Below are 56,753 nucleotides of genomic sequence, written 5' to 3'. Positions count from 1 at the left end.
GGTGGTCGTTGTCGCGGAATAGCCGTTCTGATTGAGAAATTCGGCCACGCCCTCGGCATCGTCGCCGAGCCGGATGGCGCCCTCGACGGCAATGCGAAGGGCGTCGTCGAGCGAGGCTTGCGCCTCGAAGCGAAGCGCGTAGTCGGCGGTTCCGATCGCCGCGATCGCGAACAACGGCGCCAGAATCGCGAACTCCAGCGCGGCGATCCCAGACTCGTTTCCGCGAAAGCGTTTCGGGCGGAATGCCATCGCTAGTCCGTGATCCATGCTGATCGGTTGACGACCAGGTCGCTCTGTCCCTCGCCGCCGCCGACGCAGGTGCTGTCGAAGAAGCTCGAGCCCTTGTAGGCGATCGACCCGCCGATGATCCGCGTGCAGCTGGCAACGCTGGTGGCATTGCCGTTGATCTTCACGTCGGACGAAGGGAAATAGATGATCCCCGACAGCGCCACGTCCGCCGTGCCGTTGTGCGTAAAGCCGTCACTGTCACGGCCGAACAGCAGAATATCCTTGAGTGGCCCGGTCTTCGGGGCCGTCAGCTCGACCCGGGCATGACCGTTGATGGAGAGGCTGGCGTTCTTCTCGAAGACCAGCGTCACGCCGTCGCCAGTGACCTCGGTGCCCGAATTCAGCTTGAGATCGCTGGAAAACACGTAGGTGCCGGGCTTGAGGCGCACGGTTCCTGAAAAATCCGAGGCCGAGCAGCGGCCTGGGCTAAAGGTTTTAACGGAGTTCTTCCTGGCGCCGGATACGGTCGCCGAGCATGTTCCCGTCACCGTCGGCGTAGCCACGAAAGCCAGCGGGTCGGGGATCGGGGCGATGCCGGTCTGCTCTGCCTCGCACGCCGTCTGGTCCGGGTTCACGCCCTGGATACCGCCGACGGTGACCAGACATTCCATATCGAGCGAGGCGGAGCCGAAACGGTAGATCGAGTTCGTCGCGCGCGAATTCGACGCGGCGACGCAGTTGCGCAGACGCACCTGACCGTTACCGCCGAACGACAAAGCCGGCCCAGTTTGATTGAGCGCGACGAGGCAGGCGGAGGAGCCAGCGGTGGCTTCCGCCACCGCGCTCTTGGCGATGTCGATGTCCGCATTGCCGAAAACCAGCGAGAAATAGCGCTGCTGCTTTTCGGAAATGCGGACATTGGTCTTTCCGGCGGCATCGAAATCGACATCAACCGTGACAGTATCGGCCGGAAACCCCGCCAGAATGGCTTGCGCGCGGGCACGTTGCCGCACTGTGTCGAGACCGACACCGTCTTTCCTGAGCAGGGCAGAGGAATAGGCGACGGCGTCGGTCACCGTCGTGAGCTTGACCTGACGGGCACGCCACATCGAGGCTTCCACGCCAATGGCCATCATGCCGACCGCGGCAGGCAGAACGAGCGCCCCGATGATGGCAATGGTGCCATCCCGGTTCCCGGCAAAGCGTCGGATCAGTCCGCGCAGCGGCTTCACGCCTATCTCCTGTTTAAATTCAATTCCTTAGCGTGCCAGCAAATTCCTTCCACTCCGTTGACAAAAAGAGTGACATTTCACCGCAGGGCATGGAGTGAGCGTTAGATCGCCCGCCGCCGCAGCCGTCACCCCCTTGGCGCCAGCGGTCTGCCAGCCGCTACAGCGGAGGAAGCGACACGGGGCGCCGAAGCGCCGCGCGACTTTGTCGCAGCCGCTGGCCGCTCCGGTCTGTACCTGGAAGCCGGGAGTTTACTCGGGTAATGGTCTCGTCCGCTGACGGAGAACGGCCGATCAGCCGCCGAACAGGCGCCGGAACAAGGACCGGTCGCTCGATCGGCCGGGATTGACGCGGCCTTCCACCGTCACGCCCGGCGGCGGCGGTCCGTCATAAATGACGACCCCCTGCCCGCCGACATCGGCGGGCGGAAGCGGCGCGCCGGCCTGATTGTAATATTGATCCTCGCCGGCTGGCATCTCGGAATCGTAATAGCGGTCCTCACCATAACCACTGTCCGCGGTGAGCGGTGCTTCCGCCTCGCCGATCCGGTAGTCGCCGGGCAGCGGCACGGCCGGCAGGCCTTCATGGGCGGCGGTCATGAAATCGTGCCAGGCCTGCGCCGGCAAAGACCCGCCGGTGACCTTCTGCATCTTGGCGCCGTTGTCGTTGCCGAGCCAGACGCCAGCGGTCAAATTGGCCGTGTAGCCGAGGAACCATGCGTCCTTGTAATCCTGGGTCGTACCGGTCTTGCCGGCGGCCTGCCATCCCTCGATCGCCGCCTTGCGGCCGGTGCCGCCGGTGACGACGCGGGTGAGCATCGCGTTCATCATCCCGACGATGTCAGCGGAGACGATGATCGGCGGAACCTCGGCGCCGCGCTCCCATAGCACTTTGCCGCTCTCCGTGGTGATGCGGTTGACGAGGTGCGGAGTCGCCCGATAGCCGCCATTAGCGAAGGGCGCAAAGGCGCCGGTGAGTTCCAGCAGCGAGACTTCCGAGGTTCCGAGCGCGATCGAGGCATTGTCGACCATCGGCGACTCGATACCCATGCGCTTGGCGGTCTCGATCACCGCCGGAGCGCCGACATTGTCCACCAGCCGCGCCGCGACCGTGTTCAGCGACTGGCGGAGCGCGTCGGCGACGGTGACCGGGCCACGATAGCGATTGTCGTAGTTCTGGGGCGTCCAATTGCCGATCTGGACCGGCGCGTCGTCGATCACCGTCTCGGGACGCCAGCCGTTTTCAAGCGCCGTTTCATAGACGAAAGGCTTGAACGATGAGCCCGGCTGCCGCTTGGCGTCGACGGCGCGGTTGAACTGGCTCTGGGCGTAGTCGCGGCCACCGACCATGGCGCGGATCGCACCGGTGCCGTCGACGGCGACGAGCGCGCCTTGCGAGACATTCTGCTTGGCGCCGTCGATGGTCTGACGGATGACCTTCTCGGCAGTCCTTTCGAGTCCGAGATCGATCGTCGTCTCGGCGATGACGTCCTCGGTCACGTCACCAATGAGATCGCGAATGTCCCGCATGACGAGGTCGGCGGCATAGTGCTCCGCGCCGGTCCAGTAGCTCTTGGCGGTGGTCGGCTGCTGCGCCTTGGCGGCCGCGTATTCGGCCTCGCCGATGAAGCCCGCCGAGCGCATCGCCCCCAGCACCACCTCGGCGCGCGCCTTGGCGGCAGCCGGATCGCGCGCGGGCGACAGACGCGACGGCGCTTTCAACAGCCCGGCGAGAAGCGCCGCCTCACCCAGATCGACCTCGGAAGCCGTTTTGTTGAAATAGCGCCGCGCCGCCGCTTCGACGCCGGTCGCGCCCGAGCCGAAATAGACCCGGTTGAGGTACATTTCGAGGATCTGGTTCTTGGTGAACTTGGTCTCCAGCCACAGCGCCAGGATCGCCTCCTGGATCTTGCGCTGAATGGTCTGTTCCGGATTCAGGAAGATGTTCTTGGCCAGCTGCTGGGTCAGGGTCGAGCCACCCTGCACCGTTTCGCCCGCCGCCAAATTCTCGTTGAAGGCGCGGATGATGCCGACCGGATCGATGCCCCAATGCTCGTAGAAGCGCCGATCCTCGATGGCGATCACCGCCTGCGGGATATACGGACTGACTTCGTCGAGCGAGACCGCCTTGCCGCCGGTCAGGCCGCGATTGGCCATCAGTTCGCCGCCGACCGAAACGATTTTGACGTTCGGCGGGCGATCCGGGATCGCCCAGGCTTCCTGCGGCAGCTTGACGGCGAAATACCCGACCACCGCGGCGACCGCGAGGCCGCCGACGAGGCCGAGCATCAAGAACAGCCGGAAGATGTGGCCGAGGAAGCCGCGCCGGCGCCGTCCCCCTCCCGAGCCGCCGGAACCACCGCCTTTCGACCGCCGCGCGGTCGAAGCCGGCTTGGCCGTGCGGGTTTTGGCACGGGTGGTCTTGTCGCGAAGCTTGCGGCGCGCGTCGTTGCTCGCCATCGGCACGGCTCTGTCGTCGGCGCTGACGTGGAAATCGTCGTCGCCTTCCGGCCCGTCAAAGGTCGGTTCGATACGCTCGTGCCGTCGTGCCATTTAGCCCAAAGCCCTTTCGGCGAAGAGCATGCCGCCACGGCGACGGCCCACCCTCAATCATCCCCTTACCAGCGGGAATGCAGTCTAATTGCGGCGATTTAACGGGGCGTTAAGCAATTGAAGTCGGGCTCGGGCGCCAGCGTCAGCGTCCCGGAACCTTGGAGCATCGAACCAAAAAGCGGAATCCGGTTTTTGGATCATTCCGACGCTCAATCAAACTGTTAGAGCGTCCTTCGTGCGTCCGAATGGACGCACGGCGCTCTAGAACAGGTCGAGCGAGAAACGGCGCGAGATGCCGAGACCGAAGGTGTACTGGTTCTCATCGCCGGCTTTGACGATCGGCGAATCCTTGGCATCGCCGACCAGCCGCTCATAGGAGGCGTCGGCATTGAGGAACCAGTCGGGGACCACCTCGTAGCGCGCCGAGGCCGCGACACCGACGCTCTTGAAGCCGCCTTCGGGCGCATAGGTGGTGAACCGGCCGCCGGAGGCGAAGGCTTCCGACGTTGTGACCCCGAAATAGGCATCCATGTAGTCGCTGGAGGCAAAGCTCGCGGTCGGACCGGCCTTGAGGATGATCCGCTCGGTCGGCCGCACGATCAGATTGGCGCCGATGTCGCCGACGAGGCCCTCGCCGCCGCCGAAGGCATAGCGCGCCGCGCCGTAGATCTCGGCGTTCTCCCATTCATAGCTGGCCTTGAGGCCCAGCTCGAAGGTCGCGTCGACATCATTCAGTCCGGCGAGTTCGGGAAAATCGGATGCTTTGCGCTCGCCGGTGTAACCGAAGGACGGGCCGATGGAGAAACCGCGACCATCCTTGCCGCCGAAGGCGCCGATGCCCGGAATGCTCAGATATTCGACGCTGACGATCGGCACCGGCGTGATCTGATATTCGTCCGAGCCGTCGTATTCCGGCGAGACGAAACCGGAAATGCCGAGCTCGAAAACAAAATCCGCGTCGCCGTAATCATAGGCGGCCGGGGCGAGCGGCGCTGGGTTCGGATCGTAAGGCCCCGCGGCGTGATCGGCCGCCGTGGCAGTGAGGCTCGAACCGAGAAGAAGGGCGAGCGCCGCAACGCCGGTACGCACGATCATGTCCTGATACTCCAGCCATTCGCGCCTCATTTTGCCGTGGTGGCACCGGGCACGTTATGCCCCTCGTTCATACCCGATATCCGGCGAGCGACAATGATCTTTGGCCAGTTTCGCGCGCGCCCGCGCAGTTTCCGCCGGCGCCGTTGCTGAGTGACCACAGCGGCGGTTCGTCGCGACTCGCTTGATCGGCCTAGCCGCATCCGCCACACTCGCGGCGTTCAAGGCGCGGAGACCGATGCGAAGCGAAATTTGCGAAAAGCTGGCGGTCTTCTGCGCCGTCCTATTCACCGTCGTGACCAGTGCCACGGGCGGCGGAACGGTCGCGCTAGGAGGCGCGGCAACCATCCTCACGCTGCCTGCCATTATGCAGAAGCTGCGGCAAAGCGGGCCGGAGCCGCAGGCGATGATGAAGCGGCTTGAACGCCGAATCGCGGCGAACTACCGCGATTGGGCCCGCAATGGCGGTGACATCACCGACGATCAGATTCCACCGATGGAGGCTGCGCTGGCCGCCGTTCTGCCACGGCTCGCCCTTGACCCTCGCGAAGTGATGGAAGCCGGTCGAGACAATTCGCGCCTCGCAACAATCGTTCTGACGGAGGCCAGCATTGCGGCGCCGGGCGACTTTGGCTCAGAGGTCGACCCGCAACAGGCGATCAACCGCCGCGCGCTCCATGGTCTCGTTGTTCAGACGCTGGACGCCCTCGACGGCGACCAGGCCTTTGAAGCGACGATGCAGCCCTGGTTCCAGCGCGAGGTGCTGGGCGATCTCAAGGCGCTGGCACACGGACAGACCGAAATTCGGGCCGACAATGTCGCCACGCATGGGATGCTGGAGGAAATTCTTCGTCGTATTCCGCCGACCGAAAAAGAGGCGGCGACCGAAGCGGGTATTCCGGAATCGACTTTGATCGAACTCGCCGCACGGATCGCGTCCGACGTGACGGATGTCAATCAGGCGCTGGCCGAACTGACCCGCGCGGTCGATATCGCCATCGAAGTGCAGAACGACGCGCGGCGCGGCAACAACACCGGCGCTTTCGTCGACGAGGTCTTGCGCCGCATGGCGGCACTTTCCGCGAGCGGCCACTATGCCGAAGCCGCGTCGGAAGCCGACCGCGCTTTCGCCGTATGGGAGAGCGCGGAGGCGGATCGACGTCAGGAAGCCCTGGCTCGCGGCGTTCGCATTCTCGACGCTGGCGTGAAGCAGGATATTCTTCGTCGCGACCCGGCATCCGCAGCCAAGCGCCTCGTTCGCATTCTCGATCTCGAAACCGCCGAAGCCGACCGCTTCGCCGCACTGCGCCGCCTTCAGGACGAATGGTACGTGCGCGGTCGCGACAAGGGCCTCAATCTCGATCTCGACGTATCGATCGAACTGGCACGGATCGCGGTCGAGCGGGCCACGAATAGCGATGAGCGAGGCGGGGCAATGAACAATCTCGGTGCCGCGCTGGCGATTCTAGGCGAGCGTGAGGCCGGCACAGAGCGCCTCGAACAGGCCGTCGACGCCTTCAACGCCGTCCTGGAGAAGCCTATCCGCGACCGCGCCCCCTCGGATGGGCCGCGACCCAGAACAATCTCGGCAACGCACTCCTGACGCTTGGCGAGCGCGAGACCGGCACAGAGCGCCTCGAACAGGCCGTCAACGCCTATAACGCGGCCCTCCACGAACGGACCCGCGACCGCGTCCCCCTCGAATGGGCCACGACCCAGAACAATCTCGGCAACGCGCTCCTAGCCCTCGGCCAGCGCGAGGCCAGCACCGAACGCCTCGAACAGGCCGTCAACGCCTATCGGGCCGCCCTCCAGGAACGCGCCCGCGATCGCGTCCCCCTCCAATGGGCCGGAACCCAGAACAATCTTGGCAACGCACTCCGGACCCTCGGCCAGCGCGAGACCGGCACCGGACGCCTCGAACAGGCCGTCGACGCATTCAACGCCGCCCTTGAGGAACTTACCCGCGACCGCGTCCCCCTCCAATGGGCCAAGATTCAGAACAATCTCGGCACCGCGCTGACGATCTTTGGTCAGCGTGAGACCGGCACCGGACGCATCGAACAGGCCGTCAACGCCTACAGCGACGCACTGGAAGAATATACCCGCGACCGCGCACCCCTCGACTGGGCACAAACACAGAACAATCTCGGCAACGCGCTCCTAGCCCTCGGCCAGCGCGAGGCCAGCACCGAACGCCTCGAACAGGCCGTCGAGGCCTATCGCGGCGCCCTCGAAGAGCGCACCCGCGACCGCGTGCCATTCCTGTGGGCACAAACGCAGGAGAATCTGGCCATCACGTTTTTCTCGCTATTCCAGAAGACCCACAACCAAAGCCAATTGCAATCGGCGCTCGACGCCGTCGACGGCGCGCTGGATGTCTACCGAGAAGCGGAGGCAGTCTTGTACATGGCGAATGCCGAGCAGCTGCGCGCGGCTATCTTCAACGTGATGGGCAGGGCGGGCAACTAATCGCTTCCACATTACGGCGGCGCCGCAACGAAAAAGGGCGCGGCACCCCCTCGGTACCGCGCCCTTCGCTGGTCCCCCGCTCGTCACATGGAGCAATGCGCTCCGCGAGTGCGGTATCCCCGTGATCGATCAAAATAGAGCCATTTCGTTAACGGCTCGTTAACCTGCCGCCCCGCCGAGCGCCGCGAGCACCCGCGCCCAGGAGCGCTGGCCCTTGTGGAAGGACGACATCTCGTACTTCTCGTTCGGCGAATGGATGCGGTCGTCGCCGCAGCCGAAGCCGATCAGGAGCGACTCCATGCCGAGCCTGTCCTTGAACTCGCCGACAACCGGGATCGAGCCGCCCATGCCGATCATCACCGCCTTGTTCGGCCATTCGTCCGACAGGGCGGCCCGCGCCTTTTCGAGCCAGGGCGAATCGAACGGCAGCTGGATCGCCGGCGAGCCGCCATGCGGCGAAAATTCCGCCGTGCAATCGGCCGGCAGACGCGCGGTGACAAATGCGCGGAAGGCGGCGCGGAGCTTTTCCGGGTCCTGACGGAAGACCAGCCGGAACGAGACTTTCGCGCTCGCCTCCGCCGCGATCACCGTCTTGAAGCCCTCGCCGGTATAGCCACCGGAGATGCCGTTGAACTCGGCGGTCGGCCGGGCCCAGACCTGCTCCAGCACCGAGCGGCCCTTTTCGCCGGCCGGCACCGACAAGCCGACCTGGCCGAGGAACTCCGTCTCGGAAAAATCGAGGTCGTCCCAGATCGCGCGGACGTCGTCCGGCAATTCGTCGACGCCGTCGTAGAAACCGGGGATGGTGACGCGCCCGTCGTCATCGTGAATGTCGGCGAGAATTTTCGCCAGCACGCGGATCGGGTTCTGCGCGGCGCCACCGAAATAACCCGAATGGAGGTCACGGCTGGCCGCCTTGATCGTCACTTCTTCGCCGACGAGGCCGCGCAGGCCGGTCGAGATCGCCGGCGTCTGCCGGTCCCACATATTGGTGTCGCAGACCAGCGCGACGTCGGCCGACAGCTCCGCCCGGTTGGCGTCGAGGAAGGGGTTGAGCGAGGGCGAGCCGGATTCCTCCTCCCCCTCCAGGAAGATCGTCACCGTGCAGGGCAGCCCGCCGGTCTCGGCCTTGTAGGCCCGGCAGGCCTCGACAAAGGTCATCAGCTGGCCCTTGTCGTCGGCCGAGCCGCGCGCGACGATCCGCTTGGTCCCGTCCGGCATCTCCCGGATCGTCGGCTCGAACGGCGGGCTTTCCCACAATTCGAGCGGGTCGACCGGCTGCACGTCGTAATGGCCGTAGAACAGGACGTGCGGCGCGCCGGAAGGCCCGTCGTGATGGGCAACCACCATCGGATGGCCATCAGTGTCGCGCACCGATGCGTCGAAGCCGATCGCGTCCAAATCGGCGGCCAGATACTCCGCCGCCCGCCGGCAATCGGCCGCATAGGCCGGATCGGTCGAGATCGACGGGATTTTCAAAAGCTCGGTCAACCGGCCGAGCGCCCGGTCGAGATTGAGGTCGAGGCAGGCGAGCACGCTGTCGAGATTGGCCATGAGGGGTCCCGTCGTTGGAGAAAGCGCCACGCGGGCGGCTGCCCCTTTCAGGTCACAGCCGGGCGCCGGACGCGGTCGTCTTGGCGCTATCGTTAAGGGAGCGGGACGGTCGGGATCAAGGCCTCAGCCGGAAGCGGCGTCGGGCCTCACTCCACCATCGCGCCGGGGCCGGGCGTCGCGCCGGGCGGGCATTTGCCGAGGATGATCATGCCGAGCACCTCGTCCTTGGTGACGTCGCCGGTCTTGGCGCCGCCGACGATCTGGCCGTTCTTCATAACGATCACCCGGTCGGCGAGATCGAAGACGTCGTGGATGTCGTGGCTGATCAGGAAAATGCCGATGCCGTCCTTCTTCAACTCCTTGATCAGTTCGCCGACCTGCGCGGTTTCCTGCGGCCCGAGCGCGGCGGTCGGCTCGTCCATGATCAGGATCTTGGCGTTGAACAGGATCGCCCTGGCGATCGCGACCGACTGGCGCTGACCGCCGGACAGCGCCTTCACCGGCTCCTTGAAGCGGCGGAAATTCGGATTGAGCCGGCCCATCACCTTGCGGGCCTCGGCCTCCATCGCCGCGTCGTCGAGCGTGCCCCAAGCCGTCAGGATCTCGCGGCCGAGGAAGAGGTTGGCGGCGGCGTCGACATTGTCGGCCAGCGCCAGCGTCTGGTAGATCGTCTCGATACCGTAGGCCTTGGCGTCGCGCGGGTTGGAGATCGCGGCCTCCTCGCCGCGCACATGGATCGTGCCGGCATCGCGCTTGTAGGCGCCGGAGAGGATCTTGATCAACGTCGACTTGCCGGCGCCGTTATGGCCAAGCAGCGCCACCACCTCGCCGGGATAAAGGTCGACCGAGGCGCCTTCGACCGCGTGAATGCCGCCGAAGGCGATTGAGATGTCGCGCATGTCGATCAGCGCCGGCCCGCTGCGGTCGACGGCGCCGGGGTGGCCGGGGCCGTGGTCGGTGACGGCTTCCATCGTCATGCTCATGCGGCCCTCCTGCGGTAGGTGGTGTCGATCCAGACGGCGATGACGAGGACGATGCCGACGACGATCGACTGCAGCGGCGAATCGACGCCCAAGAGCACCATGCCCGATTGCAGCGACTGCATGACGAGAGCCCCGAGCATCGCGCCGATGATCGTGCCGGCGCCGCCGGCGAGCGAGGTGCCGCCGATCACCGCCGCGGCGATGACATAGAGCTCGTCGAGCGTGCCGAGGGCGTTGGTGGCCGCGTTGAGGCGGGCCGTGGAGATCGCCGCGCCGAGAGCGGCGAGGCCGCCCATCAGCATGAACACCTTCATCAGCACCCAGCGGGTGTTGATGCCGGCGAGTTCCGCGGCTTCCGGATTGCCGCCGATGGCGAAGACGTAGCGGCCGAAGCGGGTGCGGCGCGCGACGAAGGTCATGACGATGCCGACCACGATGGCGAGCAGCACCGGCACGGCGACGCCGTAGCCGATCTGCAGTCCGCCCTCGGGCATTTCGATGCCGTTGGCGGTGGCGTAGCGCCGGGCGATGGCCGACGGCCATTTATAGGCATTGACGATGGCGGCGGCGCCGATAATCGCCACGAAGACGATGGCGCCGATGGTCGCCTCCGCCCAGATCGGCCGGAGCGGGAAGCCGAAGCTGAGGCGTCGCCGCCGCGCGAGGACGAGCGACACGGCGACCACGATGCAGGCGACGACAGCGAGGACCCAGGTCCAGGTCTCGCCGAGCGAACCGGTGGCGCCGCCGCCCATCAGCCGGAAGGTGTCGTCGAGCGGCGCGACCGTCCGGCCGGAGGTCAGCCACCAGGCGCCGCCGCGCCAGACCAAAAGGCCGCCAAGCGTGACGATGAAGGCCGGCACGCCGAGATAGGCGATGACGTAACCTTGCAGGCCACCGATCACGACCCCGACGAGAACGCCGCCGAGAAGCGTGATGATCCAGACGAAGGGGCTGTCGAAACCGAGAAGACCGGGCAGGATCTGCGCCTGCAGCGCCGCCATCGCCATGCCGGTGAAGCCGAGGATAGAGCCGACCGACAGGTCGATGTTGCGGGTGACGATGACCAGCACCATGCCGGTCGCCATCACCGCGATCGACGAGGTCTGGACCGTGAGATTCCATAAGTTGCGGGGAGTCAGGAAGATGCCGCCGGACAGAACGTGGAAGACCAGCCAGATGACCAGCAGCGCGCCGACCATGCCGAGCATGCGGGTGTCCACCTCGGTGGCGCGGATGAAGCCCTTGAGGCCGCCGCCGCCGGGCGTTGCCGCCGCTCCGGCTGTCGTCCCCGATGTCGCTTGGCTCATGGCCGCCTCCCTCGAGCGATGCTCTCTCTGGCCAGAGGGCGCATCGAGGGCTCGGCTCTACCGAACTGTGCAACGAATTGCGCTGGATAGAAAGCTTGGCGCGGCTTTGCCTTGCGCCTTGAACGATCCTTCAAATGGATCGGAGTGGCCACCGCCCTCACGGGCCGCGGCCACAGGTCGTTTTAGCCGCAGGCCGGAGTCGAGCCGGCTTCGACACCCTGGCAGACGACGTCCTTCGACACCCAGCCGGCATCGATGATCGTGTCGAGGTTGTCCTTGGTGATCGCGACCGGCTTCAGGAAGATCGACTGCATCTCGACCCCCTTAGGTCCGCCGCTGAACGCCTCGACGTCCGCGACTTCGTTCATCGCCGTCCCGTTCGCGAGGTCGAGCGCGATTTCCGCCGCCCGCTTGCCGAGTTCGCGGGAGTCCTTCCAGACCGAGACGGTCTGGGAGCCGCGGGCGATGCGGTTCAAGGCGGCGTGGTCGGCGTCCTGGCCGGAGACCGGAACGGAGCCGGCCAACCCTTGCGCTTCGAGCGCCGCGACGGCGCCGCCGGCGGTGCCGTCGTTGGAGGCGACGACCGCGTCGACCTCGTTGTTGTTGGCGGTCAGGATCTGTTCCATGTTCTGCTGGGCGTTGGCCGGCAGCCAGGCGTCGGTATAGGCCTCGCCGACATTCTTGATCTTGCCCGAGTCGATGGCGTCCTTGAGGACTTCCATCTGGCCGGAGAACAGGAAGTCCGCGTTGGGATCGGACGACGAGCCCTTGATGAAGGCGTAATTGCCTTCCGGCTGCGCTTTCAGCACTTCCTGGGCCTGGATGCGGCCGACTTCCTTGTTGTCGAAGGTGATGTAGAAAGCGTCCTGATTTTCGATCAGGCGGTCATAGCCGACCACCGGAATGCCGTTGTTGACGGCGCTTTCGACAGCCGGCGCGATGGCGTCGGAATCCTGCGCCAGGATGATCAGCGCGTCGGCGCCCTGGGAAATCAGCGACTCGACGTCGGTGAGCTGCTTGGAAGCCGACGACTGGGCGTCGGCCGAGATGTAAGTGGCGCCGGCAGCTTCCAGCGCTGCCTTGATGGCCGCCTCGTCGGTCTTCCAGCGCTCTTCTTGGAAGTTGGACCAGGACACGCCGACGGTCTTGCCTTCCTGCGCGGAAACCGCGCCCGCGGCAGCCATCGAGAACACCGCGCCGGCTAGCGCGAGCTTCAGAATTTTCATGAAATCCTCCCGGCGCATCGGCGCCCCACGATCAGACCGACCGGACCGTTCTCCCGACCGGTCGAGACTTTTTCCAAGCCTCGTAAAAAATCGTGACAGCAATTCTCATCCGTGTCAACGTGCCATTCGAGGGACCGCGCGATCCGACTAAAAGAGCGGAGGAGCGGCTGGGAGGACAGGCAGGAAAATGCTCGCGAAAACCGATGCGGACGACGTGCGCGCACACAATCGCCGCGCCGTCATCGACCACCTCCGACGAAACCCGATCTCGACGCGCAAGGCGCTGAGCGTGGCCACGGGCCTGTCGGTCTCGGCCGCCTCCGCCATCGCGGCGACGCTGCTGCGCGCCGGTCTGATCGTCGAAATCGCCGAAGACGAACGCGCCGCGCGGCGCGGCCGGCCGGGCCGAAGTCTGGCACTCGATGGCTCGGCCGCCAGTGTCGCGGTCGCGAAAATCGCCGTCGGCGAGGTGGCCGTTCGCGTTTGCGACTATCGCGGCGACCTGCTCGGAGAAGCCCGGCGGGAGTGCGACATCTCCGGTTTCGGCGAGGACGAGATCGTGCGGCTTCTGGCCACGCTGCTCGGCGAAGCAATGCTCGGATTGGCGGGCAACACGATGCCGCGAAACCTCGTCGTCGCCGTCCAGGGAAAAACCGACAGCAACGCCCGGCGCATTCTCTGGTCGCCCGCCCTGAAAGCCCGCGACCTCGACATCGCCGGCCCGCTCACCGCCCTGACCGGGGTGCCCGTCGGCGTCTTCAACGATTGTTCGCTGATGCCCGAGGCGTTCCGCTGGAAGCCGGATTTCGCACGGCGCGATTTCGCCACGCTTTTCATCGGCGTCGGTGTCGGCATGGGGCTGCGGCTTGGCGGCACCACTTTTCAGGGCCAGCGCTCCTCGGCGGTCGAGTTCGGCCATATCAACCACATTCCCGGCGGCGCCCTCTGTCGCTGCGGCAATCGCGGCTGCATCGAGGCCTATGCCGGCGACTATGCGATCTGGCGGCGAGCGAACGGGCGGCCGGACGAAATCTCGGCGGGCCGGGTCAGCGATGCCGACATGCATCGTCTGGCGGCACTCGCCCGATCGGGCGAGCCCGCCGCGACTCGGGCCTTTGCCGAGGCGGGCACCGCGATCGGTTACGGTCTCGGGCGCATGTTCACGCTGGTCGATCCCTTGCCGGTCGTCTTCACCGGCTCCGGTGCCCACGCCATGGACTTGCTGGAGCCGGCGATCCGCGCCGGCATCCGCGACAGCGCCATCGACGGGGTCGGCGCCGACATCCCCTTCTCGCTGGCGGACGACGTCGACGAACTGATCTTCGGGGCCGCCACCGCCAAGGGGTTGGCGGCGTGCGACGATGAATTCGCCCGTGCCGGCAACGCCGAAACGAGGGAGGCCGCCTGATGCGATCGACGCTTCTCCCGCTGGGTCTGTCGATCGCCTTGGCCCTCCCCGCCTTCGCTGGCGAGCCAGCCTGGCGCGAAACCGCGATCAAGCAGCGGATCGACCCGGCGAGCCTGGCCGGCCCCCTCTCCGCAAAGGCCCTGCGCGACCTTGTGCAAAAAGGCCGCGACCTGTTCGAGGCGCGCTTCACCATCCTCGACGGCGCCGGCCGCCCGAACGCCACCCAGGCGATCGTCCCGACCACCTCCCGTCGTCCCGCCGAGCAAGCCTTTCAACGGCTCGCCGGCCCCGACGCCAATGCCTGCGCCTCCTGCCACAACGAGCCGGTGACCGGCGGGGCCGGCGGTTTCGTCACCAATGTCTTCGTCTCCGAAGGCTTCGAAAGCGCCGATTTCGACACGCTCGATCCGCAATTTTCTAACGAACGCGGCACCAATCATCTGTTTGGCGCCGGCCTTGTCGAGCTGCTCGCCCGCGAGATGACGGCCGACCTCGTGGCAGCGCGGGCGGAGGCACTGCAACAGGCGCGCGCCTCAGGCGAGCCGGTGCGCATGGACCTCGCCTCGAAGGGCGTTGCCTTCGGCCGGATCACGGCGCTTCCCGATGGCTCGGTCGATCTCGCGGAACTCGACGGCGTCGACGCCGACCTCGTCGTGCGACCCTTCACCCAGAAGGGGGTGATGACGTCGCTGCGCCAGTTCACCGTCAATGCGCTCAACCATCATCATGGCATGCAGCCGGACGAGCGCTGGGGCGCCCGCTGGACCGGGTCGGCGGATTTCGACGGCGACGGCGTCGCCGACGAGATCGGCACAGGCGAGGTTTCGGCGCTGGTCGCCTTTCAGGCGAGCCTGCCGCCGCCGCGCGAGACGGCACCGAACGATCCGGCGTGGCGCAAGGCCGCCGCGATCGGACGTCAGCGTTTCGCCGATCTCGGCTGCGAGACCTGCCATCGCCCGACCCTGCCGCTGGAAAGCCTTGCCTTCGCCGACCCCGGCCCGGTGGATATGGCCGGCACGTTGCGCCAGGGCGATGTGGCAAGCCCGGCGGTCTACGATCTCGCGTTGCTCGATTGGGCGAAAACCCTGCCGCGCAACGACAAGGGCGAGATTCAGGTGCCGCTGTTCGGCGATCTCAAACGCCACCGCATCGCCGACACGAGAACCGCGGCGCTCGGCAACGAGACGCTCGCCCAGCGCTTCGTCGAACGCGACGTGTTCATGACCGCCGAGCTTTGGGGGATCGCCGATACGGGCCCTTACGGCCATCGCGGCGACATGACGACGCTGGACGACGTGATCCGCGCCCATGGCGGCGAGGCGGCGGACAGCGCCAAGGCCTATCGCGACTTGCCCGAGGCGGAGCGCTCGGCGCTGATCGCCTGGCTGAAGACCTTGAGGATCGAACCGTGAGCCGCCGCCTCCGGCCCTCGGTAAATGGCCTTGCGAGCGTCCTCGTCGGGTGCCTCCTCGCCTTCCCCGGCCGCGCAGAAGAAGGCACCGCACTCCCCTTTGCGGGCGATACGCCGGTGTTTCAGGAAGAGGCGAAGGCCGCCGGCATCGACCATGTCTATGGCGGGCCGTGGGAGTTCTTCGTCGGCGGTGGCGGCGCGGCCTTCGACTGCAATGGCGACCGCTTCCCGGACGTCTTCCTCGCCGGCGGCAAGGGCGAAGGCGCGTTCTACGTCAACCGATCCGAGGCCGGCGGTCCGCTTTTGTTCGAAAAACGCGCCCAGGATATCGACCCGAAGGACCTTGCCGACGTCACCGGCGCCTATCCGCTCGACATCGACCAGGATGGCCGCGAGGATCTCGTGCTCTTGCGGGTCGGCGGCAATATCCTCTTGAAGGGCGGCCCCGACTGTCGTTTCGACAAGGCGAATTTCGACTGGAGATTCGACGGCGGCCGCGCCTGGACGACGGCGTTCTCCGCGATCGTCGAGCCGGGCGCGCGGTTTCCGACGCTCGCCTTCGGCAATTATGTCGACCGCTCAGCGCCCGGCTCGCCCTGGGGCACCTGCGCCGACAACGTCCTGCTGCGTTCCAAGCAGGGCGAGGCACCGGACTATTCCGAGCCGACGGTTCTGACGCCGGGCTATTGCGCCCTGTCGATGCTGTTCACCGACTGGAACCGCTCGGGCGAGCCGGCGCTCAGGATCACCAACGACCGGCAGTATTATCGCGGCGGCGAGGAGCAGTTATGGCGCGTCGAGCCCGGCCGGGCGCCGCACCCCTATCGCAAGGCCGATGGCTGGCAACATTTGACCATCTGGGGAATGGGCATCGCCGAAGGCGACATCGACGGCGACGGCACGCCGGAATACGCCTTGACCTCGATGGGCGACACCAAGCTGCAATTTCTCGACCGCGAATTCGAGGACGCCCCGACCTATCGGGACGAGGCCTATGAGCGCGGTGCGACCGCCCACCGGCCCTACAAGGACGACGCGGGCAAGCCGTCGACCGGCTGGCATGCGGGCTTTGCCGATTTCAACAACGACACCGCCCTCGATCTTTTCATCGCCAAGGGCAATGTCGAGGCGATGCCCGATTTCGCCGCGTACGACCCGGACAATCTCCTGATGGGCGGCTTCGACGGCCGCTTCACCGAGCGCGGCGGCGAGGCCGGCATCGCGCTCGCCACCAAGGGACGCGGCGCGCTGATAACCGATTTCAACCTCGACGGCGCGCTGGACCTCCTGGTCGTCAATCGCGGTGACCCGGCGAGCCTGTTCCGCAATCTCGGGGCAAAGAGTGACTTCGGCCAACGGCCGCTAGGCAATTTCCTTGAGATCGCGCTTGGCCAGAAGGACGCCAACCGAACAGCGCTGGGTGCGAAGCTCGCGGTCCGCGTCGGCACGAAGACGATCAACCGCACGGTTCAGGTGGGCGGCGGCCATGCCTCAGGCACATCCGGCTTCGTCCATGTCGGCCTCGGCACCGCCGAGCGCGCCGAAGTGCGGGTGCAATGGCCGGACGGCGAATGGAGCCATCCTTACCGGGTCTTCGCCAACAATTTCGTGTTGATCGACCGGGGCGCTGCGGACGCCCGCTACTGGTACCCCGACGCCGACCGCCCGGTCACGCGCCCCGCAAGGGCCGCAACCATCCACTAAGGACAGCCCTCATTTGCCGAGCGACGGCGCGGTGGCCAGCGACACCGACTTGATCTGGGCAAAGAGTTGGTCGCCGACGGCAAGGCCCAGCCGCGCCGCCGACCGCCGTGTCACCTTGGCGACGAAACTCATCTCCGGCGCCCCGTCGAGGGCAAGCACGAAGGCCAGGCTGGCGGCCGCGGCGGTCGGCTCGACGGCGACGATCCGAACCGCAAGCGTGTTGAGGATGGTCGAAAGGGTCGGGATTTCCCGCGACAGGCTGACGTCGCTGGCCTCGATGCGCAGGCGCCGCAGCCCGCCAATGTCGTCCGGCCCGCAGCCGTCGACGAACACCCGCTGGCCGCCGAGATCGAGTTCGGCCAGCGCGTCCGCCGCGTCAAACGCCACCACGCGCGCCGGCAGCACGGAGGCCGCATGCGGATCGCGCACGAAGCCGAGACCGGCGTCGGTCAGCGCCATGTTGAGCGGGCCGCTGGCGCGGACCCGGCCGGCTTCGAGCACGACGATCCGGTCGGCGAGACGCTCGACCTCGGAGATATCGTGGCTGATATAGAGGATCGGGATTCGCAGCCGATCGTGCAGCGCCTCGAAATACGGCAGGATCTCATCCTTCGCCATGCGGTCGAGGGCTGCCAGCGGCTCGTCCATCAACAACAGGCGTGGCCGCGACAGGATCGCGCGCCCGAGGGCGACGCGCTGGCGTTCGCCGCCTGACAGCGTCGTCGGTGAGCGGGCGAGCAGCGGACGCAGGCCGAGCAGGCCGACGATCTCGGCGAACCGCCCTTCATCGAGGCCGCCAACGCTGCGTCGCGCGCCATAGACGAGGTTTTTGAAGACCGTCAGATGGGCGAACAGGCTTGCTTCCTGGAAGACGTAGCCGATCTCGCGGCGATGCGGCGGGCAAAAGATCTGTGCATCCTGCCAGGTCTCGGAGCCGACCACGACGCGGCCCTTGAGCCGGGTGAGGCCGGCGATGGCCCGGAGCACCGTGGTCTTGCCCGAGCCGGAGGGTCCGAACAAGGCGGTGACGCCGGAGGCGGGCAGATCGAAGGCGACGTCGAGCGCGAACTGCCCCAGCCGGCCCGCAAGCGCGATGTCGATGCGGGGTGTCTCCGCTTTGGAGCCATCATGGGTCGTCACGGCTGCGGTTGCCCCATCCGCCGGCCGATCAGCGTCATGGTCAGGATGACGAGGAAGGAAAACACCAGCATGCCGCCGGCGAGGATATGCGCCTCGGTCCAGCGCAGGGTCTCGACGTAATCATAGATCGCCACCGACAGCACCTTGGTCTCGCCGGGAATACTGCCGCCGATCATCAGGACGACGCCGAACTCGCCGACGGTGTGGGCGAAGCCGAGCACAGCGCCGGTGAGGAAGCCCGGCCGTGCCAGCGGCAGCGCCACCGTCAGGAACCGGTCGAGCGGCGCGGCGCGCAGCGTCGCCGCGACCTCCAGCGGGCGCTCCCCGATCGCCTCGAAGGCGTTGCGGATCGGCTGCACGACGAAGGGCATGGAATAGACCACCGAGCCGATCACCAGCCCCTCGAAGCTGAAGGCGAGCGTTCTCACGCCGAGAAGCCCGCCGAGACCGTCCGGCCCGAGCGCGATAAGAAGATAGAAGCCGAGGACGGTCGGCGGCAGCACCAGCGGCAGCGCGACGAGCGTCCCGACGATCTCTTTCCACCGCGCCCGGGATCGCGCCAGCCACCAGGCGAGCGGCGCGCCGATCAGCAACAGGATCAGCGTCGTCGCGGTCGCGAGCTCGAGGGTCAGAACGACAGCACTGAGGATTTCACCACCTTCGAACACCGCGTCAATCGCCCGTATCGTAGCCGAACTGGCGAATGATCGCGGCCGCTTCCGGCCCCTTCAGGAAATCCAGAAACGCTTTCGCGGTTTCGCTCTTACGACCGGTTTCGAGCAGCACCGCATCCTGCCGGATCGGCGGGTAAAGATCGGCCGGCACTTCCCAGAGCGAGCCGTTCTCGTTGTCGGCGACCTGCGCCAGGGCGACGAAGCCGAGTTCGGCATTGCCGGTCTCAACGAACTGGAAGGTTTGGGCGATATTGGTGCCCCGGACGAACTTCGGCTCCAGCGCGTCGTAGACGCCGAGTGCCCGCATCGCCGCAACGGCGGCAGCGCCATAGGGAGCGGTCAGGGGATTGGCGATGGCGATCCTGTCGAAATCCCCGGCTTTCAGCGTCTCCGCGCCGGTGACCCAATCCGGATCGGCGCTGTAGAGCACGATCTTGCCGATGGCGTAGGTAAAGACGGTGCCCGGAACGCCCAGCTTCTCCGCCACCGCTTTTTTCGGCCGCGCGTCGTCGGCGGCCAGAAACACCTCGAACGGCGCGTTCTGGGAAATCTGCGTGTAGAGCGTGCCGGTCGAGCCGAAGCTGAGTTCGGCCGTGTCGCCGGTCTTCGCCGCGAAGGCGGCGGCGATCGCCTTGGCCGCTTCGGTGAAATTCGCCGCCACCGCGACGCGCACCGTCGCGGCATGCGCAAAAGACGGCACGCACAGCACGACGAAAAGACCAGCGACGGCAAAAAGGCAGTTCCAGCGACGCAAGCGACATCCTTTGCTTGGGCATGAGGTCAGCCGGACCATAAACGCCCGAACCGCGGCCCGCCAGAGCGCCCGCGCCCTCAGCGAGTGGCGAGCGCCTGGTCGATCTCGGCCGCCGTCGGCATCGCCGATTGAGCCCCGACCCGGCGACAGGCGAGCGACCCCGCGACGACCGCACGTTCAGCCGCGGCTTCGGTCGACAGCCCCTCGCCGAGACCCGCGGCGAACACGCCGACGAAGGTATCGCCGGCACCGGTCGTATCGATCGGCTCCACCGCCAGTGCCGGAATCGGGTGAATGGCTTCGCCCTCGGCGACCAGCGCGCCCTTGGCTCCCAGCGTGGCGATGACGACGAGGTCGAAGCGGGCGGCGAGAGCGGTCGCCAGCGCGCCGGGCTCGTCCCCGCCGATTCCGGACAGTCCGGCGGCGGCGGCAAGTTCGCTCTCGTTGACGATGAGATAGTCGGTCGGCGCCAGCAGCCGCGCCAGATCGTCGGCATCGAGTTGGGCGGGCACGGGAGCCAGATTGACCACCACGCGCCCGCCTTTGGCTTGGGCTCGCTCCGCCGCCACAAAACTAGCGGCGAGCGGCGTTTCCATTTGCAGCACCAGCACGCTGGACGGGTCGAGCAGACCGTCAGGCAGCGCCGACGCGTCGAGACGGGCATTGGCGCCGCTCGCCACCGTGATGGCATTTTCGCCGCCGCTGTCGATGCTGATGAAGGCGCAGCCGGTCCGCGCTGGCGCCGTCTGGAGGCCGTTGATGTCGATGCCTTCGCTGGCCAGATTGCCGGTGATCGCCCTGCCCAGTTCGTCGTCCCCGACCGCACCGACCATCGCGACGCGGTTGGCCGCGCCGAGAACACGCGCGGCGGCGACTGCCTGGTTGGCGCCCTTGCCGCCGAACAACTTTTCGTAGTCGGGGGCAAGCACGGTCTCGCCCGGCCGCGCGATCGCCGCGACCCGGCAGACCAGATCGACGTTCAGCGAGCCGAAGACGAGGACGGACGCGGCTTGCGAACCCCGGTCAGCTTGGTCGGCCATGGCCTGCTCCTTCGCTCGCATTGTTCGGAACGGCCGCCGGTGGCGGACGCGCCGCGCATCACCCGACGGTCCGCGTCGCATGGGAAAACCCGCCGCGTCATGCCGGACTCAGGCCCCGCCCCCGGGATGCCGGTGGATCGGATCGACCCAATAGACTTCCTCCGGCCGCTCGACCGGATCGACGTCGGTGATGTTGACGACCACCGCCTCGTTGTCGGAGCGCACGAGCACGCATTCGAGCGGATTTTGGGGATCGGCGTTGATCTCCTGATGCGGCACATAGGGCGGCACGAAGATGAAGTCGCCGGCTGCCGCTTCCGCCACGAATTCCAGCCGTTCGCCCCAGCGCATGCGGGCCTTGCCGCGCAAGACGAAGATGACGCTTTCCAGCGCGCCGTGATGATGGACGCCGGTCTTGGCGTCGGGCTCGATGGTGACCGTGCCAGCCCAGATTTTCTGTGCTCCGACGCGGGCGTGATTGATGGCAGCTTGGCGAAACATGCCGGGCGTCTGGGCGGTATTGGAATCGAGTTGATCGCCCTTGATGACGCGGACGCCATCGTGCTTCCAGCGCGGCTCGTCGGAGAGGTGTGGAGTGTGGGTCATACGACTCGTCATCGAAAGTGAGAAAAGGCTATCTGCCAACGCTAGCGCGAAGCGGGCCGTCGCAAAAGCCTCTGGAGAAGGAGAGCCGTTGGTCCGGATTTGAATCGAAAAGCACCGGCCGAGACCAGACGCCGTCCCCGCCGATGCTTGAATTAGCGCGTTGGCTCAGGCGGCGAGCTTGCCGCGGATCGGATAGTCGTTTTCGAGGATGAAGCCGAGCCCCTTCTTCAAGCCGTCCAGCGTCGGGCGGGCAAAGGGAATGCTCTGGAAATGCAGCGCATAGATCGTGCCATCGGGGTAGATCATCGCGATGCCGGGCTCGGCGAAGCGTGTCGGCTCGGAATCCTTCTCCTTGGCGGAAATGAACAGCCCCCATTCGCGGGCGCTTTCCTCGGTCAGACCGTAGCCGATCGGCAGATCGGCGATCTTCCACTCCTGCTTCTGCCGTTCGGCCCGCTCCTTCGAATCCATCGACACGGCGCGAACGGAGACGCCGATCGCCTCAAACTCGGCGCGCCTGTCGTTCAGTTCTTCCAACTGCGTCTTGCAGATCGGGCAATGGACACCGCGATAGAAGAACACCAGCGACATCTTCGCGGGCTTATCGGCGGCCAGATCGAAGGCGGGGCCGCCGAGAACCTCCACAGCCAGCTTCGGAGCCTTGTCGCCTGGAATCGGGGTGGTGTGGCGCATGATATCGTCCTTCGGTCAGATGCGTTTGGGGTTCGTCGTCCCCAGGAATGCCGCCGAAGCGCTGGGGTTGCGTGTCACTTTTTCGTGCGGTCCGGTTTAAGCCCCGCGGCGCCCCGCTCCCGCGCTGTTCGATTTCGGCATCGTAGGCGACCGTCCACCCCGTGAAGGGTGCGGCGAATTAATTTTCCCCACCTCGGACGTTACAAATCCCGCCCCCGCCGCGAAGAACCATCGAGCGTGCAGGTTTCTTGCCGCGCCGAACACGTCGGTGCGGCAAACCGGGCTGGCACCGCTCGCACGATCTTTCGGGGATCGGCCTCGGAGTCGGAAGAAGGTGGAGGAACTCATGAAATTTCGTTCGAAGCTGGTTGGAAGCCTCGTCGTCGCCTCGGCGCTGACCATGGCTGTGGCCCAGGCGCAGACCCCGCCGTTTGGCCAGGAAGAAGACACCGCCTATGCCCAGAAGGTCTGGGCGGCGATGGAACAGCTGAATCTCGCCGGCGACGGCGCCATTCACGCCTTTCCCTATGCCGGCACCGACCCGCACGGCATGATGCTCGAGACCTTCTATCTCAACGCCGAGATCGACGGTCAGGCCGGCTCGCTGGTGGTTAAGAACAATTACGGCCCCGAAGGCGTGACCGCCGACCAGGTCCTGGCCGACCCGGGCGGGCATCTCGGTGCGGTCACGGTCATGTTCAAGCGCGAGGCCGGTTACGACGCGGAGAACAAGGATTGGTTCTACGCCAAATATCTGCCGGACGGTTCGCTCGACAAGAACCCGAAGGGGATGGAACTGGCCGGCCGGGTCGCCAAGGGCAACGCCGAGGCTGGCTGCATCGCTTGCCATTCGGGCGCACCGGGCGAGGATTTCCTGTTCACCACCGACCGCACCGACTGGTAACAAGCTGAACCCGAAGCGCGATCACCGTCAGCATTTCGCGCTTCGGCTTGCCCGTCAGCTCTTCGCGGACGCTGGTTCGGTCAGCCCGAACTCGGCGAGGACCTGCTCGGTGTCTTCCCCGAGCGCAGGCACCTTGCCGAATTCCGGAAGCGTGTCGTCGATGAGGAAGCCCGGCGCCAGCATGGTGACCGGGCCTGACGGCGTATCGACCGTCACCGTCCGGTTCTGGGCGTGGTTCTTCAAATCTTCCATGTCGGAGAGCCGGCCATAGGCGATCTGCGCCATCTCCAGGCGCGCGGCCATGGCGTCGCGATCATGGCGCGCGAAGATGCCCTGGATGATCGCCTCCAGCGCGGACCGGTTGGCGACGCGCCGGTTGTTCGATGAGAACCGCTCGTCCGTGGCCAATTCCGGCTGCTCCAGGGCCTTGGCGCAGAGATTGACCCATTCGCGCTCGTTCTGGATCGACAACAGGATGGCGCGGCCGTCTGAGCATTCGTAGACCCCGTATGGCGCGATCGTTGGGTGGCTGAGGCCGTTGCGCGGCGGCGTCAGGCCGCCATAGACATATTGCAGGTACGGAACGTTCATCCAGTCGGAGAGGGCGTGGAACAGCGACAGCGAGATGTGCCGTCCGGCGCCGGTCCGCTCGCGGGCGTAAAGCGCCTGCATGATGCTGGATAGCGCGGTCATGCCGGCGGCGATGTCGCAGACCGAAACGCCGACGCGCGCCGGCCCGTGTTCGTTGCCGGTGACGGAGGAAAGGCCCGTCTCCGCCTGCACCAGAAGGTCATAGGCCTTCAGATGTGCGAGCGGGCCGTCGTCGCCATAGCCGGAAATCGAGCAGGTGATCAGCCGCGGATAACGCGCCCGCAGTTCACCCACGTCGAAGCCGAGCCGCGAAATCACGCCGGGGGCGAGATTCTGGATGAAGATATCGGCCTTACCGATCAGCCCGGCGAGGCGTTCGCGATCTGTCGCGTCCTTGAGGTCGAGCCGGACCGATTCCTTGCCGCGATTGAGCCAGACGAAATAGGCGCTCTCGCCGTGGACGAAGCTGTCATAGCCGCGAGCGAAATCGCCCTCCGGGCGCTCGATCTTCAACACCCGCGCACCGGCGTCGGCGAGTCGCCCCGAGACATAGGGCGCGGCGACGGCCTGCTCGACGGAAACGACGAGAACGCCGGCGAGATCATTGTTCATTCAGGGGCTCCGCTTCGCTGCGTGATGGCCGGGTGATCACTTTCAGCCGATTGTCGCGCCGCGTTTTACTGGACCGCAGTGATATCGGCCAGAGCCGATAGCACTGGCCGACCCCAACCGGCGAGCCGAGGAGCACGGCGCTGGATCAATTCGGCTTCGGCGCTTGACCCGCACGACAATGCCAATAAACCGACAAGCTTACGATTGTCGCGCCGGAATGAAGCGAGCGGGCCACGCGACGATGCCTGGGAGGGCGCGAACATGAGCGACGAAACGAGAATCCTCGCGGCATTCGTGGCGAATCTGTCCTTCGACGCGATTCCGCCGGAGGTCGCCCTGCGCGCCCGCCATCTGGCGCTCGATCTGACAGGCAGCATCGTGCGGGCCCATGCCGAATCGGAATCCACCCCGAGCCTCTATGCGACGCTGGACGAACTCGGCCTCGGCGGGCCGGGCGCCGCCAGCGTGGTCGGCACGGGACGCCGGCTGGCGCCGCCGGTCGCGGCTCTGGTCAACGGCATGCTCGGCCATTCCCTCGATTTCGACGACACCCATGCCGATTCCTCGCTGCATCCCTCCGCCCCGGTGGTGCCGGCGGCGCTCGCGGTCGGCGAGATGGTCGGGGCGAGTGGCGCCGAGATCGTCACGGCGATCGTCGCCGGCTACGAGGTCTGCTGCCGACTCGGCAACGCGCTCGACCCGACCAGCCATTACGCGCGCGGCTTTCATCCCACCGCCACCGCCGGCACCTTCGGCGCCGCAGCGGCCGCGGCGCGGCTCTTCGGCCTCGATGCGGACGGTGTCGCCAGCGCCTTCGGCGTGTCGGGCAGTCAGGCCGCCGGCTCACTGCAATTCCTCGTTAACGGCGCCTGGAACAAGCGCTGGCAGGTCGGCGCGGCGGCGATGAACGGCGTCTTCGCGGCGACATTGGCGAAGAATGGCTTCAAAGCGGCGTCCGCCCCGATCGAGGGCCGGCACGGGCTGCTCGTCGGCTACACCGACGCGGCCGATCCGGCCAAGGCGGTGGCCGGGTTCGGCATGGTCTGGGAAACCATGAAGATCGGCATGAAGCCCTACCCCTCCTGCCGCTACACCCATGCCGCGCTCGACGGGCTGCTCGCGTTGCGGCGTGAGGAGGGGCTCACCGCTGCGGACATCCGCTCCGTGACGGTCGGGCTGCACCGCAACGGCATCACGCTGACCGGCGATCCCCTGCCGGAAAAGCGCCGGGTGCGCACGATCGTCGACGGCCAGTTCTCCATGCCCTTCGTCGCCAGCGTGGCGCTCGACCAGGGATCGTTCGGCTGGGACGACTACCGGCGGATCGGCGATCCGGCGCTCGACGCGCTGTCGGACCGGATCGATGTCCTGCGCGACGAGAGCCTGGAAGGGCTGGCGCATCCCTTCGGCGCAACGCTGAGCGTCGAAACCGCCAGCGGATTGCTCGAGCGACGCATTCCCGACCCGTCCGGCGAGCCGGCGACCTTCCCGGACGCCAAGGCCATCCGCGCCAAGTTCATGGCGCTCGCCGAGCCGGTTCTCGGCGACGACGCGAGCCGTCTGGCCGACCGGTTCGAAGGGCTCGACCGGCTTCCGTCGCTCGGCGCAACGCCGCGTTCCAGCGGGGCGGCGGCGTGAGCGCTTCTCCCATCACCGAGGACGATTTCATCCGCTCGATCGCGGACGCGCTGCAATATATCGCGGTCTATCACCCGCCGGATTTTATCGCCCATCTCGCCGAGGCGTATCAGCGCGAGCAAAGCGCCTCGGCGAAGAACGCCATGGCGCAGATCCTGGTCAATTCCCGCATGGCCGCGCTCGGCGGGCGGCCGATGTGCCAGGACACCGGCACGGTCAACGTATTCGTCAAATTCGGCATGGAGGCGCGTCTGGCCACCACGCGCCCGCTCACCGAACTGGTGAACGAGGCAGTGGCGATCGCCTATACCGACGCAGCGAACCCCTTGCGCCCGTCGATCCTCGACGATCCGATCTTCGAGCGGAAGAACACCGGCACCAACGCGCCCGCCGTCACCCACGTCGAACTCGTGGCCGGCAACGAGATCGCGGTCACGGTGGCGGCCAAGGGCGGCGGCTCGGAAAACAAGGCGCGTTTCGCCGCGCTCAACCCGGGCGACTCGGTCGTCGACTGGGTGCTGAAGACGGTCGAGGGGCTCGGCGCCGGCTGGTGTCCGCCGGGCATTCTGGGGATCGGCGTCGGCGGCACCGCCGAAAAGGCGATGCTTCTGGCCAAGCAATCGCTGATGGCGCCCATCGACATGACGGCGCTGATTGCCCGCGGCCCGGCCTCGAAGCTCGAGGAACTGCGGATCGAGCTCTACGAGAAGGTCAACGCGCTCGGCATCGGCGCGCAGGGGCTCGGCGGACTGACCACGGTGCTCGACGTCAAGATCGCGACCTATCCCGTTCATGCCGCGTCGAAGCCGGTCGGGCTGGTCCCGCAATGCGCCGCCGACCGGCATCTGAGCTTCACGCTCGACGGCACCGGCCCGGCGGAATTCACGCCGCCGGCGATCGATCTGTGGCCCGACATCGCCCTCGGTCAGGGAGATGCGGCCGTGCGCCGCGTCGACCTTAATACGCTGACGCGCCAGGACGTCGCCGGCTGGCAGGCCGGCGAGACGCTGCTCCTGTCCGGCCGGCTTTTGACCGGGCGCGACGCCGCCCACAAGCGGATGATCGCGATGCTCGATCGCGGCGAAAAACTCCCCGTCGATCTCAATGGCCGTGCGATCTACTATGTCGGACCGGTGGACGCGGTGCGCGACGAGGTCGTGGGACCCGCCGGCCCGACGACCTCGACCCGCATGGACCCGTATACCGACCAACTTCTCGAAGCGACCGGCCTCTTGGTGATGATCGGCAAGGCCGAGCGCGGTCCGGCTGCGATCGAAGCGATCCGGCGCCATGGCGCGGCCTATCTCATCGCGGTTGGTGGCGCTGCCTATCTGGTCTCCAAGGCGATCCGCTCCTCGCGCATCCTCGCCTTCGACGATCTCGGCATGGAGGCGATCCGTGAATTCGTGGTCGAGGACATGCCGGTGACCGTCGCCGTCGATGCCGGCGGCACCTCCATCCACACCACCGGGCCGGCGCGATGGAAGCGGCCGGAGATCCGCGTTTCAGGCCGAACGGTTTAACTGCAGGCGTCTTGCCAATCCCTGCCCACTCTCGCCGGGCAGACCCGGCCTGCCGCGATCGTATTGAGGGAGAAAACGATGACTGACCCTATCGATATCGACCATCTGAAAAGCTGGATCGGCCGCACCGAGGAAGCGAGCGACTATATCGACACACGGATGGTCCGCTCGTTCCTGGCGACGCTCGACCGTGATCCGGGAGGCGTGTCCGAGGGCGACCCGGCCCCGCTCTGCCTGCATTGGTGCCTCGCGCCGCCGGTTGTGCCCAACTCCGCCACCGGGCCGGACGGACACCCGGCGCGCGGCGGTTTCCTGCCACCGGTGCCGCTGCCTCGACGCATGTGGGCGGGCGGCGAACTGCGTTTTCTGGCACCGCTCGTCGTCGGTGACCGGGTCACGCGCCGCTCGCGCATCGAGGCCGTCGAACTCAAGCAGGGCCGCTCCGGCCCCTTGTGCTTCGTGACAGTCCGGCACGACATTCTCGCCTCCGCCGTCGTCGCTATCGAGGAGCGCCAGGACATCGTCTACCGCGCGGCCGAGACCGGTGGCGCCACGCCGGCGGCCCGCCCCGAAGCGGCCGAGTCGCCGAAGGCGGACGTCAGTCACGCCTTCGAGCCGAGCCCGCTGGCCCTGTTTCGCTATTCGGCCCTGACCTTCAACGGTCATCGCATCCACTACGACCGGCGCTATTGCCTCGAGGAGGAGAACTATCCCGGCCTTGTCGTCCACGGGCCGCTGCAGGCGACGCTGCTGGCGCATCTGGCCGCCGAAACGCTCGGCCGGACGCCGGCCGTATTCGCTTATCGCGGCGTCAGGCCGCTGTTCGACGGCGAGACGATGGGCCTGCATGCCCTGCGCGACGGCGACGGCTGCGAACTCTGGTCGAGCGGCGCCGACGGCGTCCGGCGGATGCAGGCGACGGCCTCGGTTTAAGCCGCAAGCGCCCGTCCGCCCACGCGCCCGCCACACTATTCGGGCGCGGCGCCTCAGTCCGCCATAGTCTCCTGCTCGATCTCCAGTGCCGGCTTCGCCCGCCGCTTGCGGAACGCGAAATAGACCGCCGCGAGCAGGAAGAACGCCGTCACCGTATAGAGCCCGATCGAAATCCCGCTGCCGACGAGGATCGATGGATCGCCGCCCGAGATCGACAGCGCCCGCCGCAGCATGCTTTCCATTTCGCCGCCGAGCAGAAGCCCGAGCACGACCGGAACCACCGAGATATCGAGCTTGCGCAGGATGAAGCCGAGCACGCCGAAGCCGACCATGACTTGCAGGTCGAAGGTGGAGTGGCTGATCGAATAGATGCCGACGAAGGAGATCATCACCACGAACGGCATCAACGCCCACATCGGGATCGCCAGCATCCGGGTGAACAGGCCGACCAGCGGCAGATTGAGGATCAGCAGGAACACGTTCGCCATGAACAGTGCCGCGATCAGGCCCCAGACAATGTCCGGCTGGTTCTGGAACAGGAGCGGTCCCGGCGTGATGTTCAGCGAGATCAGCAGCGCCAGGAGCACCGCCGTCGTGCCGGAGCCCGGCACGCCGAGCGCCAGCATCGGCACCAGCGCTCCGCCGGCCGCCGCGTTGTTGCCGGCCTCCGGCGCCGCGACGCCGCGGGGATCGCCCTTGCCGAAGGTGTCGTTGCTGTTCGAATAGCGCTTTTCCAGCGTGTAGGCGATGAACGAGCCCAGCGAAGCGCCCGCGCCCGGCAGGATGCCGGCGACGAAGCCGAGGCCGGAGCCGCGCAACATCGCCCCCAGTGATTGGCGGATGTCGGCCCAGCGGGCAAAGGCGCGTTTGACCGGAATCGCGCCGGAATGAACGCCGATCCCGTGTTCCAAAAGGATCAGCGCCTCGGAAATGGCGAACAGGCCGACGATAGCGATAATGGCATGGAAGCCGTCATAAAGGTGGAAGCTGCCGAAGGTATAGCGCGGCACAGCGCTTTGCGGATCGATCCCGACCGTTCCCAGCATCAGTCCGATCCCGGCCGCCAGCAGCGTCTTAGCCGGGTTGGCGCCGGTGATGCCGCCGATCGTGGCGAAGGCCATGACATAGAGCGCGAAATACTCCGCCGGGCCGAAGCGGATGGCGAACTGCACCAAAAGCGGCGCGAACAGCACCAGGCCGATGGTCGAGGCCACCGCGCCGACGAAGGAAGCGATGCCGGAGATCGCCAAAGCCTCCGGCGCCTTGCCGTTCTTGGCCATCGGGTAGCCGTCGAGGCAGGTCATCATCGCCGGTTCGTCGCCGGGAATGTTCAGCATGATGGAGGAGATGCGGCCGCCATACATGCAGCCGTAATAGACGCAGGCCAGAAGAATGAGCGCCGAGCCCGGCGGCAGTTGCAGCGAGAACGCCAGCGGGATCAGGATCGCCACGCCGTTGACCGGGCCGAGGCCCGGCAGCGCGCCAATGATCGTGCCGATGAAGCAGCCGAACAGGGCGAGGCCGATATTCGTCGGCGTCAGCGCGACCGCAAAGCCGTCAGCGAGAAACCCAAGAATTTCCACGTGATCTCCTTGGCACCGGTCAAGCGGTGACTAGCCGAAAAGCGGTCCCATCGGCAGCGGCAGGCCGAAAACGCCGTCGAACAGAAAGAACAGACCGAAACCGATCACCAATCCGGTGAGTACCGATTGCAACCAGCTTCCGCCAAGAATCCGCGCCAGAAATACCGCGGCGACGCTTGTCGACAGCGGAAAGCCCGCCGGTTCGAGGACAAACGGATAGGCGATGAGGACCGCCAGCATCGCGAGCTGGCCCCAGACATGCGGCCAGCGGAACCAGATCGGGTCGGGGTCCGGCTTGATGATCAGGAACGCCGCGAACAGCCCGAGCGGCACCGCGACCATGCGGGGAAACAGGCTGGGACCGGCGGGATCGCCATAGGCGACGACATAGCCGCCGGCGGCAATCCAGTACCAGATCGCGAGGGCGAGCAGTATCGCCCCCGCGATGCGGTCACTGAGACGAAGGCTCATGGCCGTCCTACTGGATGACACCGATGGCCTTCGAGATTTCGGCGGCCTTGTCCTTCGACTCGCGCACGAAGGCGTCGAATTCCTTGCCGCCGCGCCAGATCGGGGTGAGGCCCGACTCGGTCGCCGCCGTCTGCCAGCCTTCCGAATCGTAGAGCGCCTTCATCTTCTCGACCCAGAAATCATAGGCCTCGTCGGAAACCCCGCCGCCCATGTAGAAGCCGCGCCAGTTGTAGCCGACCGCCTCGATGCCCTGCTCCTTGGCGGTGGCGATATCGGGATAGGCCGGCAGCCTGTCGTCGGACATGACCGCCAGAGCCTTGGCGTCGCCCGACTGGATGAAGCCGCCGATCTCGCCGATGTCGGTGAGAACGACGTCGATATGACCGCCGAGCAACTGGGTGACGGCGTCACCGCCACCGGAGAATTCAACCCAGCGGATGTCCTTCAGCTTGTCGGTCGGAACACCGGCTTCCTGCGCCAGGATCAGGAACCGCAGATGGTCCCAGCCGCCGATCGAGGACGATCCACCGACCACGACGCCGGCCGGATCTTCCTTGACAGCGGCGAGAACGGCTTCGAGCGAGTCGTATTCGGAATCCTTGTTGACCAGCACCGTGCCGACATCGGCGCCAAGCATGCCCAGCCAGCGCATCTGGTCGATGCCGGCCGGATATTTGTCCTGGGCGATCTGGGTGATGCCGACGGTCGATGTCGCAACGATCAGATTCGGGTCGTCATTGCGCTTCGATGCGACATTGGCGAAGGCCACAGCGCCGACGGCGCCCGGCATGTTGGTCACCTGGACGGCGCCCGGAACGAGGCCTTCTTCCTGCAGCAGGCGGCCGACGGTCCGGCAGGTGAAGTCCCAGCCCCCGCCGGGATTGGCCGGTGCGATGCACTCGACATTCGACGGCTCGAACGCCGTCGCCGGTAAGGCGATCGACGCCACGGCCGCGACCATCAGCAAACGTTTCAAAAACATACTCATCCTCCCTCTGGCGACGGTTCTTGCGTCCCCCGCCCTGTTGTCGGCCGCAAGAGATCGCGCCGTCACCGACATTTACCCTTGCGTGCCCTTGTTAGTGGATGACACCGAAGTATTCGGCCGGTCAAGGCCGGACGCGATGTCATCTGTGCTGCGCCGCGAAAAGCGGGCATGCTGCAATGCAGCGAAATATTTCAAAATTTACTTTCGACTGACCCTTCGCGTATGGGAACCGTAATGCCGACGAAACAATACAGGAGCGGGATGATGGCCGAAGCAGGCAATGTGTTGCCCATGCCGGTGCGCACGGGAAGCCGGATCGAGATTTGTGAGGTCGGCCCCCGCGACGGCTTCCAGATCGAAAAGCCCTTCATCCCGACGGAACGCAAGATCGAGATCGTCAATGGCCTGATCGATGCCGGCTTGCGCAAGGTGCAGGTGACCTCTTTCGTCTCGCCGCGCGCGGTGCCACAACTCGCCGACGCCGCCGAAGTGCTGGCCGGCATCGACAAGCGACCGGGCGTCGTGCTGACGGCGCTGGTGCCGAACGCCCGCGGCGCCGAGCGGGCGGCGGAAACGCAGCTAGACATCATGGGGCTGTTCTGCTCGGCCTCCGAAGCGCACAGCCGCAAGAACGTCAACGCCTCGATCGACGAGACGCTCGCGCGGTTTCCGCCGGTGGTCGAGATCGCCACGGCGGCGGGCAAGCGGGTCCAGGGCGGCGTCGCCACCGCCTTCGGCTGCCCCTTCGAGGGCGACGTGCCGCCGGAATCGGTCGTGCGGATCGCGCGCTTCTACCGCGACCTCGGCCTCGTCGATCTCAATCTCGGCGATACCACCGGCATGGCGACGCCGGCGACCGTCAAGGCACTGCTGGCGGCGCTGCGGGAGGGCGTGCCGGAGATGAAGATCACGCTGCATTTCCACAACACGCGCGGCGTCGGCCTTGCCAATGTCATGGTCGGGCTCGCCGAAGGCGTCAACCGCTACGATTCCTCTATCGGCGGGCTTGGCGGATGCCCCTTCGCCGCCGGCGCGACGGGCAACATCTGCACCGAAGATCTCGTCTATCTGCTCGAGGAAAGCGGTTATGAAACCGGCATCGATCTCGAACGCCTGATCGATGTGGCCAAGCGGACCGAGGCGATCCTTGGCCGCGAGTTGCCGGGCCAGGTGATGAAGGCCGGGCCGCGTCTGACCCGGCACGGCGTCGACGACGTCTCTACGGCGGCGGGCTGAGAAGCATGGAGCAGCCGCTTGCCGGAATCCGCGTCGTCGATCTGACGCGCATTCTCTCCGGACCGTTCTGTTCGATGATCCTCGGCGATCTCGGCGCGGATGTGATCAAGATCGAAACGCCGGGTTCGGGCGACCATGTGCGTGGCCAGGGCGCGATCATCGACGGCCTGTCCTGGTATTTCGCCAGCTTCAACCGCAACAAGCGCTCGATCACGCTGGATTTGAAGCGCGAGGAGGGAAAAGCCGTCCTGCGCAAGCTTTTGGCCGAGGCCGACGTGCTGGTCGAGAATTTCCGGCCCGGCGTCCTCGCCGCGATGGGGCTCGACCGCTCCGGGCTCGACGCCATCAATCCGCGGCTCGTCGTCGGCTCGGTCAATGGCTACGGCACCACCGGCCCCTATAGCGAGCGACCGGCCTTCGATTTCATCACCCAGGCGATGTCCGGCTTCATGGCGGTAAACGGGACATTGGACAGCGGCCCGATCCGCGCCGCGCCGCCGCTGACCGATCTCATCGCCGGTCTCTATACCGCGCTCGGCATCGTCGCGGCTTTGCGCGTGCGCGACCGGGACGGCGCCGGCCAGGCAGTCGAATCCTCGATGATGAACGGTATGATCTCGATGATGGCCTATCTGTCCGCCGCCCAGCTCGCCACCGGCCAGACGCCGCCGCCGACCGGCAACGACCACCCAATCGCCTCGCCTTACGGGCTGTTCCAGGCATCCGACGGTCCGGTGGCGGTGGCCGCGTCGACCCCGCCGATCCTGCGGCGGTTCCTGGAGACGACCGGGCTTTCGGCGATGCTGGAGGATGCGCGCTTCGACACCAATGCCAAGCGGGTCGAGCGCCGCGCGGAGGTCAACGCGATGATCGACGATGCCATGCGTCACGAGAGCCAAGCGATCTGGATCGAGCGGCTGAACGCCGCCGGCGTGCCCTGCGGTCGGGTGCAGACACTCGCCGAGGTGTTCGAGAACCCGCAGGTGCGCGAGCAGGAGATGGTTCTCGCCATCGATCATCCGGGCCACGGCACGGTCAAGATGACCGGCTTTCCGATCAAATTCTCGGACACGCCCTGCGTCGTCCGCCATCCGGCGCCGGATCTCGGCGCGGATACCGACACGGTTCTCGCCGAGGCGGGCTATTCGTCCGCCGAGATCGCCGCGCTGCGGGGTGACGGGGTAATCTGAAGGCCGCGCGAATGAAAATGGCCGCGCACCCTTTCGGTCGCGCGGCCGATTCACGTGAAACAATGGCTACCCTTAGAGCAGGCCGGCTTCCTTGTAATAGCGCTCGGCGCCCGGATGCAGAGCGACCGGCAGGTTCTTCGCGGCCTTCGCCGGGTCGATCGACTTCGCTGCATTGTGGGCGGCGACCAGCTCCGGCAGGTTCTCGATCAGCTGCTTGGTCATCTGGTAGACCAGTTCCTCGTCGACGTCGCTCGAGGTAACCAGGATGTTGGTGATCGCCAGCGTCGGCACGGCTGCGTCCTGGCCATCATAGGTGCCCGCCGGAATTTCGGCTGCCTGGAACGGCGCGCCGAGTTTTTCGGCGATCTCGGCCGGAACCGCAACGACCGTGATCGGCAGCGACGAGGCGAGGTCGCGGATCGAGGCGACGCCGAGGCCGGCCGACTGGAGCGTCGCGTCGAGCTGGCGGTTCTTGATCAGCTCGACCGACTCGGCGAAGGGCAGATACTCGGTCTTGCCGAGGTCTTCATAGCTCATGCCGGCAGCCGAGAAGATCGCTCGCGCGTTGAGCTCGGTGCCGGACGCCGGTGCGCCGACCGACAGCGCCTTGCCCTTCAGGCCGGCCAGATCGGTGATGCCGGAATCCTTGGAGGCGACGATCTGCACGTAGTTCGGATAGATCGCGGCGATGGCGCGCAGCTTCTCGACCGGCTGCTGGAAGCCGGCGTCGGCGTTGCCTTCGGCGGCGGCCTTGACCGAGTCACCGAGGGCGAAGGCGATTTCCCCACGACCCTGTGCAATCAGATTGATGTTTTCGACCGACGCCTTGGTCGACTGGACCTGGGTCTTCACCCCCTCGATCTTGTCGCCATAGACTTTGGCGAGCGCGACGCCGAGCGGATAGTAGACGCCCGAGGTGCCGCCAGTCAGTACGTTGATGAACTGCTGGGCCGAGGCGGCGGCTGGCGCCATGGCCAGGCCCGCGACGAGCGCCGAGGCGGCGAGACGGTTGAATAACTTCATGAAGTGTCCTCCCAAAAAGGGCCGAAGCGGCCCGGTCGCAGATTTGTAACAGCCGACGAGGAAACCTCAAGGGCGGCGGAGAGGACAGGCCCACTCCCCGTTTGGGAACGGGGTGCGTCCTTGTGCGCCCTCCGTCGAATTGACTTCGCGCTTTTCATGTCGGATGTCCTCCCGCAGCGCACTATTGGAGAAACCGCATGTCCGACATGATCGACGTCCACGACCTCAAGGTTGCGGCCATCCTGAAGAATTTCATCGACACGGAGGCTTTGCCGGACACCGGGATCGCGCCGGATGTCTTCTGGAAGGGGACGTCGGACATCCTCAACGGCCTGGCACCGCGCAATCGGGAGTTGCTGCGGATCCGCGAGGAGATGCAAGCCAAGATCGACGACTGGCACCGCGAGCGCCGCGGCAAGCCGATCGACATGAAGGAATACAAGGCGTTCCTGGGCGATCTCGGCTATCTCGTTCCGGAAGGGGCGGACTTTGCCATCGAGACCGAAAACGTCGATCCGGAAATCGCGCTGATCCCCGGTCCGCAGCTCGTCGTGCCGCTGATGAACGCGCGCTACACGCTGAACGCGGCCAATGCCCGCTGGGCCTCGCTCTATGACGCGCTCTACGGCACCGACGCGATGGGCGATCTGCCCGAAGGCAAGGGCTACGACCGGGCGCGGGGCGCGCGCGTCGTCACTTGGGCGAAGAGCTTCCTCGACGGCCTGGCGCCGCTCGACCGGATCTCGCATATCGACGTGAAGGCCTATTCGGTCGAGGACGGTACACTGGCCGCCACCTTCAACGGCGGCAAACAGGCGCGGCTGAAGAACCCGGCCGCCTTCGCCGGCTATCGCGGCGACGCCGCGGCCCCGACGGCGCTGCTGTTCAAGCACAACGGCCTGCATCTGGAAGTGACCATCGACGCGACCAACCGGATCGGCAAGAACGATCCGGCGAACGTCGCCGACATGATGATGGAATCGGCGATCACGACGATCTGCGACTGCGAGGATTCGATCGCCGCCGTCGACGCCGAAGACAAGACCGCCGTCTATCGCAACTGGCTCGGCCTGATGAAGGGCGACCTTCAGGACAGCTTCGAGAAGGGCGGCGAGACGGTGACGCGGCGGCTCAACCCGGATCGCGACTATGCCGGCGCCGACGGCTCGCCCCTCAGCCTGCCCGGCCGCTCGCTGCTCCTGATCCGCAATGTCGGCCACCTGATGACCAACCCGGCCATCCAGCTCAAGGATGGCAGCGAGGTGCCGGAGGGCATCATGGACGCGGTGATCACCGCGATGATCGCCATGCACGACCTCAAGAAGACCGGCGGCATCCGCAATTCGCGTGCCGGCTCGATCTACATCGTCAAGCCGAAGATGCACGGGCCGGACGAGGTCGCCTTCTCCGACGAGATCTTCGGCCGCGTCGAGGATCTGCTCGGCCTTGCCCGTTACACGCTCAAGATGGGCATCATGGACGAGGAGCGCCGCACGACGGTCAACCTCAAGGAGTGTATCCGCGCCGCCAAGCATCGGGTGTTCTTCATCAACACCGGCTTCCTCGATCGCACCGGCGACGAGATCCACACCTCGATGGAAGCCGGGCCGATGGTCCGCAAGACCGTGATGAAGGACCGCACCTGGATCAAGGCCTATGAGGACTGGAACGTCGATGTGGGGCTTGCCTGCGGCCTGACCGGCAAGGCGCAGATCGGCAAGGGCATGTGGGCGATGCCGGCAAGGATGCACGACATGCTGGCCCAGAAGATCGCCCATCCGCAGGCCGGCGCCAACACCGCCTGGGTGCCGAGCCCGACGGCCGCGACCCTGCACGCGACCCATTACCACAAGGTCGACGTCCTCGCCTGGCAGGAGGCAATTGCCAAAAAGGGCAGCCGGGCGGTCCTCTCCGACATCCTCACCGTCCCGCTCTCCAACCGCGCCAATTGGCCGGAGGAGCAGATCCGGGGCGAACTGGAGAACAATGCGCAGGGCATCCTCGGCTACGTCGTGCGCTGGATCGACCAGGGCGTCGGCTGCTCGACCGTGCCTGACATCAACGATGTCGGCCTGATGGAGGACCGCGCCACCTGCCGCATCTCCTCCCAACACATCGCCAACTGGCTGCATCACGGCGTCGTCTCCAAGGAGGAGGTGATGGAAGCGATGAAGAAGATGGCCAAAAAGGTCGACGAGCAGAACGCCGGCGATCCGGCCTACCAGCCGATGGCGGAAAATTTCGACGGCTCGATCGCCTTCAAGGCGGCCTGCGACCTGGTCTTCGAGGGGCGGGAACAGCCCTCCGGCTATACCGAACCAGTCTTGCATCGCCGCCGGCTGGAGAAGAAGGCGCAAGCGGCGGGATAGCCCTGCCGCTACCGGCCGCACATAGCCCTGGAGTCAGGGCCGAGAAAGAAAAGAGCCCCGTCTGGTGACGGGCCTCTCCACTGCCGGCGGATTTCCGGTTGAACGGGGACGGAATCCAGACGATCGCGCCGGTTCGAGGGGGCGTGCCCCCTCGCTTTTGCCTGGACGCGTCGCTTAGTTGGACTGCGTCGGCAGGCTCTGCTGCACGGCCTGGTTCAGAGCGTCGTTGGTGCTCTGGGCATCGCAGGACTTGTCGCCCTTGTCGTTGCTGCTGGCGATCGCATTGACCTCCAGTTCGCAAACCGCGGCGGCGACGCTGATCGGCACCTGAACGGAACCGACATCGATAACGTCCTGCGCCTGCACGGTCAGATCGTTGAGGGCCGAGAGATCGTTGGCGATGTTCTGCGCGATGTCGTTGTTGCTGATATCGACGACGACGAGGCCTTTGCCGCCGCCGGCATCGATCTTGTTGTTGCCGGCGTTCGTTGAATTGGCCTGGGCAAAGGCCGAGCCGCCCATGGCGAGCGCGACGACGGTGGCGAGTGCTGTGGTCTTGAACATTGTAAGCTCCATTCCTCGAGTTGAGCTGTCCCTGTCGGCACCTCTAACCAACTGATTGCAGGAGCGTTCCCGGCATTGAGCCAAAAAATCACACCGCCGTGATATGACCCCCTTACGGTCACCGAGGCGGCGTATTTTTGCCGCCCATGCGGCCTTTTACGGCATCCTTGAAGGGCCTGTAGTCGAGCGTCGAAGTAGGGTCTGGGGCCACAGGGGCGGCGCCGCCGCGTCCAGCCTGTCCTGCCGCGCCCTGGATGAAGTTTCACCCGGCGCCCATGAAAAAGCCGCCGGAGGGACGCCCTCCGGCGGCTGTTCGCTTCATGGGAGCGGCGCGGAGATTGGCCGCGCCGCGTCCGGCAAAACCCTATCGGCGGCTGCGCGGCTTCGCCGCTGCGCTGGCGCTGGCCGCGCGCCGGGCACGGCGATTAGGGCCTCCCGCCTTGGCGGGACTGGATTTGGCGGGCGCCGGTTCGCTTTTTTGCGGTGCAGATACGCGCTGGGCGGCCGTCTTGGCCACAGCTGGCTTCGGGGCCTCGGCGCCGCCGACTTTGTTCGTCGTCTCCTGCTGGAGCCTGGGCGCGGAGTTGGCAACGGCCTTCACCGGCTGGGTCTTCGCCGGGTTGGCCGCAGGCGTCTCGGCGCCGGGTTTGGGCGCCGACGCTTCGGCGAAGAGGTTCGGTTCTGAATCATTCGCCGCCCGTTTCGCTTTCGAGCCCGACGCTTTGGATATCTGATCCTTCGGCTTTTTGGCTGTCTTGGCGACAGGCGTTGTCTTTCCCTCATCTCTTACCGATGACGCAGCCTTGGTATTGGCCGCGGCAGCGTTCGCGTTGTCGGCAGACCGTCCAGCCTTCGCCTTCGCCGCCTTGCCGGCCTTTGCTGTCTTGTCGGCCTTCGCCTTTGTCTCAGGAGCCGGCGTCGCCGCTGTCTGCGCATCGTCGGCGGCGGCCAGCTTGGCGACTTCGGTCTCACCGATGATGGTCTTGCCGAGCTTTTCGGCCTTTGCCTCGCGCTCGGCGACGGCGCCCTCGCGCCGCGGCGCCACATCCTTGTGCGGCTGGGTCGCGTTGGCGTGGGTGGTCCCGTGCGTCAGCGCGAAATCGACGATGCGCGGGCAAATCTCGGCGCGGAAGCGCGAGCCGTTGAAGACGCCGTAATGACCGACCTTCGGCTGCACGTAATGGACACGCATGTCGGCCGGGATGTTCGAGCAGAGCCGCTGCGCCGCCTCGGTCTGGCCGACGCCGGAAATGTCGTCGTTCTCGCCCTCGACGGTGAGCAGCGCCGTGCGCTTGATCTTGGTGAGGTCGATGCGCTTGCCGCGATGCATCATCTCGCCCTTCGACAGCGAATGCTTGATGAACACCTCGTCGACGGTCTGCAGATAGAACTCGGCGGTCAGATCCATCACCGCGTTGTATTCGTCGTAGAATTCACGGTGCTTGTCGGCTGAATCGCCGTCGTCCTTGACCAAGTGCCAGAAGAACTCCTTGTGGGCGGTCATGTGCCGGTCGAGATTCATCGACATGAAGCCGGTCAGCTGCAGGAAGCCCGGATAAACGGGCCGCGTGAAGCCCAGCTGCGGAAACGGCACCGTCATGATGACGTTGTCGCGGAACCAGTCGATGCCCTTTTCCTCGGCCAGCCGGTTGACCGCGGTCGGGTTGATGCGCGTATCGATCGGACCGCCCATCAGTGTCATCGTCGCCGGGGCACAATCGTCCTCGTCCGCTTCCATCAGCGCCGTCGCCATCATCACAGGAACGGCCGGCTGGCAGACGCCGATGATATGGGTGTCGGGTCCGAGGAATTGGAGCATCTCGATGAGATAGTCGACATAGTCGTCGAGGTCGAAACGACCGGCGGTCACCGGAACATGACGGGCGTCGTTCCAGTCGGTGATGTAGACGTCGCCATAGGGAAGAAGCGCTTCCACCGTGCCGCGCAGCAGGGTCGCATAATGGCCCGACATCGGGGCGACAAGCAGAAACCGGGGGTCCTTGGCGTGCCGCTTGGGCAGTTCGCGGTCGAAATGCAGCAGCCGGCCGAACGGCTTCTCCCACACGACCTTGTCCTGCACCGGCACGCGTTGACCGGCGACGAAGGTTTCGTCGAGGCCGAATTCCGGCTTGCCATAGACCCGCGTGGTCCGCTCGAACAGCTCGGCCGCCGCCGCGATAGAGCGCCCGGCCGTGGTCTGCGACAGTGGATTGAGCGGGTTTTGGTAAAACAGCCGGGTCACGTCGGCCATGGCCCGAAGCGGCGTAAGCGCCGCGTGGTTCCATTCATAAAAATGATACAACATCAACTCCCGCTATGCCTTCCTGAATGAATTAGCAAATTTTGCTGCAATGCACAAATAGGGAGCCGAGGTCGATTTTAACACCGGCACATGGCTGCTATAGCCATTTGATGAGCACCCTTTGGGCGTCGATGCCCGCTTCCTCCAGCATCTCGTCTACTCGCTGATTCGCCAGTATAGCCGGGTGTCGCTTGCGCGAGACCGTCATGAAACCGTTACGTTCATAGAGCGCCGCTTGACGGGAGTTGTCGACAGTAGCTGGTATGCCAACGGCCCGATGGTCAAACCACCGTGCCCTCTGCGTCACAGCGGCGATGAGGGCGCTGCCGATGCCGCGGCATCGATGCGGCGTCAGGACGCGGTGATCGGCGAGCCAGTAAAGATCGCCGCGCTCTTGCGCTGCTGCGTAGCCGACGGGTGAACCGTCGCGCTTGGCCGCGGCGACGAAAATTTCGTGGGACAGGAGGAACCGGACGAAATCCGGCAGCGACGACCGCACAGCTGGTGTTTCGTTCGAAGGCTCCGGCAGCCGGGTGTCTGCCTCATGGCCGATCGCCAGCAATGCCTCGGCCTCGCCGGGCTCCATCATGCGAATGCGGTAGCCTTTCGGCGCCAGACCCTTGAACGCCTTGCGCCCCGGCTTCTTTGCCATGGCTTCCCCGTGCCGGAATGCGACGGCTAGATCACGTCAATTCGGATCGATCTTATCCGATTTCCTATGACGTGATCGATTTCCATTGCCGTGCCTTGACCTGAAGTAACTCCAGGTCGGTAGTCTGATCAAGGCAGATGTATCTCGGGACCTTGATTGCCATGAAAATCGCGGAAGTGGCTGCGAAATGCGGCTTGAGCATCGACACAATACGATATTACGAGAAGGCTGGTATTTGCCCTGCCGTCTGCCGGGGGTCTGATGGAAAGCGACGCTTCTCGCCGGAGGACGTGGATTGGCTAACCCTTCTCGCATCCCTTCGCGAAACAGGGATGCCGACCAAGGCGATGAAATACTTCGCCGGGCTCTACCAGCAGGGAGACAGGACAGTCTCCGAGCGGAGGAGGATGCTCCTTGAGCACGAGAAGCGTCTGCAGGTCCAACAAGCATCACTCGCGAAGTGCAGAAAGCTGCTGACCCATAAGCTCGCGCGATATGACGACATACTGGGAGGCAAATCATGAAAATCATCGTCGTTGGAGCCGAGGGAGATATCGGCGAAGCAGCATGCGAGGAACTCGGCAGACGACACGATCTCGTCCGCGTGGGCCGTTCGAGCGGAGAGATTCAGGTCGATATGTCTGACCGTTCGTCCGTCGATGAGATGTATGCACGCGTCGGCACGGTGGACGCGGTTGTCTCCACAGCAGGGGATGTGCATTTCGCGCCGCTTGGTGAACATACCGCGGAAACGCTCCTGCTTGGCCTGCGTCGAAAGGTAATAGGACAGATCAACCTTGTCCTCGCCGGATTGAAGTCGGTTGTGGAAGGTGGGTCTTTCACACTGACGAGCGGCGTGCTCGATCGCGACCCAATCCGAATGGGCGTAGGTGCCGCGACGGCGAACGGAGCGCTCGGTGGATTCGTCGTCGGGGCGGCCATTGAGATGCCCCGCCGACTGAGGATCAATGTCGTAAGTCCCGGTCTGTTAGATGTCTCGGTGCCGCGATATGGACAGTGGTTTTCGGGACACAACCCGGTTTCGTCTGAGCGCGTCGGACGTGCCTATGCGAAGAGCGTCGATGGCGCGATCACCGGCCAGGTCATCATCGTCGATTAGCCCTACACTGCGGTCCTGACGGAGCCTCGATCAAAAGCGGACTTTGACGGACTTCCGCTTCGCCCCGCGAGCGAACCAACACGATGTGCGGAAACCTCCGGGAAATGGCATGTGCGGGATACCGGCAGAAAGCCGGTCCCCGCTTTTCGTCATCCCTTAGCTAGCCGTCGTAGCCCTCGACGATGATCATGTCGGCCTCGGCATAGCGCTGCCGGATCGCCTTGGCCTTCTGATACTGCTCACTGTGGTAGCAAGCCTTGGCGGTTTCGACGCTGTCGAAGGCGATGACGACGTTGCGGCTCCGCGCGGTGCCCTCGAGTGCCTCGAACGGCCCGCCGCGGGCAAGGAATGTCGCGCCATATTCGCGGAACGCCGGCGCGGCGGCCTCGACGTAACCCTTGTAGCCCTCGGGGTCGCGCACGTCGACGCGTGCGATCCAGTAGCCCTTTGCCATCAGTCTCTCTCCCATTCAGCGCTTGGCCCCTCCGGCCGGCGCGTTGCTGCGAAGCTTCCTTACGCCCTGGAGGCGAGCGCCGCCGCCATCTCGTCGAGGATCGCCGTGGCGGCCTCGCGCGGGTTTGCGGCCGCAACGATCGGCCGGGCGACGACGAGGTGCGAGGCACCCGCGTGAAGCGCGTCGGCGGGTGTCGAAACCCGCTTCTGGTCTCCTGCGGGCGCGCCCGATGGCCGGATGCCGGGCGTTACGATCACCATCTGTGGCCCGATCAGCGCGCGCATCGCGGCCGCCTCGTGCGCCGCCGACACGATGCCGCCCATGCCGATATCCCTGGCCTGCCCGGCCCGCAGCCGCACGAGGTCCGAGACGCCGTGGGCGTAACCGGCCGTCGTCAGATCGGCGTCGTCGAGCGAGGTCAGCACCGTGACCCCGAGCAGCGTCAAATCCGTGCCCTTCGCCGCGTCGACGGCGGCCTGCATGGCGTGCGGATAGGCGTGGATCGTCAGCATCGACGCGCCGAGCGCGAGCGCGCTGTCGACCCCCTTGGCCACCGTGTTGGGAATGTCGAGGAGCTTCAGGTCGAGAAACACCCGCTTGCCGGAATTGGCGAGGTCGGTGACCAGCGGCAGCCCGCCCGCATAGGCCAATTGATAGCCGATCTTGTACCAGGACACGGCGTCGCCGAGCGTCTCGACAATCCGCTCCGCCTCGGCGCGGGTGGACACGTCGAGCCCGACGATCAGCCTGTCGCGCGCCGCATTGCTGGCATTCGCGTCGCTCAATGGGCTTCCTCCCAATTGCCGGCCGCCTTGGCGTCGACCTCGATCGGCACGGTGAGTTCGACGCGCGGCAGCGCCGCCCCCTCCATCACCTGCTTGATGACGGGCAGGCTCGCCTCGACCTCGTCCTCATCGACCTCGAAGATCAGTTCGTCATGCACCTGCAGAAGCATTTGCGCCGACAGGCCGGCGGCGGCGAGCGCCGGCTCCATGCGGATCATGGCGCGGCGGATGATGTCGGCGGCGGTGCCCTGGATCGGCGCGTTGATCGCGGCGCGCTCGCTGAACGCGCGCACCGACGGGTTCGGCCCCCTGATGTCGGGATAATGCGCCCGCCGGCCAAACAGCGTCTCGACGTAGCCATGTTCCTTGGCGAAGGTCTTGGTCGCGTCCATGTAGTCGCGAATGCCCGGAAAGCGCTCGAAATAGCGCTTGATGTAGAGCCCGGCTTCCTCGCGCGGAATCGACAGCTGGTTGGCCAGCCCGAAGGCCGAGATGCCGTAGATGATGCCGAAATTGATCGCCTTGGCGCGCCGCCGCACCATCGGGTCCATGCCCTCGACCGGCAGGCCGAACATTTCCGACGCGGTCATGGCGTGGATGTCGAGCCCCTCGCGAAACGCCTCCTTCAGCTGCGGAATGTCGGCGATATGGGCGAGGATGCGCAGCTCGATCTGGCTGTAGTCGGCCGAGACCAGCTTCTTGCCCTTGGGCGCGACGAAGGCGGTGCGGATCGCCCGGCCCTCCTCGGTCCGCACCGGGATGTTCTGCAGATTCGGCTCGGAGGAGGACAGCCGCCCCGTCGTCGTCGAGGCCATGGCATAGGAGGTGTGGATGCGCCCGTTGTCGTCCATATGCGCCGGCAGCGTGTCGGTGTAGGTGCCCTTCAGCTTGCTGAGCTGGCGCCAGTCGACGATGCGGCGCGGCAATTCGTGGCCCTCGGCCGCCAGTTCCTCCAGCACCCGCGCGTCGGTCGACCATTGGCCGCTCTTGGTCTTCTTGCCGCCCGGCAGGCCGAGCTTGCCGAACAGGATTTCGCCGAGCTGCTTCGGCGAGCCGGGATTGAACGCCTCGCCGGCCATCTCGGCGATCTCGGCTTCGAGCCCCGCCTGCTTCTGGGCGAAGCGGCCCGACAGGCGCGACAGGATCTGCCGGTCGGTCTTGATGCCGCGCTGCTCCATGCGCGCCAGCACCGGCACCAGCGGCCGCTCGAGCCGCTCATAGACCGAGGCGAGGCCCTCGGCGACGAGGCGTGGCTTCAAAACCTGCCACAGGCGCAGCGTCACGTCGGCGTCCTCTGCCGCGTATTCGGTGACCTTGTCGATCGGGCAGGCGGCGATCGCCTTGGCGCTCTTTCCCGAGCCGCAGAGCTCCTTGTAGGACACCGGCTTGTGCCCCAGGAAGCGTTCCGACAATTCGTCCATCCCGTGGCCGTCCAGCGAGGACGAGGCGTCGAGGGCGTAGGAGATCAGCATCGTGTCGTCGAAGGATTCGACCGCGATGCCGTGCTGGAGCAGGACGAGGTAGTCGTATTTGAAGTTCTGGCCGATCTTCAGGATCGACGCGTCCTCGAGGACGGGCCTGAGAATCGCCAGCGCTTCATCGAGCGGCAGCTGCGGGCCGATCTCGTCTTCCGCCGTCTTCTCCGACAGAAGGTCCGCCTCGCCGGAGGGCGAGATATGGCCGAGCGGCAGATAGGCGGCGCGGCCCGGACGGGTGGCGAAGGAGACGCCGACGAGGTCGCAATTCATCGCCGAAAGCGAGCTGGTCTCGGTGTCGAAGGCGAGAATCCCGGCCTCGCGCGCCTCGCTCATCCAGGCCTGAAGCGTCGCGGCGTCGCGGATCGTCACATAGGCGGAGCGGTCGAACGTAGCCGAGGTGGCCGCCGCCTTGCGGCTCTCGACAAGCCCGGCGGGGGTGAAGGGCAGCAGGGCCTCGCCATCGCCATGCGGCGCCTCCGGCGCGGACGGATCGAGGTCGGGACCGCGCGCCGGACCCGTGACGGTAATCGCGGCGGTCTCGACCTCGGCGGCATTGGTGTCGAGCCGGGCGGCGACGCGCCGGGTCAGCGTCGTGAACTCCATCGCCTTGAGAAAGGCGATCAGCTTTTCGCCGTCGGGCTCGTGGATGAACAGATCGTCGAGCGGGGTATCGAGCGGCGTCGCCTCATCAAGTGTCACCAGACGCCGCGACAGCCGCGCCTGGTCGGCAAATGCGATCAGGTTCTCGCGCCGCTTGGTCTGCTTGATTTCCGGCGCGCGGGCGAGCAACGTTTCGAGGTCGCCATATTCATCGAGCAGCTGCGCCGCCGTCTTCGGGCCGATCCCCGGCACGCCCGGCACGTTGTCGGAGGTATCGCCGACCAGCGCTTGCAGCTCGATCATCTTGTCCGGATAGACGCCGAACTTCTCCTTCACTTCCTCCGGCCCGAGGCGCTTGTCCTTCATCTGGTCGTAGAGGATCACGCACGGCCCGACGAGCTGCATCAGATCCTTGTCGGACGACACGATGGTGACATCGCCGCCCGCTTCCAGCGCGTGCCGGGTATAGGTCGCGATAAGGTCGTCGGCCTCAAAACCCTGCTTTTCGATGCAGGGCAGATCGAAGGCACGCACCGCCTCGCGGATCAGCGAGAATTGCGGCACGAGGTCTTCCGGCGGCGCCTCGCGATTGGCCTTGTACTGGTCGTAGAGCTCGTTGCGGAAGGTCTTCGAGGAGTGGTCGAAGATCACCGCGAAATGCGTCGGCGCGACGCCCACGGACGTGTCGCGCGATTCCTCGACCAGCTTCCACAGCATGTTGCAGAAGCCGGAGACCGCGCCGACCGGCAGGCCGTCGGATTTGCGGGTCAGCGGCGGCAGCGCGTGATAGGCCCGGAAGATGTAGGCCGAGCCGTCGACGAGGAAGAGATGATCGCCTTTTTGCATGGGCCGGAGATAGCTTGGCGCCGGGTCCGAGTCCATCGTTACATCGGCGCCTCCGCGAAGGCCGCGCGGGGCCGGAACGAGGCGCTCCCATCGCCGCCCTGCTGACCCTGCGGGGTGTCAAATCATAAGCTTCACTTGCGCTTGCAACGACGTCTTGTCTGTTACAAAAAATTCAGGTTGCTATCACAGGTATTTTACGCGCATGCGGGCGCGCGGCCTTGATTTATTTCCACCCGAGTCGCATTTTAACTTAGGCGATGCCTCAAGGTGTCGCGTTCGGCCGAAGCACGTCCCCCGCTTTAAGCCGAATAGAGAGCGATGCGGCCCTCTTCCCCCTCTCCAGGGCCCGCGCTCGCTGAAAGCGAGAGAGTCGTTGCGGTGTATCCCCCTCCAGGCCGCGGCGGCTCTCTTTGCGTTTGGGATTACGTTACGTCGTTATCCAGCCGGCCAAGCCGCGAAACCGCCGCCCCCTACCCTGCCATCGCCGCCTTCAAGGCTGGATAAAGCGCGCGATAGCAGCGCCAGGCGGCGTCATAGGCTTCCGCCTTGTCCACGTCCGGTTGAAAACGCCGCGCGATCGGCGGCTCGCGCATGACCGATGCGGGATCGGCGCCGGTCGCCGCGCACAGGCCGAGCCGCGCGGCACCGAATGCCGCGCCGAAATCGCCTGCTTCCGGCAGGGCGATCTCGCAGCCCAGCACCGTCGCCATCAGTTTCAGCCAATAGGCCGAGCGCGAGCCCGCACCGACGGCGATCAGCCGCTCCGGCCGCGCACCCGCGCCACCTGCTTCCAGGCAATCGCGCATGGAGAAGGCGACGCCTTCCAGCACTGCCCGGGTCATCGCCTCCCGGTCGGTGCCCGCCTCCAAACCCGCAAAGACGCCACGAATTTCAGAGTCGTTGTGCGGCGTGCGCTCGCCCGACAAATAGGGCAGAAAGACCAGCCGACCCGGCTCGGCGAGGGTCTCGCCCAGCGCGTCGGTCAGCGCTTCCGGTTTTTCGCGCAGGAGCTGCGACAGCCACTCGACCGACCCCGCCGCCGACAGCGTTACGCCCATCTGGTGCCAGAGGCCGGGGATGGCGTGGCAAAAGGTGTGCAGCGCCGTTTCCGGCGCCGGTGCGTAGCCCGCCGTCGCGGTGAACAAGACGCCGGAGGTGCCGAGCGACAGAAAGCCGGTGCCGGGTTCGGCGACGCCGACACCGCAGGCCGACGCGGCGTTGTCGCCGCCTCCGCCGGCGACGACCGTTCCCGCCTTCATCCCGAAGGCGGCGGCGAGTTCCGGCCTGAGCCCGCCCGAAACCTCGGTGCCCTCGACGAGACGCGGCATGTGGGAAAGCGACAGGCCAGCCTTCTCCAGCATGCGGTCCGACCAGTCGCGCCTGCCAGTGTCGAGCCATGACGTGCCGGCGGCGTCCGACATCTCGGACACCGTCTCGCCGATGAGCCAGAGCCGCAGAGTGTCCTTCGGCAGCAGCACTTTTCGAACCTTGGCGAAAATCTCCGGCTCGTGGCGCGCGACCCAGACGAGCTTCGGCGCAGTGAAGCCGGGAAAGACGATGTTTCCGGTGATCGCGCGCGATTCCGCGTCGTCGAGTTCGCGCGCTTCTTCGTGGCTGCGCGTGTCATTCCAGAGGATGCAGGGGCGCAGAACCCGGTCGTCCTCGCCCAGCAGCGTCGCGCCGTGCATATGGCCCGAGAGCCCGATGCCGGCAACCGCGGCAAGCTCCTCCGGGTGCTCGGCTTTCAGCTTCGCCAGGACCTCTTCGCAGGCCGCTATCCAGCTTGCCGGGTTCTGCTCCGACCAGCCGAAGCGCGGCCGCTCGACCGTGAGCGGCACGGAGACGGATGCGATGGCGCGCTGATCCGCGTCGATCAAAAGCGCCTTCAGCGAGGATGTGCCCAGGTCGAGGCCGAGGTAATTCCGCATAAGACTTCACTCTTTCCTGCTCGCGGACGCCGCACCCGCCGCCGCTTTCGTCAGAAACGATACCAGAGGGCGGTGATCAAGCCCCGCTCCTTGATCGCGTTGGTGCCTGCCACGGTCGCAAAGCCGCCCGCCTGCAACGACCATTGCTCGTTGAAATCGTAGACCATCGAGAGTTGCGCCTTGTGATAGGCATAGTTCTCGACATCCGCGTCGCTCCGGGCCGAGAACGTTGCAAAACCCTGGGCGAGTAGCAGGATGTTCGACCACGGCCGGATGCCGAGGGTGAGGTCGAGCTTCACTTCGTCCGGCCCGCCGCCGACCCGGTAGCGATAGGCTGCTTGCGCGTCGACGAAGGCGGGATAGTCACCGAGGGTGAAGCCGTAGCCGGCCAGCGCCCGCGCCTCGATTTGCGGCGCGTCCCAACCAAACGTGTCGACCACCGCGTCGACCGCGCCAAAGGCATCCTCGACCCGCGCCGAAATCTGGCCGGAGGCGACGAAGCCGTCGGCCTCGTATAGGCGCAACCGGCCGCCGATCCCGACATGCGACAACCCCGGTCGGGCGAAGGGCAGATCGCCCTCGCGCTCGGCGCCGAATTCGCCATCGCCAAGAAGTGTGAACGTCTCCGTGAGGCCGTATTCGACGAGGATTGCGACCGCGCCTTTTTCGAAGTCCGATCGCGGGGCGGGATACCCGTCCGCGTCGAATGCCGCGTCGGCTTGCGAGTAGAGGCCGGTGACGATCGCCTGACCCGTGCCCTCCTCCAGCGTCCAGGCGCCTGAGTGGGCAGGGCTGCTTGCACCGACGAGGATCGCGGCGGACACGACAAGGGCCGCAGACACTGGCCAAAGCCCGCCGACGCGACTCCGTTCAGCGACGCTCCCGACGGCGCGTCGCGCACAATCCCCCCTCACCGCCGGCATCAGTGCCCCTTTCATGAGACACCGCATCCGTCGAAGAGTTTAAATAGAGACTACGAAAGGCCGCAACCAGATTCTAAGCCCGGCGAACGATCGCGGGATTTCATCGCGCGGTCCCGCTATTTCGCGGCGGCTAATCGCTGCGGCGAAGCAGCGCCATTTGATCGCGCACGTAGCGCCGCATCAACTCGGGCGCGGATGCGCCAAACATCCGAATGCGGCCGGTATGGGCGAGGAGCAGCAGGCCTGCGGCATGGGCGAAGATCTCCACGGTCAGCCGGTTCGCTTGGTACCGTTCGGCGCCCATTGCCTCCGCCGCCCGCCCGATCGGCGCCAGCGCCGCGCCGAGACGGGCATTCAGTCGCTCGTCGCGCGTCGCGCCGAGCCCCTGCGGCTTCATGCCGCCGCGCAGGAGGTAAAAGCCCAGATCGAGATCGCGCGGGTTTTCGGCGTAGAAGCCGAAAAAGGCCATCGCGGCGGCTTCAAGTTCGTCGTCGGGCCGACCCAGCCCTTCCACGGCGGCATCCACGGTCTTCTCCAGCCGCCGCAACGAGGCTTCCAGCACCTCGGCATAGATCGCTTCCTTGGAGTCGAAGTGGAAATAGAGGGCCGCCGGGGTGTAGCCTGCGGCCTTGGCGATAGAGCGCAGGCTGGCGCCGTCGAGGCCATCGGCCTCGAACACCCGGCGCGCCGCATCGAGAATGAGCTCGCGCTTCATTTCGCCGACGGCCCGGCGGCGATCCGCTTGCCCGTTGCCCATCGCGATTTCGTCCCTTTATCTTACATTTGACATTTTTTCTAACAGTGTTCAAATTTGCTTGCAATACACAATGAGGAAATCCGCCATGATGATGTCGTCCGCCGAGTTTCGCGAGTCCCTCCGCGGTTACAATCCGCGCGTCTTCGTCAATGGCGAGCGTGTGGCGAGCGTCGCCGACGCACCCTCGCTGCGGCCCGGGATCAACGCCATCGGCGTCACTTACGACATGGCGCTCAAGGAAAAGCATGCGGCGCTGATGACCGCCCGGCAAGCGACATCCGGCAAGACCGTCAACCGGATGCTGCATATCAACGAGACATCCACCGACCTGCTCTACAAGCTCGAAGCCGTCCGGCTCGTCTGCCAGGAATCCGGCTGCGCCCAGCGCTACCTCGTCCATGACGCGCTGAACGGCCTGTGGCAGGCGACCAAGCGGGCCGATGCCGAGCACGGGACGGATTATTTCGAGCGCTTCCTCGTCTATCTCCATCGCGTCCAGGACGAGGACCTGACGCTTGGCATCGCCATGACCGACGCCAAGGGCGATCGGTCCAAGCGGCCCGGCGATCAGGCCAATCCCGACGTCTATGTGCACGTCAAGGAGCGCCGCTCCGACGGCATCGTGATCTCTGGCACCAAGGCGATCGTCACCGGCGCGCCCTACGTCCACGAATTCCTTGTCATGCCGTGCCGGACCCACCGGCCGGAGGACGCGGCCTGTGCCGTTGCCTGCGCCGTGCCGGTCGACGCGGAAGGCGTCACCATCGTCGCGCGGCCCGCTGGGCGTCCTGGCGAGGCGGCGGCGAAATTTTCCGGCACCTATGGCCAATCCACCGGCGTCGTCATCTTCGAGAACGTGTTCGTGCCGCATGAGCGTGTGTTCATGGACGGCGAAACCGTCGAGGCCGGTTACCTGACCACCTCCTACGCCACCCATCACCGGCATTCGTGCATCGGCGCGCGGGCGGGCTTCGGCGACCTCCTGATCGGAGCCGGCGCCCTGATGACCGAGGAGAACGGCCTCGACCCGGACAAGCACGGGCATATCCGCGAGGCCATGGTCGAACTCATCACCATCACCGAGAGCTTCTATGCCTGCGGCGTCGCCGCCTCGGTCTACGGCGTCAAGGACGGCTCTGGTAACATCATGCCCGACCCGATGTTCTCCAATGTCGGCAAGCTGCTGCTGGCGACCAAGATCTACGACATGCACCGCGTCGCCCATTACGTTTCCGGCGGCCTGATCGTCGCCTTGCCGGGTCCGGACGAGGATCACAATCCGGAGACCAAGGCCTCGCTCTCGGCTGTCCTTGCCGGCCGGCCGGACATTCCGGCCGAACAACGGCTGGAGGTCGCGCGGCTGATCGAAGATCTGACCGCCTCGCATCAGGGCGGCTGGTACTCGGTCATCTCGCTGCATGGCGGCGGCTCGCCGGAAGCCATGAAACGCGAGATCTGGCGCAACTATCCGGTGCTGGAGAAGGTCGAACTGGTGGAGCGGCTGCTCGGCCGCGGCGTTCTCGACGAGGGCCAGCGGGTGTCGAAGCAGCCCGGCCGTTGTTGCGCCACCGGCTGCGAGGTGCCTGAACCGCCGGCGGTCGCCCGCACCGAAAGCAGCATTTCCGTTCCGGACGCCGCCGAGTAGACTGCCGCCCGAGGCAAAGCGTGAACGGCCGCAGCAACGCCGGCCGCGCCGCGATCGGGAGGGACAGTCATGGCGAGCCGCTACCACGAAGTTTATGATTCCTGGCGCAAGGATCCTGAAGGCTTCTGGATGCAAGCCGCGCGGGATCTCGCCTGGACGAAGGAGCCGACCCGCGCGCTCGACGCCGATGCCGGGGTCTATGGCCGCTGGTTTCCCGACGGCGAATGCAACACCTGCTTCAACGCTCTCGACCGCCATGTCGAAGCAGGCCGCGGCGACCAGGCGGCGATCATCCACGACAGCCCCGTCACCGGCACCAAGCGGCGCATCACCTATGGCGAGCTCCTGCGCGAGGTGAAGGCCCTGGCGGCGAGCCTGACCGATCTCGGCGTCGAGAAGGGCGACCGGGTGATCATCTACATGCCGATGATCCCGGAAACGATCGTCGCCATGCTGGCCTGCGCCCGGCTCGGCGCGATCCATTCGGTGGTGTTTGGCGGTTTTGCGGCGCGCGAGCTCGCTACCCGCATCGACGACGCCACCCCGAAGCTGATCCTGTCGGCCTCCTGCGGCATCGAGCCGACCCGGCAGGTCGAATACAAGCCGCTGCTCGACAAGGCGATCGAACTGGCGACGCACAAGCCGCAAGCAACGATCGTCCTGCAGCGGCCCGAACGCACCTGCACTATGGTCGAGGGCCGCGACCACGACTGGGCCGCCTCGCGCGACAAGGCCTTCGCCGAGATCGAGGCTGGCCGCGACGTGCCTTGCGTTCCCGTCAAGGCGACCGACCCGCTCTATATCCTCTACACCTCCGGCACGACCGGAAAGCCCAAGGGGGTCGTGCGCGACAATGGCGGCCACATGGTCGCGCTCCACTGGTCGATGGACGCGATCTTCGGCACCAAGGCCGGCGAGGTGTTCTGGGCGGCATCCGACGTCGGCTGGGTCGTCGGCCATTCCTATATCGCTTACGCGCCACTGCTGAAGGGCTGCACGACGGTTCTCTACGAAGGCAAGCCGATCGGAACGCCCGACGCCGGCGCCTTCTGGCGGGTCGTCGCCGAGCACGGGGTCAAAGTGCTGTTCACCGCGCCGACGGCGATCCGCGGCATCCGCAAGGAAGACCCCGACGGGGCGCTGGCCGCGCAGTATGATCTGTCGCAATTCGAGGCGCTGTTCCTGGCCGGCGAACGCGCCGACCCGGATACGCTGATCTGGGCGGAAAAGACCCTCGACCGTCCGGTGATCGACCATTGGTGGCAAACCGAATCCGGCTGGCCGATCGCCGCCAATCCCAAGGGCCTTGGCCTGCTGCCGATCAAGCGCGGCAGCCCCGGCGTCGCCATGCCCGGCTACGAAATCCATGTGCTGAACGAGGCGGGCAAGGAGGCCGCGCCCAATGAAATGGGCGCAATCGCGGTGAAGCTGCCGCTGCCGCCGGGCGCGCTGCCGACACTGTGGCACGCCGAGGACCGCTTCCGCGACGGCTATCTGTCGGCCTTTCCCGGCTATTACTCCACCTCCGACGGCGGGTTCATTGACGAGGAAGGCTATCTCTACGTCATGGGCCGCACCGACGACGTGATCAATGTCGCCGGCCATCGCCTGTCGACCGGCGAGATGGAGGAGGCGGTCGCCGGCCATCCGGCGGTCGCCGAATGCGCCGTCATCGGCATGCGCGATGAACTGAAGGGCGAGCTTCCCTGCGGCTTCGTCGTTCTCAAGAACGCCAACGGCCAGGACCGCGCCGAAATCGAGCGCGAACTCGTCGCCATCGTGCGCGACCGCATCGGCCCGGTCGCCGCCTTCAAACGGGTCGTCATCGTCGACAAGCTGCCGAAGACGCGCTCCGGCAAGGTGCTGCGCCGCACGATGAAGGCGATCGTCGACCACGACGCCTTCGACATGCCGGCGACGATCGAGGATGCCAGCGCCATCGACGACGTCAAGCGCGCGGTGGGGTGAGGGATCTGCCGGCCCCGAACAAGCGGCGGACCTTGCAAGGCCTCGCATCTGTATATACTTTCTTGATATGAATATACAGTGCGGAGATTTGATGATGGCGCTTTACATCCGGGACCCTGAAGTCGACGAACTCGCCAGGAAGCTTCGCGCCATGACCGGGGCCAAGAGCAAGACGGACGCCGTCCGACGGGCGCTGCGGAACGAGTTGCGCCGGGCGCGCCGGCCCGAGCGGTTCGACGACCGGAACGCCAAAGTGATGGTGATGGCTGATGCCCTTGGCTCGTCGCAAACGCTTCCCTTCGACATGAAGGCCTTCACCGACGCGATGTGGGACGACGCCTGATGATGATCGACGCCTCGGCGATCGTGGCGATTCTCAACCGCGAGCCCGACGCGGAGAGATTGAAGCGCGCGATCGAAGAGGCGGACTCGCCCCTGTACACCTCGCCCCTTGCGCTGTTCGAGGCGACGCTCGGCCTGGCCCGCGCCAAATCCGATCCGCGCCGCCGCCCGACGGCGGAAGAGATCGCCGCGGCGGACATCGTCGTGCTTGAATTTGTCAAAGCCAACACGCTCGAGGTCGTGGCCGTCGGCCCACAAACGGCGGCGCGCGCCCTGCGGGCGGCTGCGACTTACGGCAAGATCGTCGGCCACCCGGCGGATCTGAATTTCGGCGACTGCTTCATCTACGCCAGCGCCAAGGAAATCGGCGCGCGCCTTCTCTACACCGGCAACGACTTCGCGAAGACCGACCTTGCATGATCTTCGCCGAAGACACCGCCACCGCCCCCGGTTCCTCTTCGCCCCGTTTCCGGCTAGAAGCCCGGCGCGGCCCATAAGCACGGGTTCCGGAGACCGCTCATGAATGATGCAGCACTGCCCCAGGACAATGGCGAGACCCAGGCGCGCCTGCTCGCCCAGGCCCTGCCCTTCATGCAGGCATACGAGAACAAGACCGTCGTGGTGAAATATGGCGGCCACGCCATGGGCGATCCGGAACTGGGCCAGGCGTTTGCCCGCGACATCGCGCTCTTGAAGCAATCCGGCGTCAACCCGATCGTCGTCCATGGCGGCGGCCCGCAGATTGGCCGGATGCTAACCCAGATGGGCATCGAATCGCGCTTCGAGGGCGGCCTTCGCGTCACCGACGAGGAAACGGTGAAGATCGTCGAGATGGTCCTCGCCGGCTCGATCAACAAGGAGATCGTCGCCCTGATCAACGCCGAGGGCGAATGGGCGATTGGCCTGTGCGGCAAGGACGGCAACATGGTCTTCGCCGAAAAGGCCCGCAAGACCGTCGTCGATCCCGACTCGAACATCGAGCGGGTGCTCGATCTCGGCTTTGTCGGCGAACCGGTCGAGGTCGACCGCACGCTGCTCGACCTCTTGGCCCGCTCCGAAATGATCCCGGTGATCGCGCCGGTCGCCCCCGGCCGCGACGGCGCCACCTACAACATCAACGCCGACACCTTCGCCGGCGCCATCGCCGGCGCGCTGGAAGCCTCGCGCCTGTTGTTCCTCACCGACGTTCCCGGCGTCCTCGACAAATCCGGTCAGTTGATCAAGGAGCTGTCGGTGGCGGAGGCGAAGAACCTGATCCGTGACGGCACCATTTCCGGCGGCATGATCCCCAAGGTCGAAACCTGCATCGAGGCGATCGAGCGCGGCGTCGAGGGGGTGGTCATCCTCAACGGCAAGAAACGCCACGCCGTCCTGCTGGAACTTTTGACCGAGCACGGGGCGGGCACGCTGATCGTGCGGTGACGGGCATCCGGCCGGGCAGAAAATGCTCGGATCAGCACCGCCGCCTTGGTCGCACGGCAGCATGTCCCAAGATGCAAATCCTCGCCATACAAGCACTGGCGTTGTAGACTGACGGTCAGGCAGACCGGCGGACAGCCAAAATCGGGCTGTTCATCCGGTCGCCGATCGACAAGAACACCGTATCCGCTTTCGGCCGGCATGGGTCGTCAGCCGGATCGGCGGCAATATCCACATAGACGAAAAGGAGCCACGATGGCGAGAAAGCCCAATTTCGATTTCGAGCGTCAGGAACGCGATAAAGCCAAGGCTGCCAAGAAGGCCGCCAAGGCCGAGGCCAAGGCCGCCGCCAAGGAGCAGGCAGCCCCCACCCCAGAGACCCCGGAACCACGGGACTGATCCTTTCGTCCGCCATCCATCGGGGTACAGATCTTCAGGGACGAAGGTCTGCCCATCGCAAGTCGGGTCGGAACGACGCTGAACACCGCCGCGGACATGCGGGTGTGAGCGGCGGAACGGCCGGCAACCTCCAGGTCGGGATCAACGCGGTGCAGCTGGAACTGGCGACGCCATACCCTCCGCAGGACTTCCTTGCTTGTCAGTTCGAGATCGGTCGCGGACGACATCGGGCAAACCGATGATCGATCCAGTCGCGCCTGTCCGAAACGATCCGCTTTTCGACCTGGGCTGGTCCGCGTTCTTTTCAGAACAGCTCACATCGGATGACGAGGGTCTCCAGCCGGTGCGCGTCGCGAAGGTTCATCGCTCGCGCATCACCGCCCTGTCACCAACAGGTCCTCTCGAGCCGGTGCTGCCGGCCGACCTCCCGATCAGCCACTTTGCGGTCGGCGACTTCGTGCTGGTCGATCCCGAGACGCTCCTCGTCCGGCGCCGCCTCGACCGCCGGTCGATCCTGCAGCGCCGGGTGTCGGGCACGCATGTCCCGCAATGTGCCGGCGCCAACATCGACACGCTGTTCATCGTCACGTCGTGCGATGCCGATTTCAATCCGGCCCGGCTCGAGCGTTATCTGGCCGTGGCCAACCAGGCCGCAACGGAGCCGGTCATCCTGTTGACGAAGGCGGATCTCGCAACGGACCCGGAAGCCTTCCATCGCCAGGCCAGCGCGTTGCAGCGCGATCTCGACGTGGTGATCGTCAATCCCAAGGCAAGCGAGGCGGCGCTAGCGCTGGCGCCGTGGTGCGCACGCGGACAGACGGTGGCGGTCGTCGGATCATCGGGTGTCGGCAAATCGACGCTGGTGAATACGCTGGTCGGATCGGATGCGGCGGTGCCGCAACTGACCGGCGCCGTCCGCGAACATGATTCCAAGGGACGGCACACGACCACCGCGCGCTCGCTTCATGCGATCGCGGGCGGCGGCTGGGTGATCGATACGCCAGGGATCAGGACGCTACAGGTCAGCGACGTCGCCGACGGTCTCGACCGACTGTTCGCGGAGATCACCGAGCGCGCGCCGCTTTGCCGATTCAGCGACTGCACCCATGCGCACGAGCCGCAATGCGCCGTTCAGGCCAGCGTCATCGCCGGCGACATCGATCCCGAACGGCTGGCACGCTGGCGCAAGCTGAAAGACGAGAACGCCGACAATGACCAAGCCGAGACGAGTTGGGCCGGCCGCTCCGGGGGCGGGCGCAAGAAGCGACGTTGACCCGCGTTAGCGACAGGTCCGGCCAGCGTCTGCGACGCGGGCGCCTCAGCTCGACTTTGGCCATTTTGAGCGGGTTTTCGCTCAAGCGTGGATCCAGAAATCCGGCTCGGCGGCGATATAGTCGAGAGCCTTGTCGAGCGGCATCGTGGCGATGCCGAAT

At 65.9% G+C, this 56,753-nt stretch carries 49 protein-coding genes and 1 pseudogene (1 of these 50 running past the window's edge); 22 read left to right on the top strand and 28 right to left on the bottom strand.

Features of this window, described 5'->3' with window-relative positions; genetic code table 11:
• From VQ045_RS07920 to VQ045_RS07905, 4 genes are all read right to left on the bottom strand, one after another.
• Window positions 1–249 carry the 5' portion of a TadE/TadG family type IV pilus assembly protein gene (locus VQ045_RS07920; protein ID WP_331829734.1) on the bottom strand. Its footprint begins 237 nt before the window's first position, so 249 of the gene's 486 nt are visible here — the first part of the coding sequence; it begins with the start codon at window positions 247–249; the stop codon falls past the left edge of the window.
• 2 nt (window positions 250–251) lie between these two features.
• On the bottom strand, window positions 252–1,460 hold the full coding sequence (locus VQ045_RS07915; RefSeq protein ID WP_331829733.1) for a TadE/TadG family type IV pilus assembly protein: 1,209 nt from the start codon (window positions 1,458–1,460) through the stop codon (window positions 252–254).
• 291 nt (window positions 1,461–1,751) lie between these two features.
• A complete protein-coding gene (locus VQ045_RS07910; RefSeq protein ID WP_331829732.1) occupies window positions 1,752–4,010 on the bottom strand; it encodes a transglycosylase domain-containing protein in 2,259 nt (752 codons plus the stop codon).
• A gap of 261 nt (window positions 4,011–4,271) precedes the next feature.
• The gene (locus VQ045_RS07905) at window positions 4,272–5,105 is read right to left on the bottom strand and encodes a MipA/OmpV family protein (protein WP_331829731.1); all 834 of its coding nucleotides are present in this window, start codon (window positions 5,103–5,105) and stop codon (window positions 4,272–4,274) included.
• 235 nt (window positions 5,106–5,340) lie between these two features.
• Between VQ045_RS07905 and VQ045_RS07900 the strand changes: the two genes are divergently transcribed.
• From VQ045_RS07900 to VQ045_RS07890, 3 genes and pseudogenes are all read left to right on the top strand, one after another.
• Window positions 5,341–6,705, top strand: a complete 1,365-nt coding sequence (locus VQ045_RS07900) for a hypothetical protein (protein ID WP_331829730.1) — start codon at window positions 5,341–5,343, stop codon at window positions 6,703–6,705.
• A pseudogene (locus VQ045_RS21975) lies at window positions 6,702–7,289 on the top strand (tetratricopeptide repeat protein); the annotation flags it as partial. The gene VQ045_RS07900 and the pseudogene VQ045_RS21975, both read left to right, overlap by 4 nt.
• A 69-nt stretch (window positions 7,290–7,358) precedes the next feature.
• Window positions 7,359–7,574 (top strand): hypothetical protein, encoded by a 216-nt coding sequence (locus VQ045_RS07890; RefSeq protein ID WP_331829728.1) that lies wholly within the window; start codon window positions 7,359–7,361, stop codon window positions 7,572–7,574.
• Between the two features lie 159 nt (window positions 7,575–7,733).
• On the opposite strand, the gene VQ045_RS07885 is transcribed toward VQ045_RS07890, so the two are convergent.
• The 4 genes from VQ045_RS07885 to xylF all read right to left on the bottom strand — a co-directional run bounded on the left by VQ045_RS07885 (window position 7,734) and on the right by xylF (window position 12,647).
• A complete protein-coding gene (locus VQ045_RS07885) occupies window positions 7,734–9,128 on the bottom strand; it encodes a dipeptidase (RefSeq protein ID WP_331829727.1) in 1,395 nt (464 codons plus the stop codon).
• Window positions 9,129–9,274: 146 nt separating this feature from the next.
• Window positions 9,275–10,099 (bottom strand): ATP-binding cassette domain-containing protein, encoded by an 825-nt coding sequence (locus VQ045_RS07880; protein ID WP_442879836.1) that lies wholly within the window; start codon window positions 10,097–10,099, stop codon window positions 9,275–9,277.
• Between the two features lie 8 nt (window positions 10,100–10,107).
• Window positions 10,108–11,421 (bottom strand): sugar ABC transporter permease, encoded by a 1,314-nt coding sequence (locus VQ045_RS07875; RefSeq protein ID WP_331829725.1) that lies wholly within the window; start codon window positions 11,419–11,421, stop codon window positions 10,108–10,110.
• A gap of 182 nt (window positions 11,422–11,603) precedes the next feature.
• Entirely contained in the window at window positions 11,604–12,647 is a 1,044-nt protein-coding gene (gene xylF, locus VQ045_RS07870; RefSeq protein WP_331829724.1) for a D-xylose ABC transporter substrate-binding protein, read from the bottom strand.
• Window positions 12,648–12,834: 187 nt separating this feature from the next.
• On the opposite strand from xylF, the gene VQ045_RS07865 reads away from it, so the two are divergent.
• From VQ045_RS07865 to VQ045_RS07855, 3 genes are read left to right on the top strand one after another with little or no spacing between them, the layout of a single operon-like run.
• Window positions 12,835–14,055, top strand: coding sequence for an ROK family protein (locus tag VQ045_RS07865; RefSeq protein WP_331829723.1), 1,221 nt, complete (start codon window positions 12,835–12,837; stop codon window positions 14,053–14,055).
• Window positions 14,055–15,467 (top strand): di-heme oxidoredictase family protein, encoded by a 1,413-nt coding sequence (locus VQ045_RS07860; RefSeq protein WP_331829722.1) that lies wholly within the window; start codon window positions 14,055–14,057, stop codon window positions 15,465–15,467. Before VQ045_RS07865 ends, VQ045_RS07860 begins: the two co-directional genes overlap by 1 nt.
• Window positions 15,464–17,170: a CRTAC1 family protein gene (locus VQ045_RS07855; RefSeq protein WP_331829721.1), complete on the top strand. Its 1,707-nt coding sequence runs from the start codon at window positions 15,464–15,466 to the stop codon at window positions 17,168–17,170. Before VQ045_RS07860 ends, VQ045_RS07855 begins: the two co-directional genes overlap by 4 nt.
• Before the next feature lie 9 nt (window positions 17,171–17,179).
• On the opposite strand, the gene modC is transcribed toward VQ045_RS07855, so the two are convergent.
• From modC to VQ045_RS07825, 6 genes are all read right to left on the bottom strand, one after another.
• Entirely contained in the window at window positions 17,180–18,310 is a 1,131-nt protein-coding gene (gene modC, locus VQ045_RS07850) for a molybdenum ABC transporter ATP-binding protein (RefSeq protein WP_331829720.1), read from the bottom strand.
• Window positions 18,307–18,978, bottom strand: a complete 672-nt coding sequence (gene modB / locus VQ045_RS07845) for a molybdate ABC transporter permease subunit (protein ID WP_331829719.1) — start codon at window positions 18,976–18,978, stop codon at window positions 18,307–18,309. The genes modC and modB overlap by 4 nt, the downstream gene beginning before the upstream one ends.
• A 4-nt stretch (window positions 18,979–18,982) precedes the next feature.
• The gene (gene modA / locus VQ045_RS07840; RefSeq protein ID WP_442879834.1) at window positions 18,983–19,777 is read right to left on the bottom strand and encodes a molybdate ABC transporter substrate-binding protein; all 795 of its coding nucleotides are present in this window, start codon (window positions 19,775–19,777) and stop codon (window positions 18,983–18,985) included.
• 38 nt (window positions 19,778–19,815) lie between these two features.
• Window positions 19,816–20,778 carry a ribokinase gene (locus VQ045_RS07835; protein ID WP_331829718.1) on the bottom strand — a complete coding sequence of 321 codons (963 nt, stop codon included), beginning with the start codon at window positions 20,776–20,778 and terminating at the stop codon, window positions 19,816–19,818.
• A gap of 108 nt (window positions 20,779–20,886) precedes the next feature.
• Window positions 20,887–21,384, bottom strand: coding sequence for a cupin domain-containing protein (locus VQ045_RS07830; RefSeq protein WP_331829717.1), 498 nt, complete (start codon window positions 21,382–21,384; stop codon window positions 20,887–20,889).
• A gap of 165 nt (window positions 21,385–21,549) precedes the next feature.
• Window positions 21,550–22,077 (bottom strand): redoxin domain-containing protein, encoded by a 528-nt coding sequence (locus tag VQ045_RS07825; protein ID WP_331829716.1) that lies wholly within the window; start codon window positions 22,075–22,077, stop codon window positions 21,550–21,552.
• Window positions 22,078–22,423: 346 nt separating this feature from the next.
• Between VQ045_RS07825 and VQ045_RS07820 the strand changes: the two genes are divergently transcribed.
• A complete protein-coding gene (locus VQ045_RS07820) occupies window positions 22,424–22,981 on the top strand; it encodes a cytochrome P460 family protein (RefSeq protein ID WP_327623690.1) in 558 nt (185 codons plus the stop codon).
• A gap of 54 nt (window positions 22,982–23,035) precedes the next feature.
• Here the strand turns inward: VQ045_RS07820 and VQ045_RS07815 are convergent, their stop codons facing one another.
• Window positions 23,036–24,184, bottom strand: a complete 1,149-nt coding sequence (locus VQ045_RS07815; protein ID WP_331829715.1) for a CaiB/BaiF CoA transferase family protein — start codon at window positions 24,182–24,184, stop codon at window positions 23,036–23,038.
• Window positions 24,185–24,445: 261 nt separating this feature from the next.
• Here VQ045_RS07815 and VQ045_RS07810 point away from each other — a divergent pair, with 261 nt between their 5' ends.
• From VQ045_RS07810 to VQ045_RS07800, 3 genes are all read left to right on the top strand, one after another.
• Window positions 24,446–25,822 (top strand): MmgE/PrpD family protein, encoded by a 1,377-nt coding sequence (locus VQ045_RS07810; RefSeq protein WP_331829714.1) that lies wholly within the window; start codon window positions 24,446–24,448, stop codon window positions 25,820–25,822.
• Complete coding sequence (locus VQ045_RS07805; protein WP_331829713.1) at window positions 25,819–27,345, top strand: fumarate hydratase; 1,527 nt, start codon at window positions 25,819–25,821, stop codon at window positions 27,343–27,345. Before VQ045_RS07810 ends, VQ045_RS07805 begins: the two co-directional genes overlap by 4 nt.
• A gap of 78 nt (window positions 27,346–27,423) precedes the next feature.
• Window positions 27,424–28,278 carry an FAS1-like dehydratase domain-containing protein gene (locus VQ045_RS07800; protein ID WP_331829712.1) on the top strand — a complete coding sequence of 285 codons (855 nt, stop codon included), beginning with the start codon at window positions 27,424–27,426 and terminating at the stop codon, window positions 28,276–28,278.
• A gap of 53 nt (window positions 28,279–28,331) precedes the next feature.
• Here VQ045_RS07800 and VQ045_RS07795 read toward each other — a convergent pair whose 3' ends face one another.
• From VQ045_RS07795 to VQ045_RS07785, 3 genes are read right to left on the bottom strand one after another with little or no spacing between them, the layout of a single operon-like run.
• Window positions 28,332–29,861: a tripartite tricarboxylate transporter permease gene (locus VQ045_RS07795; protein WP_331829711.1), complete on the bottom strand. Its 1,530-nt coding sequence runs from the start codon at window positions 29,859–29,861 to the stop codon at window positions 28,332–28,334.
• A gap of 30 nt (window positions 29,862–29,891) precedes the next feature.
• A complete protein-coding gene (locus VQ045_RS07790; RefSeq protein WP_331829710.1) occupies window positions 29,892–30,332 on the bottom strand; it encodes a tripartite tricarboxylate transporter TctB family protein in 441 nt (146 codons plus the stop codon).
• A 7-nt stretch (window positions 30,333–30,339) separates the two neighbouring features.
• Window positions 30,340–31,314, bottom strand: coding sequence for a Bug family tripartite tricarboxylate transporter substrate binding protein (locus tag VQ045_RS07785; RefSeq protein WP_331829709.1), 975 nt, complete (start codon window positions 31,312–31,314; stop codon window positions 30,340–30,342).
• Window positions 31,315–31,584: 270 nt separating this feature from the next.
• Here VQ045_RS07785 and VQ045_RS07780 point away from each other — a divergent pair, with 270 nt between their 5' ends.
• Entirely contained in the window at window positions 31,585–32,556 is a 972-nt protein-coding gene (locus VQ045_RS07780) for a hydroxymethylglutaryl-CoA lyase (RefSeq protein ID WP_331829708.1), read from the top strand.
• A 5-nt stretch (window positions 32,557–32,561) separates the two neighbouring features.
• On the top strand, window positions 32,562–33,746 hold the full coding sequence (locus tag VQ045_RS07775) for a CaiB/BaiF CoA transferase family protein (RefSeq protein WP_331829707.1): 1,185 nt from the start codon (window positions 32,562–32,564) through the stop codon (window positions 33,744–33,746).
• A gap of 72 nt (window positions 33,747–33,818) precedes the next feature.
• Here VQ045_RS07775 and VQ045_RS07770 read toward each other — a convergent pair whose 3' ends face one another.
• Window positions 33,819–34,769 (bottom strand): TAXI family TRAP transporter solute-binding subunit, encoded by a 951-nt coding sequence (locus VQ045_RS07770; protein WP_327623700.1) that lies wholly within the window; start codon window positions 34,767–34,769, stop codon window positions 33,819–33,821.
• Window positions 34,770–34,966: 197 nt separating this feature from the next.
• Here VQ045_RS07770 and VQ045_RS07765 point away from each other — a divergent pair, with 197 nt between their 5' ends.
• Window positions 34,967–37,138, top strand: coding sequence for a malate synthase G (locus VQ045_RS07765; protein ID WP_331829706.1), 2,172 nt, complete (start codon window positions 34,967–34,969; stop codon window positions 37,136–37,138).
• A gap of 174 nt (window positions 37,139–37,312) precedes the next feature.
• Here the strand turns inward: VQ045_RS07765 and VQ045_RS07760 are convergent, their stop codons facing one another.
• The 3 genes from VQ045_RS07760 to VQ045_RS07750 form a co-directional block, all read right to left on the bottom strand.
• A complete protein-coding gene (locus VQ045_RS07760; RefSeq protein ID WP_327623702.1) occupies window positions 37,313–37,702 on the bottom strand; it encodes a hypothetical protein in 390 nt (129 codons plus the stop codon).
• 364 nt (window positions 37,703–38,066) lie between these two features.
• Window positions 38,067–40,007 carry a polyhydroxyalkanoate depolymerase gene (phaZ, locus tag VQ045_RS07755; protein ID WP_331829705.1) on the bottom strand — a complete coding sequence of 647 codons (1,941 nt, stop codon included), beginning with the start codon at window positions 40,005–40,007 and terminating at the stop codon, window positions 38,067–38,069.
• 94 nt (window positions 40,008–40,101) lie between these two features.
• Entirely contained in the window at window positions 40,102–40,656 is a 555-nt protein-coding gene (locus VQ045_RS07750; protein WP_331829704.1) for a GNAT family N-acetyltransferase, read from the bottom strand.
• A 161-nt stretch (window positions 40,657–40,817) separates the two neighbouring features.
• On the opposite strand from VQ045_RS07750, the gene VQ045_RS07745 reads away from it, so the two are divergent.
• Together VQ045_RS07745 and VQ045_RS07740 are read left to right on the top strand one after the other, a co-directional pair.
• Window positions 40,818–41,180 carry a MerR family transcriptional regulator gene (locus VQ045_RS07745; protein ID WP_331829703.1) on the top strand — a complete coding sequence of 121 codons (363 nt, stop codon included), beginning with the start codon at window positions 40,818–40,820 and terminating at the stop codon, window positions 41,178–41,180.
• Entirely contained in the window at window positions 41,177–41,776 is a 600-nt protein-coding gene (locus VQ045_RS07740) for a short chain dehydrogenase (RefSeq protein WP_331829702.1), read from the top strand. The genes VQ045_RS07745 and VQ045_RS07740 overlap by 4 nt, the downstream gene beginning before the upstream one ends.
• A gap of 160 nt (window positions 41,777–41,936) precedes the next feature.
• Here the strand turns inward: VQ045_RS07740 and VQ045_RS07735 are convergent, their stop codons facing one another.
• From VQ045_RS07735 to VQ045_RS07710, 6 genes are all read right to left on the bottom strand, one after another.
• A complete protein-coding gene (locus tag VQ045_RS07735) occupies window positions 41,937–42,230 on the bottom strand; it encodes a DUF1330 domain-containing protein (RefSeq protein WP_331829701.1) in 294 nt (97 codons plus the stop codon).
• A 59-nt stretch (window positions 42,231–42,289) separates the two neighbouring features.
• The gene (pyrF, locus tag VQ045_RS07730) at window positions 42,290–43,015 is read right to left on the bottom strand and encodes an orotidine-5'-phosphate decarboxylase (RefSeq protein ID WP_331829700.1); all 726 of its coding nucleotides are present in this window, start codon (window positions 43,013–43,015) and stop codon (window positions 42,290–42,292) included.
• The gene (gene polA / locus VQ045_RS07725) at window positions 43,012–45,939 is read right to left on the bottom strand and encodes a DNA polymerase I (protein ID WP_331829756.1); all 2,928 of its coding nucleotides are present in this window, start codon (window positions 45,937–45,939) and stop codon (window positions 43,012–43,014) included. Before polA ends, pyrF begins: the two co-directional genes overlap by 4 nt.
• A 470-nt stretch (window positions 45,940–46,409) precedes the next feature.
• On the bottom strand, window positions 46,410–47,867 hold the full coding sequence (gene xylB, locus VQ045_RS07720; protein ID WP_331829699.1) for a xylulokinase: 1,458 nt from the start codon (window positions 47,865–47,867) through the stop codon (window positions 46,410–46,412).
• A gap of 50 nt (window positions 47,868–47,917) precedes the next feature.
• Window positions 47,918–48,709 carry a hypothetical protein gene (locus VQ045_RS07715; RefSeq protein WP_331829698.1) on the bottom strand — a complete coding sequence of 264 codons (792 nt, stop codon included), beginning with the start codon at window positions 48,707–48,709 and terminating at the stop codon, window positions 47,918–47,920.
• 211 nt (window positions 48,710–48,920) lie between these two features.
• On the bottom strand, window positions 48,921–49,547 hold the full coding sequence (locus VQ045_RS07710; protein WP_331829697.1) for a TetR/AcrR family transcriptional regulator: 627 nt from the start codon (window positions 49,545–49,547) through the stop codon (window positions 48,921–48,923).
• 85 nt (window positions 49,548–49,632) lie between these two features.
• Here VQ045_RS07710 and VQ045_RS07705 point away from each other — a divergent pair, with 85 nt between their 5' ends.
• From VQ045_RS07705 to rsgA, 7 genes are all read left to right on the top strand, one after another.
• On the top strand, window positions 49,633–51,192 hold the full coding sequence (locus VQ045_RS07705; protein WP_331829696.1) for a 4-hydroxyphenylacetate 3-hydroxylase family protein: 1,560 nt from the start codon (window positions 49,633–49,635) through the stop codon (window positions 51,190–51,192).
• A 69-nt stretch (window positions 51,193–51,261) separates the two neighbouring features.
• Window positions 51,262–53,160, top strand: a complete 1,899-nt coding sequence (locus VQ045_RS07700) for a propionyl-CoA synthetase (RefSeq protein ID WP_331829695.1) — start codon at window positions 51,262–51,264, stop codon at window positions 53,158–53,160.
• Between the two features lie 94 nt (window positions 53,161–53,254).
• The gene (locus tag VQ045_RS07695; RefSeq protein WP_327623714.1) at window positions 53,255–53,503 is read left to right on the top strand and encodes a type II toxin-antitoxin system VapB family antitoxin; all 249 of its coding nucleotides are present in this window, start codon (window positions 53,255–53,257) and stop codon (window positions 53,501–53,503) included.
• Window positions 53,503–53,922 carry a type II toxin-antitoxin system VapC family toxin gene (locus tag VQ045_RS07690; protein ID WP_327645955.1) on the top strand — a complete coding sequence of 140 codons (420 nt, stop codon included), beginning with the start codon at window positions 53,503–53,505 and terminating at the stop codon, window positions 53,920–53,922. Before VQ045_RS07695 ends, VQ045_RS07690 begins: the two co-directional genes overlap by 1 nt.
• Window positions 53,923–54,021: 99 nt before the next feature.
• On the top strand, window positions 54,022–54,924 hold the full coding sequence (argB, locus tag VQ045_RS07685; RefSeq protein WP_327623715.1) for an acetylglutamate kinase: 903 nt from the start codon (window positions 54,022–54,024) through the stop codon (window positions 54,922–54,924).
• 252 nt (window positions 54,925–55,176) lie between these two features.
• Window positions 55,177–55,320 (top strand): hypothetical protein, encoded by a 144-nt coding sequence (locus tag VQ045_RS07680; protein ID WP_331829694.1) that lies wholly within the window; start codon window positions 55,177–55,179, stop codon window positions 55,318–55,320.
• 238 nt (window positions 55,321–55,558) lie between these two features.
• Window positions 55,559–56,593 (top strand): ribosome small subunit-dependent GTPase A, encoded by a 1,035-nt coding sequence (gene rsgA, locus VQ045_RS07675; protein ID WP_327623717.1) that lies wholly within the window; start codon window positions 55,559–55,561, stop codon window positions 56,591–56,593.
• Window positions 56,594–56,753 lie beyond the last annotated feature (160 nt).

It is taken from the genome of Aurantimonas sp. E1-2-R+4, assembly GCF_036549515.1.
GTDB classification, from domain to species: domain Bacteria; phylum Pseudomonadota; class Alphaproteobacteria; order Rhizobiales; family Rhizobiaceae; genus Aurantimonas; species Aurantimonas coralicida_A.
This window is presented reverse-complemented; position numbering and strand designations above follow the sequence as displayed.

What these genes read in the sequence shown, in the direction of transcription:
- VQ045_RS07680 (WP_331829694.1), top strand. Translation starts at nt 55,177, where the DNA reads ATGGCGAGAAAGCCCAATTTCGATTTCGAGCGTCAGGAACGCGATAAA.
- VQ045_RS07705 (WP_331829696.1), top strand. Translation starts at nt 49,633, where the DNA reads ATGATGATGTCGTCCGCCGAGTTTCGCGAGTCCCTCCGCGGTTACAAT.
- VQ045_RS07825 (WP_331829716.1), bottom strand. Translation starts at nt 22,077, where the DNA reads ATGCGCCACACCACCCCGATTCCAGGCGACAAGGCTCCGAAGCTGGCT.
- VQ045_RS07780 (WP_331829708.1), top strand. Translation starts at nt 31,585, where the DNA reads ATGGCCGAAGCAGGCAATGTGTTGCCCATGCCGGTGCGCACGGGAAGC.
- VQ045_RS07860 (WP_331829722.1), top strand. Translation starts at nt 14,055, where the DNA reads ATGCGATCGACGCTTCTCCCGCTGGGTCTGTCGATCGCCTTGGCCCTC.
- VQ045_RS07770 (WP_327623700.1), bottom strand. Translation starts at nt 34,769, where the DNA reads ATGAAGTTATTCAACCGTCTCGCCGCCTCGGCGCTCGTCGCGGGCCTG.
- VQ045_RS07885 (WP_331829727.1), bottom strand. Translation starts at nt 9,128, where the DNA reads ATGGCCAATCTCGACAGCGTGCTCGCCTGCCTCGACCTCAATCTCGAC.
- xylF (WP_331829724.1), bottom strand. Translation starts at nt 12,647, where the DNA reads ATGAAAATTCTGAAGCTCGCGCTAGCCGGCGCGGTGTTCTCGATGGCT.
- VQ045_RS07790 (WP_331829710.1), bottom strand. Translation starts at nt 30,332, where the DNA reads ATGAGCCTTCGTCTCAGTGACCGCATCGCGGGGGCGATACTGCTCGCC.
- VQ045_RS07710 (WP_331829697.1), bottom strand. Translation starts at nt 49,547, where the DNA reads ATGGGCAACGGGCAAGCGGATCGCCGCCGGGCCGTCGGCGAAATGAAG.
- VQ045_RS07810 (WP_331829714.1), top strand. Translation starts at nt 24,446, where the DNA reads ATGAGCGACGAAACGAGAATCCTCGCGGCATTCGTGGCGAATCTGTCC.
- VQ045_RS07905 (WP_331829731.1), bottom strand. Translation starts at nt 5,105, where the DNA reads ATGATCGTGCGTACCGGCGTTGCGGCGCTCGCCCTTCTTCTCGGTTCG.
- polA (WP_331829756.1), bottom strand. Translation starts at nt 45,939, where the DNA reads ATGCAAAAAGGCGATCATCTCTTCCTCGTCGACGGCTCGGCCTACATC.
- VQ045_RS07830 (WP_331829717.1), bottom strand. Translation starts at nt 21,384, where the DNA reads ATGACCCACACTCCACACCTCTCCGACGAGCCGCGCTGGAAGCACGAT.
- VQ045_RS07775 (WP_331829707.1), top strand. Translation starts at nt 32,562, where the DNA reads ATGGAGCAGCCGCTTGCCGGAATCCGCGTCGTCGATCTGACGCGCATT.
- VQ045_RS07760 (WP_327623702.1), bottom strand. Translation starts at nt 37,702, where the DNA reads ATGTTCAAGACCACAGCACTCGCCACCGTCGTCGCGCTCGCCATGGGC.
- VQ045_RS07900 (WP_331829730.1), top strand. Translation starts at nt 5,341, where the DNA reads ATGCGAAGCGAAATTTGCGAAAAGCTGGCGGTCTTCTGCGCCGTCCTA.
- xylB (WP_331829699.1), bottom strand. Translation starts at nt 47,867, where the DNA reads ATGCGGAATTACCTCGGCCTCGACCTGGGCACATCCTCGCTGAAGGCG.
- VQ045_RS07700 (WP_331829695.1), top strand. Translation starts at nt 51,262, where the DNA reads ATGGCGAGCCGCTACCACGAAGTTTATGATTCCTGGCGCAAGGATCCT.
- modA (WP_442879834.1), bottom strand. Translation starts at nt 19,777, where the DNA reads ATGGTCCGGCTGACCTCATGCCCAAGCAAAGGATGTCGCTTGCGTCGC.
- VQ045_RS07690 (WP_327645955.1), top strand. Translation starts at nt 53,503, where the DNA reads ATGATGATCGACGCCTCGGCGATCGTGGCGATTCTCAACCGCGAGCCC.
- VQ045_RS07800 (WP_331829712.1), top strand. Translation starts at nt 27,424, where the DNA reads ATGACTGACCCTATCGATATCGACCATCTGAAAAGCTGGATCGGCCGC.
- VQ045_RS07865 (WP_331829723.1), top strand. Translation starts at nt 12,835, where the DNA reads ATGCTCGCGAAAACCGATGCGGACGACGTGCGCGCACACAATCGCCGC.
- VQ045_RS07750 (WP_331829704.1), bottom strand. Translation starts at nt 40,656, where the DNA reads ATGGCAAAGAAGCCGGGGCGCAAGGCGTTCAAGGGTCTGGCGCCGAAA.
- VQ045_RS07735 (WP_331829701.1), bottom strand. Translation starts at nt 42,230, where the DNA reads ATGGCAAAGGGCTACTGGATCGCACGCGTCGACGTGCGCGACCCCGAG.
- VQ045_RS07835 (WP_331829718.1), bottom strand. Translation starts at nt 20,778, where the DNA reads ATGGCCGACCAAGCTGACCGGGGTTCGCAAGCCGCGTCCGTCCTCGTC.
- VQ045_RS07765 (WP_331829706.1), top strand. Translation starts at nt 34,967, where the DNA reads ATGTCCGACATGATCGACGTCCACGACCTCAAGGTTGCGGCCATCCTG.
- argB (WP_327623715.1), top strand. Translation starts at nt 54,022, where the DNA reads ATGAATGATGCAGCACTGCCCCAGGACAATGGCGAGACCCAGGCGCGC.
- VQ045_RS07910 (WP_331829732.1), bottom strand. Translation starts at nt 4,010, where the DNA reads ATGGCACGACGGCACGAGCGTATCGAACCGACCTTTGACGGGCCGGAA.
- VQ045_RS07820 (WP_327623690.1), top strand. Translation starts at nt 22,424, where the DNA reads ATGAAATTTCGTTCGAAGCTGGTTGGAAGCCTCGTCGTCGCCTCGGCG.
- rsgA (WP_327623717.1), top strand. Translation starts at nt 55,559, where the DNA reads ATGATCGATCCAGTCGCGCCTGTCCGAAACGATCCGCTTTTCGACCTG.
- phaZ (WP_331829705.1), bottom strand. Translation starts at nt 40,007, where the DNA reads ATGTTGTATCATTTTTATGAATGGAACCACGCGGCGCTTACGCCGCTT.
- VQ045_RS07785 (WP_331829709.1), bottom strand. Translation starts at nt 31,314, where the DNA reads ATGTTTTTGAAACGTTTGCTGATGGTCGCGGCCGTGGCGTCGATCGCC.
- VQ045_RS07695 (WP_327623714.1), top strand. Translation starts at nt 53,255, where the DNA reads ATGGCGCTTTACATCCGGGACCCTGAAGTCGACGAACTCGCCAGGAAG.
- VQ045_RS07815 (WP_331829715.1), bottom strand. Translation starts at nt 24,184, where the DNA reads ATGAACAATGATCTCGCCGGCGTTCTCGTCGTTTCCGTCGAGCAGGCC.
- VQ045_RS07745 (WP_331829703.1), top strand. Translation starts at nt 40,818, where the DNA reads ATGAAAATCGCGGAAGTGGCTGCGAAATGCGGCTTGAGCATCGACACA.
- VQ045_RS07875 (WP_331829725.1), bottom strand. Translation starts at nt 11,421, where the DNA reads ATGAGCCAAGCGACATCGGGGACGACAGCCGGAGCGGCGGCAACGCCC.
- VQ045_RS07880 (WP_442879836.1), bottom strand. Translation starts at nt 10,099, where the DNA reads ATGGAAGCCGTCACCGACCACGGCCCCGGCCACCCCGGCGCCGTCGAC.
- VQ045_RS07740 (WP_331829702.1), top strand. Translation starts at nt 41,177, where the DNA reads ATGAAAATCATCGTCGTTGGAGCCGAGGGAGATATCGGCGAAGCAGCA.